We start from the raw sequence: 57,671 nt of genomic DNA, 5'->3' as shown, positions 1-57,671 counted from the left end.
ATCATCGTCGGCTCCGGACCGGCCGGTTACACCGCCGCCGTGTACGCCGCCCGCGCCGAACTCGAGCCGCTGGTGTTCGAGGGCACCCAGTTCGGCGGTGCCCTGATGACCACCACCGAGGTCGAGAACTTCCCGGGTTTCCGCGACGGAATCATGGGCCCCGATCTGATGGAACAGATGCGGGAGCAGGCCAAACGCTTCGGTGCGGATATTCGCACCGAAGACGTGGACGCGATCGATCTGAGTGGCCCGGTGAAGAAGGTCACCGTCGGAGACGATGTCTACGAGGCCCATGCGGTGATCCTGGCCATGGGGTCGGCTGCGCGTTATCTGAATATCCCCGGTGAGCAGGAACTTCTCGGCCGCGGTGTCAGCGCCTGCGCCACCTGCGACGGTTTCTTCTTCAAGGGGCAGGACATCGTGGTGGCCGGCGGTGGCGATTCGGCGATGGAGGAGGCGATCTTCCTCACCAAGTTCGCCTCGAGCGTCACCGTCGTACATCGGCGGGAGGAATTCCGCGCATCCCGCATCATGCTCGAACGCGCCAAGAACAACGAGAAGATCCGGTTCCGCACCAATGCCCAGGTGGTCCAGGTACACGGGGAAACCAGCGTCACCTCGTTGACCCTGCGCGATACCCGCACCGGAGAAACCTCCGAGCTGCCTGCCACCGGATTCTTCGTCGCCATCGGCCACGACCCGCGCAGCGAACTCGTCCGCGGCCAGGTGGATCTGAACGCGGAAGGCTATGTCCTGGTGCGTGATCCGGGTACCGCGACCTCGGTCCCCGGCGTCTTCGCCGCGGGTGACCTCGTCGACCACACCTATATGCAGGCCATCACCGCGGCCGGCACCGGCTGCCGGGCCGCCATCGACGCCGAACGCTGGCTCGCCGAAAAGGGCGATATCACCAGCAATACGCTGCCGCACGCCGACGAGCCCGTCGCCGTTCCGACAGCGAATTGAGTCCGGAGGGCTCACCGGGCAGCTGAGCCACGGGCTCGGCTGCCCGCCCCAGCCCCGGGCGCACGGGCGTCCGGAGAACCAAGGAGAACCGCCATGTCCGAGACCACCAACACGGTCACCGTCACCGATACCTCGTTCGCCGATGCCGTCCTGCAGAGTGAGAAGCCGGTGCTGGTCGATTTCTGGGCCACCTGGTGCGGACCGTGCAAGATGGTCGCCCCCGTGCTGGAGGAGATCGCGGGCTCGCACGCCGACAAGCTCACCGTCGCCAAGCTCGATATCGACGCGAACCCCGATACCGCCCGCGATTACCAGGTCATGAGCGTGCCGACTATGATCCTGTTTGCCGGTGGCAAGCCGGTGAAGCAGATCGTCGGAGCCAAGGGGAAGGCCGCCCTCCTGCGGGAAATCGAAGACGTCATCTGACGTCTCGAATAGGCCATCCGGCGGCCGTTACGCGGCGACGCGCCGTAGTATGCCCTGACCAAGATTGTCGAATTCCGGTCCGGGTCTGACAGAATCGACCACGCTCCGTCGTGCGAGGGTGTACGCCATCGCATGAGTGGGTACCCGGGATTGACGGAAGGAAGGGCCCTCACGCATGCACCGACTTCGTCACGGCGACACCGGTCCAGCCGTAGCAGAGGTTCGGAGCACCCTGGCGAGTCTGGGGTTCCTGCACGCGCACAACGGCGCGCAGACCAATGGTTCGGACGAGTACTGGAAAGACACCGAAGCCACCTTCGATTATCAGCTCGACTCCGCGGTGCGTGCCTTCCAGCAGCACCGCGGACTCCTGGTCGACGGTGAGATCGGTCCCGCAACCTACCGGGCGCTGAAAGAAGCGTCCTATCGTCTGGGTGCCCGCACCCTCATCTACCAGCTTTCGGCGCCGCTGTACGGCGACGATGTGGCGACCCTGCAGCGCCGGCTACAGGACCTCGGTTTCTATGTCCACCGGGTGGACGGTTTCTTCGGTCCGCATACGCATGAGGGTCTGACCTCGTTCCAACGGGAAATCGGGCTGGCCGCCGACGGTATCTGTGGTCCCGATACGCTGCGTTCGCTCGAATTGCTCGGTGCCCGGGTCACCGGCGGTAATCCGCATCGGATTGCCGAGGAAGAAGTGGTGCATCGAGCCGGTCCGCAGCTCACCGGAAAACGCATCGTCATCGATCCGGGTCTGGGTGGGCCCGACCGTGGCCGTGCCGTGCCCACCGAGTTCGGCGATGTGTACGAGCAGGAGATCCTGTGGGATCTGGCCAGCCGGTTGGAGGGCCGGATGGCAGCAACCGGGATGGAGACTTTCCTGTCCCGCCCCTGGGGGAGCAACCCCACCGATGCGGAACGCGCCGAAACCTCCAACGCTTTCGATGCGGATCTGATGATCTCGCTGCGGTGTGCGTCCAACTCCAGCCCGATGGCCAACGGTGTGGCCGGGTTCTACTTCGGTAATTCGCACGGTTCGGTTTCTATGATCGGCCAGGTGCTGGCCGGGTTCATCCAGCGTGAGGTAGTGGCCCGGACCTCTCTGCAGGACTGCCGGACCCACCCGCGTACCTGGGATCTACTGCGTCTCACCAAGATGCCGACCGTGCAGGTGGATCTGGGATACGTCACCAACCAATACGATGCGTCGGTGCTGGCCGATCCGCGGATGCGCGATGTCATCGCGGAAGCCATCCTGATCTCGGTGAAACGGCTCTATCTACTGGGTCAGGACGATCAACCCACCGGCACATACACTTTCGCCGAGCTACTGGCCGAGGAACTCGCCGCCGCCGACAGCGGCTAGCGACCCCCGGCCGACAGCCTCAGAGGGTGAGGATCCGGGTCGGCACTGTCATCGACGCGGCGGCCAGCAGCTGGTCGAGAGCTCGCTCGACATCCTCTTTCCAACCGTGATCGGTGTCGAGTTCCAGCCGCAACCGGGGGAAACGGTGATGCGGTGCCACCACCTCGAACCCGACCTCCTGTAGAAAATCGGCGTCGATCATGCAGTTCTCCGGGCTGCACTCCATCACCGAACGTCGGGCTCCGCGCCCGGGGACACCGATGCGTTCCATCAGCCGCATAGTCCCGGTCGGACGATCGGAGAGAGCGGTGCTTGCGTGTGCCTCCCGGATACCGAACGCTTCCAGGGCGCGCACACCGCGGCGGACCAGATCTGTGACGACCCCCTGCACCATCCGGTAGGCGATATCACCGTCCAGATCGGGGTACTCGGTGCCGAGAGTGGTCAGCAGGATGGCATCGGGGCTCACCGGCGAGGTGGGGAAGAGGCCGGCCCGCGGCACCACCCTGGGCGGTGCATAAAGTGCACAACCGACGGTTTTGTCATCTATCGTCGCGAGTTGTCCGCACGAACCCCATTCGAGCATCACCGTCGAGATCCAGGCTTCCTTCTCGAATACCGGATCGCTGAATTCGCAGGAGTCCGCGGCCACCGCCGGGTCGATCTCCCAGAACACACACCGGCGAGCATGCGCCGGCAACCGGCTGATGCTTTCCAGGGTTAAACCTGTGACGCTGGTCGACACCGCTCTGCTCAGCCTCCAGCTATCCGATTCGTCTATGCTCACGCCGCATCAATGGTTTCTCGCCAGCAAGAATATGCGATCAAGTGAACCCGCCTCATTCCGCGTCACTAAGTCTTCGGTCAAGGACTGCCTCGGCACATCGGCCACTCGATCCTTCATTGTCACAGTGACGTTTTGTGGCCGAGGCAGAGGTTATGCGGTCAACAAGCCGAAATTTCAATTGTTCAGCGTAGTTTGCAGCATCATTCCGACGATCCGCTCCAGATCGTCCACTGACCCGAACTCGACGACAATTTTGCCCTTCCGCTTCCCGAGGCTCACCGAAACCTGAGTATCGAATGACGACGACAGCCGGTCGGCGACATCCTGTAATCCGGGGGAGTGGATGGGCGGCCGACGCGGCGCGGGCGGCTTGGCCGGTTCCTGTTCCCGGTTCGACAGCTTTACCGCTTCCTCGGTGGACCGCACAGAAAGCCCCTCGGCCACGATCCTGGCGGCCAGTACCTCCTGTGCGTCGGCACCGCCCTCCAGGCCCAGCAGCGCCCGCGCATGCCCGGCAGACAGGACCCCTGCCGCGACGCGGCGCTGCACCGGGATCGGTAGCTTCAGGAGGCGGATCATATTCGTCACCACAGGCCGCGAACGCCCGAGCCGAGACGCCAGCTCCTCCTGCGTAACCCCGAACTCCTCCAGCAGCTGCTGATAGGCTGCTGCCTCCTCGAGCGGGTTGAGCTGTACGCGATGGATATTCTCCAGCAGGGCGTCGCGCAGCATCGCATCATCGTTGGTATCCCGGACGATGGCGGGAATGACCTCCAGCCCCGCCTCCTGGCAGGCCCGCCAGCGTCGCTCACCCATGATGAGCTGATAGCGGTCACCGCCGGGCTCCAGTTCCCGGACCACGATCGGCTGCATCAAACCGAACTCGCGAATCGAGTGGATCAGTTCGGCGAGCGCCTCATCGTCGAAATACTGCCGGGGCTGCTTCGGATTGGGTTCGATCTTTCCGGGAGCTATCTCCCGGTACACCGCGTCCCCGGCAGACGCGAGATCGGGGCTCTCCACAGGTTCGGGAACCTGGTGCAGATAGGTGGAGGCGGGCCGCGGCCCCGGATCGAGACCGATCACCGCATCAGCGGCCTCGGAACCCAGCCCGGTCGCCACCGGAGCCGGGCCGGTGGGGATCAATGCCGCCAGACCGCGTCCGAGCCCACCCTTTTTCGACTGACTCACCGGCCTACCCTTTCCATTGCCCGCATCCACAGCCATTCCCGATCCGTTCACTGCGCGCCTTCCGTGAGCGCTGCCTGCCGAGCTGCGCCGCGCGCGGCCATTTCCCGGCCGGCATCCAGATAGCTGAGGGCGCCGCGGGAACCGGGGTCGTAATCGAGAACTGTCATACCGTAGCCGGGCGCCTCGGAAACCTTGACGCTCCGCGGAATGACCGACCGCAGAACGACGTCCCCGAAATGGCTGCGAACCTCTTCGGCCACCTGATCGGCCAGTTTGGTCCGGCCGTCGTACATGGTGAGAACCACGGTCGACACATGGAGTTCCGGATTGAGATGAGACTGGACCAAGCCGATATTCCGGATCAGCTGGCCTACGCCCTCGAGGGCGTAGTACTCGCATTGGATCGGGATCAGGACTTCCCGGGCCGCGACCATGGCGTTGATCGTGAGCAGGCCGAGCGACGGCGGGCAGTCGATCATCACGTAGTCGATGTCGTAGCCGGCGATATTGGCTTCCTGGATGGCGCCTTTCAACCGTGCTTCGCGAGCCACCATCGAGACCAATTCGATCTCGGCACCGGCGAGGTCGATTGTTGCCGGGATGCAGAGCAGGTTGTCACTGTGCGGGCTCTGCTGGATCGCATCCTGAACCTTGATCTCGCCGATCAACAATTCGTAGGTCGACGGAACACCGGAGTGATGCTCGACCCCGAGCGCGGTACTGGCGTTGCCCTGCGGATCCAGATCGATCACGAGCACCTTCATCCCCTGATGCGCCAGGGCTGCGGCCAGATTGACCGTTGTCGTGGTCTTGCCGACTCCGCCTTTCTGGTTGGCTACAGTGATGATGCGTTGCTCATGAGGTTTCGGCACTGTCACCTTTCCTGGATGCATTAACTGGCTTGCGCGGTGCGCCTCGGCAGCGATCGGCGTCTCGGTGGGGGAGATATGGCCATACGGTGTGCTTCCGAATGCCTCCGGGCCGATATTGCTGCCATCCAGCATTCCCGGCACGCGCGATGTTTCCCGTGAAACATTCGCTGAACCGTTCGACATAGACCGCTCCTAACGCGAGAACTGCAAGATCACGTGGCCTGACAGACGCCGGCGCCGTGTCGTCGAAACAAGCCGTGCTGGACCGAACGACGATCCACGACCAGGACTGCGGCATCCGTGCGGGACGGGTGGCTTCGCTGGACTGCGTCGTCACGCGAAGCCACCTCCTCCGACGCGGACACTGAGCCACCGGTCGATCGAACGGAGCTGCACCGCTGCAACGCCAAGATTCCTCCGTGGCACCGACGCTCACGCCCGACGTCCAATAGCTTGCCAGCAGCGAGCCCGAGAAGAAAGCTGAATCGCTGCGACGCGCCCGCGACACGCGGAACTCGCCCGAATTCATCGCCCGGAAACACGTTCGGTGCCACACCGGTACCCATGAAGCAATCGCAACCATCCGATCGAACGCTTCCAACCGCCGGCGCGCTCCACGACCTTCGACGAGATTCCCTTGCGTTCAAGAGTGTGGGCAGACCACCCGGTCGTACCTCAACAGCGAGCCGGTGCACGCACTCGGGTCTGCGGAACGACGACGAGGTAGAACCGAATCGCGGGCGACGGCCTCGTCGACGCGAGGGGTCCGGGGGCACAGTGCTCATGGCCGAGATGTTTCACGGGAAACACCGGTGACGCCTCCACGTGCCCTGGCGCGCCGATATTCGGCTTTCCCGAGCTACACCGAGCTACGCAGGGCGAAGCGCGCTGTCAGCGGCAACCCCGGCGGGCGCCATTTCTTGTCCTGCCGACCATGCGCACCACTGCGGTGCGGTTGATCATCCCGGGTACGCTGGCTGCGTTCCGCCACGGAACCGTAGAGCCGATGCGGCCTGTCGGCTCCTTTGCCAGAGCTACCCGCCGCCCGCCGCGACAACTCGCGCAACAGCGACGCTTCTCGGAGCGCGCCCACCGTGCCCATGACATCGGCGCCGGTGGAGCCTGACGCGAAGTGACCCGACATCGTTGGCCCGCCGCCGGATCTGGAATTTCCGCGGTGCTCATCTCGCCTCCAGAGTCGACCGAAGATAGACCCGGAGTCGCGTCGACCGCGAGCGAACCGAGCATCGTGTTTCCTCCATACCAGGCCCGACTTCGGGTAGTCGGCCCTCGGCTGGACGCGACCCCGGTACGGCTGTTGATTGCTCGGCCGTGGAATCTGCATGCCAACGGTCATCTACGGCGCGAGCACGGCAGGTGTCCGCGAACGCGGCCGAAGGATGGCTCGACTTGGTGCCCGTCCTTCAACCTCCGGTGACACCACCATTCGTCACGGTGACGGCACCCGCTCGATCCGTGCCATCGTCCATTCCGGTAATACGTGGCCGGGTAACGCACTCAACGACAGGGAAGGGGAGCGTTATTGTCCCGCTCGACACATCCTCGTCCGGCACGAGCGACCGCACCACACCACCTCCGTAAACCAGTCGTGGTGGCCCGTTTCGCTCTCGCATTTCTCCATGTTTCCCGTGAAACATCGGTCGGCGACTGAGGAACACCTATGGCAGCTCGCTCCGACCGACTCGGCATACCGTCGACCATCACCGAGAAGCCCGGGTTCACACCCACCCTTGCGCCGGGATCGCAACGTGTGCGAAACAGATGGACCACGACCGCGCGTCCGGCTCGCTAGCGCTGCACCCCTCCAGCCAATTGAGCCGACGCCGGCAGGCCAGGCCAACTACATCAGCGCGCCTCACCGCGTCGCGGGTCGTCTCGGCGGGCCCCGCCGCCTCCCCGGACCGTGCCACCCCCTCAACAACATTCGGCCCTGCGATGTGGTGTCGTCCTACGGCGGTGGACACTCTGGTCTGCAAACGACAACGACGAAGCGCTCACGTCGCTTCGAATACCCCCGTGCAGACAGCAGTCGCCCGCACAAGTCCGGGAGTCCGGGAGTCCGGGAGTCCGGGAGTCCGGGAGTCCGGGAGTCCGGGAGTCCGGGAGTCCGGGAGTCCGGGAGTCCGGGAGTCCGGGAGTCCGGGAGTCCGGATCGCCCAGCGCCGTGTTTCGAGCAAATGGACGTTTCACGGGAAACATCGATGGCCGCGGCGGGGGAGTGCGCCAGACGCGGGTCCGGATCAGGTTTGGTCTGATTCGGACCGCCGCTGCGCTCTCGCGCGTTTCTTCGATCGCTTGGACGGCCGCTCCGACCGCCGCAGACGTTCGGCCGAAAGAACCACCGTAGGTGGATCGACTATCCCGGCGCCGCATTCCAGAACCGCGAAATTGCCGGCCCCCACCCTTTCGACGGCCACGCGATCGCGTTCCAGTTCCTCGGCGACACTCGCCCCTTTGAGGGCGAGCATATGTCCGTGTTCATGCAGCAGCGGGATCGACCATTCCGCCAGCTTCGCCAAGGGGGCGACGGCCCGGGAGGTCACCACGTCGGCACCGCCCGCTTCCTGGATCACCCCGGGTTGTTCCGCCCGACCACGCACCACGGTGATCCCGAGTCCCGCCGCGTCGATGAACTCCTTGAGGAAAACCGTCCGACGCAGTAGTGGCTCGACGAGGGTGATCCGCAGGTCCGGGCGGGCGAGAGCGAGCGGAATTCCGGGCAACCCCGCGCCGCTCCCGATATCGACTACCGAGGCTCCCTCGCCGATCAGTTCGCCGACGACAGCGCAGTTGAGGATATGACGCTCCCAGAGGCGGGGCACTTCCCGCGGGCCGATCAGTCCGCGCTCCACCCCTGCGGTAGCGAGAGCGGTCCAGTAGTCACACGCCGATCCCAGCCGCTCGCCGAAGACAGCCTCTGCTTCCGCCGGCGGCGGCGACTGCGACACCACGGCCGCTGAATCGCCGAGTTCTGGTTTCACGTGAAACACCCTTCTGTTCGATCGAGATCGACAAGATTGAACGGACAGACCCACTACGGTCTCTCACCGTAGCCCCCCACGGCCGGATCGTTCTCGGCCAGCCGGGCCTCGACGTGCGAAGGGCCCGAGTCCGTGCGACTCGGGCCCTTCACATCCACCGATTCCCGGCTACTCGGCCGGTGCGGGGGACTCAGTCCGGTATGACGACAACGCGGCGGTTCGGCTCCACGCCCTCGCTCTCGCTGGCCACTCCGTCGATCGCGGCGACCGCATCGTGGACGATCTTGCGTTCGAACGGCGTCATCGGGGCGAGCTCCTCGGGCGAACCGGTTTGCAGGACGCGCTGCGCGGCCGCTGCGCCGAGGGCGCTCAAATCCGCGCGTCGTTTCGCTCGCCAGCCCGCCACATCGAGCATCAACCGGCTTCGCACCCCGGTCGCCTGCTGCACGGCGAGCCGGGTGAGTTCCTGGAGCGCGTCGAGTACCTCACCGCTGTGGCCGACCAGCTTCGACAGATCCTTGCCGCCGTCGATACTGACCACCGCACGATCACCTTCGACATCGAGGTCGATATCACCGTCGAAGTCGAGCACATCGAGTAGTTGTTCGAGATAGTCGCCCGCGATCTCGCCCTCTTCGATGAGTGCTTCCTCGGCGTCGCTCGCCGAATCCGCGACGTCCGGCTCGACCACAGTTGCGGATGCGCTGGCGGTGGCGTCGCCACCTTCGGTCTCGAGTGTCATATGTTTCCTTTATCTGCTCGCCGGGACGCCGACCACCCGTCGGCCGGCGTTCCGATCACAAGGGGTCTGCGGAGGAGGGGTCAGCGACGCCGCTTCTGGTTGGGGCGGCCCCGGTTGCCGGATCGCTTCTGACCACCCGGCCGGCGCTGGCCCGGCTGTTTGGGTTTGGCGTTCGTCTTGGCGGGACTCGAACCGTTCGCGTCGGCCGTACTGTCGGCGGAAGTGTCCTCGGAATCGTCGGCCGGTTTGGCCGTTTGCTTCTTCCTGGTATCCACGGGCTTCGCGCCGGGCTTGGGGGCGTTCTGCGCCTGTTTCTCCAATTTGGCCTGACGCTTGGCTTCCTCTTCTTTGGCCATCCGGCCGAAGACGAGATGCTGCTGGCCGTAGGTCCAGATGTTGTTGGACACCCAGTACAGCAGGACGGCGATGGGCAGGAACGGACCACCGATCAGCACACCGAACGGGAACACCCACAGCGCCAGCTTGTTCATGATGGCGGCCTGCGGATTGGCCGCTGCCTCGGCGCTCTGGCGAGCAACCGACGCACGGGCGTTGAAATGAGTCGCGACAGCGGCGATCACCATGAGCGGGATCGCGACCGCGGCGATGCTGACCCGGCTCGGGGTGCCGCCGTAATCGGCGAAGGCCTGCAGCTCCTCGGCCGGTGCGGTGATGAATGCGGAGATCGGGGCACCGAAGATACGAGCGCTCAGGAACGACTGCACATCGTCGACGTTGAAGACGTAGTTCGGTGTATGCGCGTTGGTGTAAGGGTCCATACCGAGCTGGCCGAATCCGTGACCGGTGCGGTTGAACGAACGCAGTACATGGAACAGACCGAGGAAGACGGGCACCTGGGCGAGGATCGGAAGGCAGCCCATGAGCGGGTTGAAGCCGTGGTCCTTCTGGAGTTTCTGCATCTCCAGCGCCATCTTCTGACGGTCGTTCTTGTACTTCTTCTGCAGCTCCTTGATCTGCGGCTGCAGCTCCTGCATCTGCTTGGTGGTACGGACCTGTCTCACGAAAGGCCGGTAGAGCACCAGACGCAGCGTGAAGACCAGGAAAACCACGGACAGCGCCCAGGACAGGCCGTTGTCGGCCCCGAACGCGAAGCCGAATACCCGATGCCAGAACCAGAGGATCCAGGACACCGGGTAGTAGATGATATCGAGCACGGCTCTATGCACTCCCGTCGGTAGTGTCACCGATCACCGCGTGCGGTGATCCCTTACAAGCTTTGGGCCGCGGGTCGTCGTGGCCGACACTGCGCTGCCGCTCCGGCACGGGATCCCATCCACCAGGGTGCCAGGGCGCACATTTGGCCAATCGCACGACCGTCAGTCCGAGGCCGACAATCAGTCCACGGGTGCGCAGGGCGGTCACCGCGTACTCGCTACAGGTGGGGGTGAACCGGCAGACCGGCATCCGCGTGGGGGAGACATAGGTCCGGTACAGCTCGATCGAGAAGATCAGAATATTTGCCGGCCATCGGGCGACGGCGGCCGGCCTCGAGGTTCGGGTGCTCATAGTGCGGTGCCCACGTCGGCAACCGCCGGGAGATCGAGCCGGCGTAACCCGCTACACAGCTGGCGGCGAAGCTCATCGCTGTCGGCGCCGGCGGCGCCGGGGAGAGCGCGAATCACGATATCCACCTCGGCGGAGATATCCGCGGTCAGTTCGGCACATATATGGCGCAGGCGGCGTGCCACGCGGTGACGGACGACCGCGGGACCCACCGCCTTGCTGACGATCAACCCGAATCGGGGGCCACCGAACCGGACCCGGAGCTCGGGATCTTCCGGATCCTGGTGGTCCACCAGCACGTGGACGACCAAGTCCCGCTTTCCCGCGCGCCGACCGCGCCGTACCGTCCGGGAGAAATCGGCACGCCGGTGCAACCGATGCGGCTCAGGAAGCACCCGGGCACCCGGACATCATCGAAGCCGCCGAACCGGCAGTGTTACCGGCGGCGGGGGCCACGGGGTTCGGCGGACCGGGCATCGGGCACCGAGTTCGGTTGGAAATCAGGCGGTGAGGCTGGCGCGGCCCTTACGGCGCCGCCCGGAGACGATGGCGCGGCCCGCACGAGTCCGCATCCGGAGACGGAAACCGTGGACCCGCGCCCGACGACGGTTGTTCGGCTGGAACGTCCGCTTGCCCTTGGCCACGGTCAACACTCCTCGAATTGGTGGGCACCCGACGGCGCCCGAAGCTTTCGGTGATTCTCTCGATGTCGGTTCGGCGTCACCGCCCTGGAAGGTGGTCAGCACAGGACAGTCACCACGCCGAGGGTGACTGTACGAGGGTACTTATCCAGTTCTACCGGGTCAAACTCGCCCCTCCGGGCGCGATCGGGTCACACGCTCGCGGCGGCCGGCAGCGGTGGCGATGGTCACCCTGGGGACGTCGCTCGCCGACGGGGCCGCAGGTCGAGCACCCGCGTCCGGTCGGCGCAGCGCGCGACCACAACGGTGGTCCCCGGAGATTGTCCACATCTGTGGATAATTGTGTGGAAATACCCTGTGAATGGCATATTCGTAGGGCCGACGGTGCCACGCCGCAGCCGGAAGAGGGGGTTCCGGGCAGTGCCCCGGGCGCCGTATCCGTCGGATGCGGCAGATCCGGTGAGCGACGTATGCGGTGTCACTGGAACGAACCAGTACAGTAGACGCACCGCGAGCCCCGGACGTCTGCGCCGAGCAACCGACTCCCGGGGAGGACACTGGATGGACGACGAGCAGAACGTACTGGCCACCGTGTGGCCGGAGGTGGTCACCGAGTTGACCACCGGTTCGCCAGACGGTGCCATAGGCGCGGTGACCAGGGCCCAGCAGGCCTGGCTCAAACTGGTGAAACCGCTGATGGTGGTCCAGGGTTTCGCACTGCTCTCGGTTCCGTCCTCGATCGCGCAGGAAGCCATCGAACGCGACCTGCGCGAACCTATTCTGCGTTCACTGGGCCGACGACTCGGTCCGCAGGTGGAGGGCCTCGGCGTCCGGATCGCCGCGCCGGTACCCGCCGGGTCCGAACCCGGGCCGCCACGGCACGCCCGGATGACCAGCCGCCCCGAGCCCGTCAACACCCGGCCGGAGTCTTTCGGCGGTAACGGTCCGGGGCGTACCCCCACCGGTTTCACCCCTACCGCGGCCGAACCGCCGTGGCGTCCCGAACCGATCCGGGAACCCGATGCCGGTGCCTATCCCGCGCGTGGCGGCCCGCGCGGTCCCGATTTTCCGGGTGGTGCCGATTTCCCGGGTGGTCCGAGGCAACCCGGCGAGCCCCGCTTTCCGCCCCCGGAGTTCTCGCACGAAGCCGAATTGCCGTTGACCGGTGAACTACCCCGTAATCCGGCCCGCCCGCGCGGCCCGGAAACGGCCGGTCCCGACCCCGTGCGGCGTTCTACCCTCCCCGAACTGCCACACGGCGCGGAATCCGTACCGGGTGCCGAGTTCCTTGCCCGCGACAACGACTTCGCGCGCGGTTCCGCCGACCCCCACGAGACCGATCCGCCGACCGTGGAAACCTATGCCACGCCTCGGGCCTATCCCCGCGACTTTCCACCCGCCGCCGAATACACCCGGGAACCGGAGTACGAACGGGACCGCGAATATCCGCCTGCCGACTACCCCGACAGCTATCCCCCCAGCCGCGCCGAGCTCGGCGAAACGGTGGTCAACGGCCGGGAACCGGGCGTGGCGGCCCGGGAGCCGGCAGCCGATATCGACCCGATCCTGTCGTCGCGCCGGACCACCCGGCCGGCCCAGGAAACACTTTTCGTACCCGATATCCCGCCCGCCGATACCGCGCCGCGGGACCCGCTGCGCGACCCCGACCGGGACAGCCTGCGGGAAAGTGTCCGCGATTCGGGTATCGATCCGGCGCCGGACGGCCACCGGGACGACGAAACAGTGGTCAACGTGCGGGATTCGTGGCCGACTTTCTTTGCCAAGTCCTCCGAGGCCGGTGATACGGCCAAATCGTCGGCGAGCCTGAACGCGAAGTACACCTTCGAAACCTTCGTCATCGGCGCGTCCAACCGCTTCGCCCACGCCGCGGCCGTTGCCATCGCCGAGGCGCCCGCCCGCGCCTACAACCCGTTGTTCGTCTGGGGTGCCTCCGGGCTGGGTAAGACCCATCTGCTGCACGCCGCCGGCCACTACGCGCAGCGGTTGTTCCCGGGGATGCGGGTCAAGTACGTCTCCACCGAGGAATTCACCAACGACTTCATCAACAGTCTGCGTGACGACCGGAAGGTGGCGTTCAAACGCCGCTACCGCGAAACCGACATCCTGCTGGTCGACGATATCCAGTTCATCGAGGGCAAGGAAGGTATCCAGGAGGAGTTCTTCCATACCTTCAACACGCTGCACAACGCGAACAAGCAGATCGTGGTGTCCTCGGACCGCCCGCCGAAACAGCTGGCCACCCTGGAGGAGCGGCTACGGACCCGGTTCGAATGGGGGCTGATCACCGATGTACAGCCGCCGGAACTGGAAACCCGTATCGCGATCCTGCGCAAGAAAGCGCGAATGGATCGCCTGGACGTGCCGCACGATGTGCTGGAGTTGATCGCCAGCCGGGTGGAGCGCAATATCCGCGAACTCGAGGGCGCGCTGATCCGGGTCACGGCGTTCGCGTCGTTGAACGGCCAGCCGTTGGATCAGTCGGTGGCCGAGGTGGTGCTGCGCGACCTGATGCCCGAATCACAGGACGTCGAGATCACCGCGTCGACGATCATGGGCGTCACCGCCGAGTACTTCAACACGTCGATGGAGGAGCTGACCGGGCCCGGTAAGGCACGTCCGCTGGCCCAGGCTCGTCAGATCGCGATGTATCTGTGCCGGGAACTCACCGACCTCTCCCTGCCGAAGATCGGCCAGGCATTCGGGCGTGACCACACCACGGTCATGTACGCGGAGAAGAAGGTCCGCAAGGAGATGTCGGAGCGGCGCCGGGTCTACGACCAGGTTCAGGAACTCACCGCCCGCATCAAACAGCGCTCCCGCTGATCGGCCGGCCGCAGCCGAGTCCCAGTATTCGCACGCCGCGGCCGCGCCTCCGGTTCGCCGCGGTGCGGGATCACAACGCCGTCGCTCTCGGGCACCGTCGACGGCATCCGCGCCACGGTGGCGCCGAACCACCGGCCAGACCGGTATACCCGGAGGGCTGTGCGGTGCGCTTCCGGGCATACGACCGTCCTACCGCCCGGGGCCGAGCGCGGCTCCCGAAGGCACCGATATCGAAGGCCGCGCGACGCGTCCCTGGTGTTCTCCCCGGAATGCGCATCAGAGGGCTGGAGTGCGCTAGCCGTACCGCCAGGCCGCCGCAGCCCGCGTTCACAACCTCACGGGGAACTACACCTAGCCCGGCACTGGAACCAGCTTGCGGCAGATTCGACGGGCATGGCGTGCCGATCTCGTATCCCGTGTCCGGCCGAGCGCGGCCCGGCGTTCCGTCGGAGACTTCCACGGTCGAAGTTCCGCTGCCCCAAACGACTTCGCGAAACCGTGCCGAGGACACCCATTCGTGCCGCGGTGACGGTGCGTACGCCTCCCTGGCGTGTCGAAAGTACTCACAGGTGTGTCGCTAACAGCTTTTCAACGCTCTGACCTGCCATTTCTGGATCATTGGGGCTGTGGAATCCACAGGTTATCCACCGATCCGTCCACAGTGTTCACACCCCCGGGTGCACAAGTTGTCCACAGTCTGGTTATCCACAGTTTCCACAGGCGATTTCATCCACACCCACTGAGCAGGACCGTTTCGGTCAGAGGCCTGGGGACAGCCTGTGGATTCCTCGAGGATTCCTCGAGGAATCCACAGGTTATCCACCGATTCGTGCACAGTGTGCACAACTGCCCGGATTCTGGGGACCAACGTGGGGATGAACTGTGGATGCTGTGTGGACAACAAAACCTGTCCACAGGCCGCGCGGATTCATCCTCGAGTTATCCCACAGCAGTCCACAGCCGGACACGCCAGCTGAACTGGGAAAACGGCGGCAATCCACAGTTTCCACAGGGCCTATTACTACCCCTGTTCTTCATCTAGAAAATTTCTCTTGAAAACAGGATGTGTGGACAAGTCTCGAGCGCACGGCACGAAGGCAGGTGGTCGCGGAACCACACAAGGACGAGCCGGGAGCAGGCTTCGGGGACACCTACTGCGTGGGTCGCGCCGTACCGGATGGCAATCGAGGACAGTGCTGTACCCGGTCGATGCTCCCCGCCGTGGGCTTGCACCTCTCACACGTCCGACTCCCGGTCTCCTCTTCCGGGCACACCGACCCACACTCCGGCTTTGTGCACAGCTCTGTTCCGGGACAACTGGGGACGGATCCGCGCACCGCCCATGAACCGTCCACAGCCGTGCACAACACCCCCGCGAGTTACCGGGACCTGTGATGGGCCTGGTCCGGTGCCGGTGCGAGGACGTATCCTCCACACGGAGGGGCGGCCGATACGGTGCGGCGAAACGGGGTACGGTCTTAAGTCGGTCGCTGTGCCAGAATTCTCCGGCGGTCGGCCGGCGCCGCGGCCGCCGTAACATCGCCGTGCGGCGGAATCGGCGCGGCGGGATACACGGAGGCAGCACAGCCACCGATCCACACTGAACGGGAGAGGACACCTCGGGCGATGGACCTTGCAGGCATGAAGTTTCGGGTCGCGCGTGAGGATTTCGCGGAATCGGTCGCATGGGTGGCGCGCAGTCTGCCGTCGCGCCCGCCGGTCCCGGTTCTCGGCGGAGTCCTGCTGGTCGCGGACGAGGACGGGCTGACCGTCTCCGGGTTCGACTACGAGGTATCGGCTCAGATGCGGGTGGCCGCCGAGGTCGCCGGACCGGGCAGAGTCCTGGTCTCCGGGAAACTGCTGGCCGATATCACCAAAGCGCTGTCGAACAAGCCGGTGGACGTCTCCGTCGACGGCAGCCGCGTACTGATCCAGTGCGGCAGCGCCAAGTTCTCCTTGCCCACGATGCCGGTCGAGGATTATCCCCAGTTGCCCGAGGTCCCGCAGTCCAGCGGACAGCTCGTAGTGGATGTGTTCGCCGAGGCCGTGGGCCAGGTCGCCGTCGCGGCCGGGCGTGACGATACGTTGCCCATGTTGACCGGTATCCGGGTCGAGATCGAGGGCCCCGAGGTGGTGCTCGCCGCGACCGACCGCTTCCGGCTCGCCGTACGCCATATCCAGTGGCAGCCCGCGCGCACCGATATCGAAACCGCGGTGCTGATCCCCGCGCGCACCCTCTCCGAATCGGCCAAGACTCTCGGCGCCTCCGATCAGCCGGTCCAGCTCTCGCTGGGGTCCGGTGCGGGCGCAGACGGCCTCCTGGGCATCGTCAACGGCGGCCGCCGGACCACCACCCGGTTGCTCGATGCCGAGTTCCCGAAGTTCCGTCAGCTGCTGCCCAAGGAACACACCTCGATCGCCACCTTGACGGTGGCGTCGCTCACCGAGGCGATCAAACGTGTCGCGCTGGTGGCCGAGCGGGGCGCCCAGGTGCGGCTGGAGTTCTCCCCCGAGGGTTTGCAGCTGTCGGCCGGTGGTGACGATGCCGGGCGGGCCGAGGAATGGCTGACCGCCGACTTCCGGGGCGAGCCGCTGACCATCGCCTTCAATCCCGGATATCTCATCGACGGTTTGTCCGCGTTGCGTTCGGAGCGGGTCACCTTCGGGTTCACCACGCCGAGTCGGCCTGCTGTCCTGCTCCCGGCCCGTGAGGAGGAGCCGGAGCCGCTCGAGAGCGGTGCGTATCCGGCCCTGGACAGCGACTACATCTACCTGTTGATGCCGGTCCGGTTGCCGGGCTGAGCGGGCGTGGATTCGGCAGCGCTTCTCCGGCGCCGATCCACGCCGGCGGCCGGGGTATCCGTCAATTTCGTGATCGCAGGATCCGGGCGGAGCGATACCTCTGCAAACCCGGGCCGCGACCTGCGCCGACGTAAGTTATCCACAGCTGTGGATAACTCCGTGGGCACCTGTCGAATGGTGTGAACCGGTGCATATTCGTACTCTGACCTTGCATGATTTCCGTTCCTGGGAACATGCTGAGATCGAGTTATCCACAGGCCCTACGGTTTTCCTCGGGGCAAACGGCAATGGCAAGACCAACCTGTTGGAAGCCCTCGGCTACCTGTCGACGCTCGGATCGCACCGGGTGTCAGCCGATGCCCCGCTCATCCGCACCGGCACCGAACGGGCCCGGATCGGCGCCAATGTGATCAACCTCGGACGTGAGTTGCGCGTCGATGTGGAACTCAACCGCGGCGCGGCGAACCGGGCGCAGATCAACCGGTCACCCGTTCGCCGGCCGCGCGAGATCCTCGGCATCCTGCATACGGTCCTGTTTGCGCCGGAGGACTTGGCGCTGGTTCGCGGCGACCCGGGCGAGCGCCGCCGCTTCCTCGACGAACTGTGCACCGCACGGCGGCCCGGCCTGGCCGGTGTACGCGCCGATTACGATCGGGTACTGCGGCAGCGGTCGGCACTGCTGAAAACCGCCGGTCGGTCAGGCCGTGCCGCTCTCGGCACCCTCGATGTGTGGGACGGCCACCTGGCCGGTCACGCATCGGTCCTACTTGCCGAACGGCTGCGCCTGGTACACGACCTGGATCCGTATATCACCCGGGCCTACGCGGCGCTGGCCCCCGAATCGCGCCCGGCTACCGTGGGTTATCGCAGCGCCGCGCTACCGGACGAATTACTCGATCCGGCGCGTGAACCGCGCTCCGACGATCCCGCGGTACTCGAACAGGTGCTGCTCGAGGAGATCACGCGGGCGCGTTCCAAGGAACTGGAACGGGGTGTCTGCCTGGTCGGCCCGCACCGCGACGATCTGGACCTACTGCTCGGCGAAACCGCGGCCAAGGGATTCGCCAGCCACGGTGAATCGTGGTCGTTCGCGCTGGCTCTGCGGCTCGCGGCGTTCGAGCTGCTGCGGGCCGGCGGGTCCGAACCCGTCCTGCTGCTCGACGACGTCTTCGCCGAACTCGACCGCCGGCGCCGTACCGCCCTCGCCGCGGTCGCGGCCGATGCGGAGCAGGTGCTGATCACTGCCGCCGTGCCCGAGGATGTGCCCGGCGAGCTGACGGGGGCCACTCTGCAGGTGACGACCACCGGTGACCCCGAACACCGTATCTCCGCACTGGCCGGGAGCCCCCCGGCGGAGTCTGCCCAGCCCGGCGGGGAGAACCCGCCACAGCCGGTCCCCAGCGAACGGTCAGCACAGTGAACACGCAGCGGCCGGTGCCTTGCACGAGGGCCGGGGCGTTCGTAGAGTGAGCCGATACGCCGGGCCGTTATCCCCCGTCCGGCTCTTAGTGCACAGTTATCCACAGCCTGTGGATAACTTGTCGGCCCAGGTCGTCGGCCCGCACTCGGGTGTCGACCCGGTGCGATTGGCCACTACCTGCGCCGGCAGGCGAAATACCCACCCTGAGCAGGGCTTATGCCCTGTGAGATGGTGCACTTCCGGTTATGTGGCCCCGATCTCGAGGTTCTGGCTCCGGATGTGTACAACTCGAGCAGATACCGGCCGACCCTGGGGATAACTCGGCTGGTGAGCGGAGCGCGACGATGACCGACCGGCCCGGAACTCCCGGTGGCGCCGTACCGCCGGCCGAACCGGAGCTACGCGGGATCGACCTGGCCCGTCGTGCGCTCGAAGAGGCACGTGCGGCCGCGCGAGCGAGTGGCAAATCCGTGGGCCAGGGGCGTTCGTCGCCCCGCCGGAGTTCCCGTGGCGGAGCTCGCCGGCGTAGCGGTTGGTCGGGGCCGCGACCCGACGATCGTGATCCGCAGCCACTGTCCAAGCTCGCCACCTCCATCGCGCGGAGTCGTGGCTGGTCCACGAAAGTGGCCGAGGGGACAGTGTTCGGGCACTGGTCCGGTGTGGTCGGCGAGGATATCGCCGCACATGCCAAACCGGTGAAACTCGAGAACGGTGTGCTGAGTGTGGCGGCCGAGTCCACGGCCTGGGCCACTCAACTCCGGTTGCTGCAGGCGCAGTTACTTGCGAAGATCACCGCGGCCGTCGGCCCCGGGGTGGTGCGCTCCCTGCGTATTGCGGGCCCGACCGCCCCGAGCTGGCGTAAGGGCGAACGACATATCCGCGGCCGGGGTCCGCGTGACACCTACGGGTAGACCCGGTTTTACGTGGAACGCGACGGGCCGCCCGGGCCGGTGCCTTCAGCGAACTCTCAGGACGAATCTGATGGTCCGAAAACGGTCGCGCCGCGAGGGGACCCGTGCCGGTCCGATTTCTCTCATCCTGGGAGCCGTCAGGGGTGTCGCAGATGCACTGTAAGTTGGGCTGCGAAGTAAGATGGAAACGTAAATCAGCGGCGATACCTTCGGCGCGTTGTGTGCAGCCCTCTTATCTGTCCCGGGCCCACGTGCGCTGTCCCACCGCCGTCCCGGGGACCAGCAAGTAAGGAGAGCTACCGACCAGTGGCTGCCAAAGACTCCAAAGCATCAGGTTCGAGCGCATCGAACAAACAAGATTACGGTGCCTCCTCCATCAAGGTCCTGGAAGGCCTCGAGGCGGTGCGGATGCGCCCGGGCATGTACATCGGTTCCACCGGCGAGCGTGGCCTGCACCACCTGATCTGGGAGGTTGTGGACAACTCGGTCGACGAGGCGATGGCCGGGCACGCCACCAAGGTCGAGGTCACCCTCCTCGCCGACGGTGGTGTCCAGGTCGTCGACGACGGCCGCGGTATTCCGGTGGCGATGCATGCCCAGGGCATCCCGACCATCGAGGTCGTCATGACCCAGTTGCATGCCGGCGGCAAATTCGACTCCGATTCCTACGCCGTCTCCGGCGGTCTGCACGGTGTCGGTATCTCGGTGGTCAACGCGCTGTCGAGCCGGCTCGAGGCCGAGGTCGATACCGACGGTTACCACTGGAGCCAGACCTACAAGGACGCGGTCCCCGGCCAATTGGTCCAGGGGGAACCCACCAAGGCCACGGGTACCACCATCCGGTTCTGGGCCGATCCCGCGGTATTCGAGACCACCACCTACAACTTCGAGACGGTCTCGCGGCGCCTGCAGGAGATGGCCTTCCTGAACAAGGGCCTGACCATCGTGCTCACCGACGAACGGGTCAGCGAGGTCGAGATCACCGACGAGGTGGTCAGCGAAACCGCGGACGCACCCAAGCACGGTGAGGAAGAAGCGGCTCCTGCCCAGCACAAGGTCAAGACCCGTACCTACCACTATCCCGGTGGTCTCGAGGATTTCGTCCGGCACATCAACCGGACCAAGCAGCCGATCCACAATTCGGTCGTCGCGTTCACCAGCAAGGGCACCGGGCACGAGCTCGAGGTCGCGATGCAGTGGAACTCCGGCTACTCGGAGTCGGTGCACACCTTCGCCAACACCATCAACACCCATGAGGGCGGTACCCACGAGGAGGGTTTCCGCGCGGCGCTGACCACGGTCGTCAACCGGTACGCCAAGGACAAGAAGCTGCTCAAGGAAAAAGACGGCAACCTCACCGGTGACGATATCCGCGAGGGGCTGGCCGCCATTGTCAGCGTGAAGGTCAGTGAGCCGCAGTTCGAGGGCCAGACCAAGACCAAGCTCGGCAATACCGAGGTGAAATCGTTCGTGCAGCGCACCTGCAACGAGCATCTCGCGCATTGGTTCGAGGCGAATCCGGCGGACGCCAAGACCATCGTCAACAAGGCGGTGTCCTCGGCGCAGGCCCGGGTGGCGGCGCGTAAGGCCCGCGAGCTGGTGCGGCGTAAGAGCGCGACCGATATCGGTGGCCTGCCCGGCAAGCTGGCCGACTGCCGGTCCAAGGAGCCGGCCAAGTCCGAGATCTACATCGTCGAGGGTGATTCCGCCGGTGGGTCGGCGAAATCCGGCCGCGATTCGATGTATCAGGCGATCCTGCCATTGCGCGGCAAGATCATCAATGTCGAGAAGGCGCGAATCGACAAGGTCCTGAAGAACGCCGAGGTCCAGGCGATCATCACCGCCTTCGGCACCGGTATCCACGACGAGTTCGATATCAGCAAGCTTCGGTATCACAAGATCGTGCTGATGGCCGATGCCGACGTCGACGGCCAGCACATCTCGACCCTGCTGCTCACCCTGCTGTTCCGGTTCATGCGTCCGCTGATCGAGCACGGCCATGTTTTCCTGGCGCAGCCGCCGCTGTACAAGCTGAAATGGCAGCGCAGCGAACCGGAGTTCGCCTATTCGGATCGTGAACGCGACGGGTTGGTCGAGGCGGGCCTGGCGGCCGGTAAGAAAATCAACAAGGACGACGGTATCCAGCGGTACAAGGGTCTGGGCGAAATGAATCCGAAGGAGCTGTGGGAAACCACCATGGACCCCTCGGTCCGGGTGCTTCGTCAGGTGACGCTGGACGACGCGGCCGCCGCGGACGAGCTGTTCAGCGTCCTGATGGGCGAGGATGTCGCGGCCCGGCGCAGCTTCATCACCCGTAACGCCAAAGACGTCCGTTTCCTCGACGTGTAGTAGCGGCGGTTGCACCCGCAGCGCAGCAGCGCGCGGTGATCCGCCGTTATCCGTCAGTACCTAGGAGATTGCATGACCGACACAACCCTGCCGCCGGAGAGTGCGGGCGACCGGATCGAACCGGTCGATATCCAGCAGGAGATGCAGAACAGCTACATCGATTACGCGATGAGCGTGATCGTGGGCCGCGCACTGCCGGAGGTCCGCGACGGCCTCAAACCGGTGCACCGCCGGATCCTGTACGCGATGCACGACAACGGATACCGGCCCGACCGTAGTTACGTGAAATCCGCGCGTCCGGTCGCCGACACCATGGGTAACTATCACCCGCACGGCGATTCGGCCATCTACGACACCCTGGTGCGGATGGCGCAACCGTGGGCGATGCGCTATCCGCTGGTCGACGGCCAGGGCAACTTCGGCAGCCGCGGTAACGACGGCGCGGCCGCCATGCGTTACACCGAATGCCGGCTGACCCCGCTGGCCATGGAGTTGCTGCGCGAAATCGATCACGACACCGTCGATTTCATCGCCAACTACGACGGTAAGACCCAGGAACCGGTCGTTCTGCCCAGCCGTGTGCCGAATATGCTGATGAACGGCAGCAACGGTATCGCGGTCGGGATGGCGACCAACATTCCGCCGCACAATCTCAACGAACTGGCCGAGGCGATCTACTGGGCGCTGGACAACCACGACGCCGACGAAGAAGCCACACTCGCCGCATGTATGGAGCGGGTGAAGGGACCGGACTTCCCGACCTCCGGGCTCATCGTCGGCACCCAGGGCATCCACGACGCCTACACCACCGGCCGCGGTTCCATCCGGATGCGCGGTGTGGTGGAGATCGAAGAGGACGCCCGCGGCCGCACCACCATCGTCATCACCGAACTGCCGTACCAGGTCAATACCGACAACTTCATCAATGCGATCGCCGAACAGGTCAAGGACGGCCGGATCGCCGGCGTGTCCGATATCCACGACGAATCGTCGGACCGGGCGGGTCTGCGTATCGTGGTCACGGTCAAACGCGATGCGATCGCGAAGGTCGTGCTGAACAATCTGTACAAGCACACCCAGCTGCAGACCAGTTTCGGCGCGAATATGCTCTCCATCGTCGAGGGCGTGCCGCGTACGCTGCGCCTGGACCAGATGATCCGGCTGTATGTGAACCATCAGCTCGATGTGATCGTCCGGCGCACCCGGTACCTGCTGCGCAAGGCCGAGGAACGGGCACATATCCTGCGCGGCCTGGTCAAGGCGCTCGATATGCTCGACGAGGTCATCGCGCTGATCCGCCGCTCGGCCAATACCGAGACCGCGCGCACCGGCCTGATGCAACTACTCGATATCGACGAAACCCAGGCCACCGCGATCCTGGATATGCAGCTGCGCCGGCTGTCTGCGCTGGAGCGGCAGAAGATCGTCGACGAGTTGGCCAAGCTCGAAGCCGAAATCGCCGATCTGAAAGATATTCTGGAGAAGCCGGAGCGGCAGCGGGCCATCGTCCGGGACGAACTGGCCGAAATCGTGGAACGCTACGGCGACGAGCGGCGTACCCAGATCATTTCCGCCGACGGCGATGTTGCCGACGAGGATCTGATCGCCCGCGAGGACGTGGTGGTCACGATCACCGAAACCGGTTACGCCAAACGCACCAAGACCGATCTCTACCGCAGCCAGAAGCGCGGCGGTAAGGGTGTGCAGGGCGCGGGTCTGAAGCAGGACGATATCGTTCGGCACTTCTTCGTGACGTCGACCCACGACTGGTTGTTGTTCTTCACCAACAAAGGCCGGGTATACCGGGCCAAGGCATATGAGCTGCCGGAGGCCAACCGCACGGCACGCGGGCAGCACGTGGCGAATCTGCTGGCTTTCCAGCCGGACGAGAAGATCGCCCAGGTAATCCGGATCAAATCCTACGAGGATGCCGCCTACCTCGTGCTGGCGACGCAGAAGGGCCTGGTCAAGAAGTCGCGGCTGGTGGACTTCGACTCCAACCGCAGCGGCGGCATCGTCGCTGTGAACTTGCGCGACAACGACGAATTGGTCGGCGCCGTACTGTGTTCCGCCGAAGACGATCTGCTGCTGGTCTCGGCGCAGGGGCAGTCGATCCGTTTCTCCGCCACCGATGAGGCGTTGCGCCCGATGGGCCGGGCCACTTCGGGTGTGCAGGGTATGCGGTTCAATGCCGATGACGCGCTGCTGTCGCTCAATGTGGTCCGCGACGGGACATATCTGCTGGTCGCGACGTCCGGTGGTTATGCGAAGCGCACCGCCATCGAGGAGTACACCGCCCAGGGTCGCGGCGGAAAAGGTGTATTGACCATCCAGTTCGACGCCCGGCGTGGCACCCTGGTGGGTGCGCTCATCGTCGACGACGACGACGAGCTGTATGCGATCACGTCCAGCGGTGGGGTTATCCGCACTGCCGCCCGGCAGGTCCGTAAGGCCGGTAGGCAGACCAAGGGCGTGCGATTGATGAACCTCGGCGAGGGCGATACCTTGCTTGCGATCGCACGTAACGCCGACGAGCCCGAGCAGATCGACGGTGGCGATTCCCCCGAGCAGTAAATCCATATCGGCGGCAAAGAACGGATCCGAGGATTCCCATTGACCACTCCGAAACAGCCGAGCGACGAGCGGCAGCAGACGAACGGTGTGACCGAGAGGGTCACTCCGTCCCCGATTTCGCCGCGCCCGATCCAGCGGCCGGGTGATGCCGCGGACAACGAGCAGTCCGGGGGCGGGCAGCCGGGCGGCAATGCGTCCGGCGGCGCGCCCGCCGACGGCTCCGCGCCCGAAAACCAGGAGCAGCAGGGCGAATTCGCGTCCGAACCGCGTAATGCCGGATCGCCGAACCCCGGCCCCCAGGGTTCCGGCGCCCAGAAACAGCAGTCCGGTGGCGGTAACGGTGGCGAGCAGGGCCGGTTCCAGGAGGGCTGGTCGCAGTTGCCGCAGCGTGAGCCCCAGTCCAATCTGCCGCAGCGTGAGCCCCAGTCCAATCTGCCGCGGCCGGGCCACACCCCGGTGGGTGGGGCACAGCCGCGTTCGGTCGGGCTGAGCGGCGGGGTCACCAATGCCCGCACCACGAGCGATCTGGCGGCCAAGGCGGCCCGTAAGGAAGCTGCTATGGCCAAATCCGTTGGCCTGGACGGGCCTACCCGCAGTATCGCCCGCCCGGAGCTGGCCAAGGATATGCCCGATCTCTCCGAGATCCGGCATCCGCTGCCGCCCGAGCAGCACACGCCGCCGCCCGCCTACACCCCGCCGGTGTCGTCGGGGCCGACGGGCTCGCCGGCTCCGCGGGGCCTACCGCAGGCGGTGCTCGGTGGTGAGCCGCTGCGGGCCACGGTGCAGGTCCGGCGGATCGACCCGTGGTCGACACTGAAGATCACCCTGGTGATCAGTATCGCCATGTTCTTCGTCTGGATGATCGCGGTCGCGCTGCTGTACATGGTGCTGGCGGGTATGGGTGTTTGGGAGCGGCTCAACAGCACCTTCACCGATATGGTGTCTCCGGACAGCGGCTCGGTCGGGCTCATCGACGCCGGGACGGTCTTCGGCTATGCCGGGGTGATCGGGCTGATCAACGTGGTGCTGTTCACCGCGCTGGCGACCGTTGGGACGTTCATCTACAACCAGTGCTGCGATATGGTCGGCGGTATCCAGGTCACCCTGGCCGACCCCGACTGAATTCGGTCGACGCGACGGCCGGTGCCTGGATCCGGGCACCGGCCGCCGTGCAGGGAAAACCGAACGTCTTCGAGGCTGTGACCAGTGGTTTTGGTTGTACGGCGGTCGTTCGGGTAGTCTCTGTTCTCGGCCGGTTCCGGTAGGAAAGTCACCTTACTATCGGCGGTCGAAACCACGGGTCTATAGCTCAGGCGGTTAGAGCGCTTCGCTGATAACGAAGAGGTCGGAGGTTCAAGTCCTCCTAGACCCACTCCCTGTAATACATCGACGACCTCCACCGGAAACGGTTCGGAGGTCGTTTTCCTTTCCCTCCGAATCCGGCCCTTCTCGTTACCGCAACCAACGGTCCTGGATGAGTCGGCGCCGCCCAACAGAGTTAGGCTGAAGAAATGAAATACGTTCTCACCATCGGAATTGTCGCTGCGGTTCTCATCGGTATCAGCAAGCTGCGCAAGCGGGATGAGGCCGATATGTGGCATGAGGTCACCACTCGCTGATTTCGTTTCCGGCGGGCCGGTCGCTCGCCTGCCGGTGATCACGGCCGGGCCAGCAGTTCGATGACCGAGGACACCTGCGCGGTGGACGGTGTCGGCAGGTTGTCCCGGCCGTGGATCAATCCGAGGCCGATATAGACCATCGCGCCCGCCCGGATCCCGGCCTGGTTCTCGTCGAAACCCAGGTCGAGCATGGTGCGTTTGACGGTTTCGAAAACGCGCTGATCGAGGTTGCGCACTGCGGCCGCCACTTTCGGGTTGGTGCGTGACCATTCCCGCACGCTGGTCTCCACGATCCAGTGGCGTTGATCCACCAGCATTGCCGCCATTTTCTCGATCCGTTCCTCCACCGGGATCTCCGCGAAAGCGGCCAGATCGCGGACCGTCCGGCTCTGGATCGCGCTCCAGCGGTCCGCCATGGCCGTCATGAGTTGTTCGATATCATCGAAATGCCAGTAGAAGCTGCCCTTCGTGACGCCCAGTTCCTGGCACAGCCGCTGGATCTTGATCGCTCCTACACCCTCGCGTGACAGCAGATTCAGGGCGCCGTCGACCCAGTCGTCGTAGGAGAGCCGGGCGGTGCGCCGACGTTGCCGCTGCTGTGCCTGGGCCTTTTTCGATCTCGGCCGACTCGGCGTGGCTCGTTCAGCGGGCGGTTCCGCGGCGTCGGAGCCCGCCGTTATCTTCTCCGACCGATCGCCGCTGAGTCCCATACACCGATGGTAGGGGAGGCGCCCGGTGGGCTCGGAGGATCCGGTGATTATGGCTGCCGTGGGCGGTTGACCGCTTATGCCTCGAGCGGATGGTCGCGAATTCCTCGGGAAGGCGTTCCCATCTTCCCGTACTCCGTACTGTTCAGTACTGTTAATCCATACATTGAAGTATGGTTTCGGCGGGGGCCGGCCCGTGGCATGGGTCAGGGCGCTGCCGCGGGCCGGCTCGGCAGGGAGGACAGCGATGTCGACACCAGTGGTGGTAGCGGATACCGAAGACCCGGCCTTTCGGTGCCCGGAGAGCTTTAGGTACTGGCAGGCCCGGACCGATCCGCGGGTGCGGACGGTGGAACGCCTGGTACGTGCCGTGACCGGTAGCGACCTCTTCCCGACCGACGAACAGGCGAAGGCCTTGTGCGCGGACATGTTCGCCGGTGATCCGGTGGCGGAACGGTTCGTCGCCGAGGTGCTGCGCGGCGCGGACGGTCGCGAGAACGGGCGGCGACTGCTGGATACCGCGCTGAGCGACGGTATCGACAGCATCACCGATCCGCCGCCGGCGATGCGCGCGCTGTTCGACGAGTTCGAGACCGTGCCGGAGTGGGTGCGCCCTGACCTGGTCGAACGCGGCGCAGCGGTCTGGCGCCGGTGGGGCACCATGCTGTTCAGCTTCGCGGGGGCCGAAACTCTGGAGATGTACACCGAAGCCGCCGTCGCCACCCCGCTGTCGCTGGCCGGCGGCTACGCCGGCGACAGCGCGTTGCGCCGCTTCTTGGAAACCTGCCGGTTCTGGATGGATGTGTCGGAGCCCGGCGCACTGCTGACACCCGGATCGCCGGGCCGGGCTACTGCTCTGAAGGTGCGTATCATGCACGTTTCGGTGCGCGCGGGGGTCGCGCGGCACCCCGAATGGGACACCGAACGGTGGGGGCTGCCGATCAGCCAGACCTACCAATTGCTGACCTTGATCGCCGGCAGCACCATCCCCGGATTGGGATTGTGGGCGCTCGGCTATCAGACCAGCCCGGCGGAATTCCGGGCGCTGCTGCACTTCCAGAAGTACATGGGCTACCTACTCGGCGTCCGGCTCACCTGGCATCCGGAAACCGTGCCCGACACGCTGCGGGTCATGGCCATGACCCTGATCGCCCGTGCCCACGATTCCGGCGATCAGGGCAACGAGCTCATCGAGTCGTATCCGGCGGCCTTCGCGCCCCGGCCCGAACAGCGCGGAATAGCCCGTCTGCGGGCGCACTACAACTATCGGATCAACTCCGCCTACCCGGCCTTGTACATGCTGCCTACCACTCGCCGGAAGTACCGCATGCCGTCGGCGTTCCCCTGGGTACTGCTTCCGATTGCCCGGATCCCACTGGTCACCGCAGTGGAATTGGCGCGACGAGTGCCGCCGCTCGGACGCCTGCACGAAAAGGTGATGCTCTGGCATCGCGAGAACTGGTACCGCGAACAGATGCAGGGCCGGGAGGCGGAGTTCGAGGCCACCGGTGCCCTGCGCAGGTGAACGCCCGGTTATCGCCGGGTAGGCTTGTTTGACGGTGTACGTGCCGGAACGCTACTGTTTCGCAGGCGACTCACCGCGGTCGCGCATCTGCCCGGGGCCTTAGCTCAATTGGCAGAGCACTGCCTTTGCAAGGCAGGGGTTAGGGGTTCGATTCCCCTAGGCTCCACAAAACGCTCTCTACCTGAACATTCAGGTAGAGAGCGTTTATCGTTCGGGCGAAACCCCCGTAACCGTGCTTCGACTCCTAGAGCGGTCCGGACTTCCCGGTGCACCTGTTCCGCGTGCCGCCAACGTATCCGGGTCAGAGGGTCTGTCGACGCATATACCGCTCGATTGCCGGACGGGGCGCGTGCGACGCCCGGGATACCGGCCCGGCATCCGGCGCGCACACCCAGCCGTTGTGGCGCAATGCCTTTGCGGTAGGGGTCAGCAGGCGATGTCCAGCAGGTGTCCGCGGTGCCGATCGCCCCATTCCTCCAAGGGGCGTAGGGCGCGGGCCAGGTCTTCACCCAGCGCGGTGAGTGAGTATTCGACCCGGGGTGGAACCTCCGGATAGATCTCGCGATGAACGACTCCGGCGGCCTCCAGCTGGCGCAGGTTCTCGGTCAGCACCTTTTCGCTGACTCCGGTCAGTGCCCGGTGGATCTGTCCGAAGCGCTGGGGGCCCGCGCCCAAAACCCACATCAGATGCAGTTTCCACTTACCGCCGACCACGTCGATCGCCAGGGACATACCACACACATCGTGATCTACATCACTTACACCGGCCACCGCGACCTCCCGACCTCGTTACGGACCTCGAGGTGAGCAACCCCACCCGAACGTACGTTCTTGTCCACCTTACCTGCGGGAACGCAGTATCGGTTCCGGCGCCGAAATAGTTCGATCACGACGAAAAGGAATCCGATGTCGCAACAGAACACTCGGTCGGTCAGTGTGATCGGCCTGGGCCCGATGGGGCAGGCCATGGTGCGGGCTTTCCTGGCGGAGGGTGTCGAGGTCACCGTCTGGAATCGCAGCCCCGAGAAGGCCGAAGCCATGGTCGAGGCGGGTGCACGCCGGGCCGCGACAGTGGCCGAGGCGCTGGCCGCCGGCGAGGTGACCGTCCTCAGCTTGACCCACTACGACGCGATGTACGACGTTCTCGGCCAGGCGACCGATGCGTTGCGGGGCAAAGTCATCGTTAATCTTTCCTCGGATTCTCCGGAGAACGCCCGCAAAGGCGGACAGTGGGTGCGTTCACACGGGGCGCAATTTCTCTCCGGCGGCTTCATGTCCGCGGGCGACAATATCGCCCACCCCGCCTCGTACATCTTCTACAGCGGGCCGCGGGAGGTATTCGATGCCCACGCCGAACTGTTGCGGCCGTTGAGTCCGCAGGAGTATCTGGGTGACGACGACGGTTTGGCGCAGGTGTTCTATCAGGCGCTGCTGATCGTTTTCCATCCGTGGATGCTCGCGTTCGATCAGGCACTGGCCCTGATCCACCGCTCCGGCAACGATATCGACCGATTCCTGCCGTATGCGCAGCGTTCCGCCGAGGCCTATCCGTTCTTCATGGCCGAGTACGCGGCGGCCGCCCAGAAGGGCGGGTGGGGCGATCTGGCTGCCTTCGCGATGATGGATGCCGGCGCGCAGCACATCATCGATGCGAGCGAGGAGGCCGGTGTGGATGCCACCCTGTCGCGTACCGCGCAGGGGCTCTGGCGGCGCGCGCGTACGGCCAGTGCCGAAGCCGGGCGCCCGGTCTCGATTTTCGAGTTGATGGCGGGCCGGGATTCCTGAGCCGGGATCGGCGTGTGATTTCGACCCGCTACGAGTGTGCTGGCGGGCGCCCGGCCGGGGATCGTGTATCAGCGGCCGTCGTTGCCATCCGCTCGTCGCGCCTTTTCCGTTATCTCCGCGGCGTATTCCTGATGGCCGACCCCGGGGAGCTGTTCGAGGGTGAGGCCTTCGATATCCCACCGGGGGCGGGCGTCGGCGATGAAGCGGATGGCGTCGCGTACGAACCGCCGGCCGGCCGGTTTGCCGATATGCGCGGACGGAGTGTGCAGACGAAACCAGCCGAGGAGGTCCCCGGCCGTGCCGTCGATTCCGGTGGCCGTGACGGTGTCGTCCGAATCACCCGTGTCCGGGAGCAGAAGACTGGTGGGGGAGACCCCGAGTGCGACTGCGAGCGCCATCAAGTCGTCCACATCGACCCGGCGCTCGCCACGCTCGATCCGCGACAGACCCAGCACCGGGATGGGGCGGCCGAGTGCCTCGAGACTGCGCGCGAGTTCGGCATACCCCAGGTTCATCAGAGTGCGGTAGCGGAGGATGTTTTCCCTGACGGTATCCCCGGTAGGGCCGAGCGGGTTCTTCTTGATCACCACCTGACCAGGTTTGTCTATCGAAATGATTGCGTCAAGAATCAGTTCGATAGGTCGCAACTCGGGCCCCGACCGGCACCGGAGATGCGGTCCACATCATTTCGATCGCATCGAAATGATGTGGACACAGATCCTTTCGATGGACGTACCGGCGCTCTTTCAGCTCGAGCGCAGCAACACCAGAGCCGCCTGCGGGGTCGGTTCCGTTCGGGCGGGTTCCCGGAAGAGACGCATATCGACGGTGAAGCCGGCGCGGGTGTCGGTGAGGAAGGATGCTGCCGGCACAAAGGCACCGTAACGACGTGCCCGGTGACACCGTTCGTGACGTCAACGGCTACTGGGCGTACGTTTGAGGTGTCGACCAAGACATCACGAGTGGAGAAGACCTGGTAATGACCCCTTCGGAGTCTGCCGCGCCCGGCATCGACCGATCGGATTGGAGACGGGGGAGAGTCTTCTGGTTCGACTCCGAGAAAGGGTTCGGCTATATCAAGCCCGACGACGGGACCGAACAGGTCTTCGTCGAATACCGGTGCATAGAAACCGACGGCTACCGAACCCTGCATGCCGGGCAACCGGTGGTGTTCGTCAGTACGGCCCGCCCCCGAGGCCACGAAGCGGTGACGGTTCGCCCGGCGGCCGGTCGGCCCGATTCCGGTAACGGCGCCGAACCGGCCTGACTCCCGCAGGGGCAGCGTTCAGCGGCGTATCCCCATGGCTCCGCAGACCGGCACGGGCCAGTCCGCAGCGTCGGATGCGAGTTCGCGATCGATGGCCGCGGCGGTATCGGCCGCGAACGAGGTGGCCGATCGAGTGCGCAGATCCACATGGATCGCGGTGATCTCGAGTGTGCAGCTGAGGCGCCGGGTGGTGTCGTTCACCAGCATGGCAACCACATGCACCACCTTGTCGGAGCGATCCACACCCCGCACGTAGACCGAAACTTCCTCGCCGACCCGGGTTTCGGCGTAGTAGCGGATGTGATGTTCGGCGGTGAAGAAGCCGGTGCCGCGGCTCGCGCGGTATTCGTCGGTTATGCCGATACGTTCGAAGACCAGTCCACCGGCTTCGACGCACAGGTCGAAGTAGTGCCTGATGTTCATATGGTCGTTCTCGTCCCGGAAGCTCTCGGGGACGGTGATCGGGCCGAGTTCGCGCGGCAGCCGGACCACCTGTTCGTATTCGGGAAGCGTGGTTGTACTGCTGGTCACGGTCGGTACTCCTGTCGAACTCGGCTCGCCCGAAGTGTATCGATGCAGAAGAAGGCCCCCGGACGAGGTTCGTGTCCGGGGGCCGTTCGCCGGTCGGTCAGAGCGGCCGGATATCGATGACCTTGCGCAGCCGGGCCTTGTCGCGTTCGAGTTTGCGGGCTTCGTAGGCGATCGGGAAGTAGCGCAACCGCTCGGGCAGCAAGGGAACCAGCCTGGCGATGAACCAGCCGAGAACGCGCAATTTGCGCTCATCGGACTCGGTCCAGGTGAGACCGAGTTTGCGGCGCGCCACTTCGGGGGTGGTGCCGACGGTGACGAAGTACTGCATCCGGCCGAACGGACCGGTCACCGCACGCCACAGCGGGTGCAGGGCATGAGGCAGCTGGGTGGGCGGGGCGATCGTCCGGATTACCTTCAGGTAGTCGTATGCGGTCTGGGTGGCTTCCAGATGATTTTCCACCTGGTCCGCGAAGAACTTCTCGAAGTCGGCGTAGGACGCCGGCAGCTCCTTGGGTGGTACGTAGAAGTTGCGCATCAGCTGCAGCGTCTCGCGGTAGTATTCTTCCTTCTCCGCCGAGGTCAGCGGCCGTTTCGCGAAATACTCGGCGTTCTCGGCGAAGGCGAAGGTACCGGTGTGCAGCACCCAGGCCCAGGGGCCACTGGACAGGGCGGTGTGCCGTTTTCCATCGGCGTCGGTGGTGTTGAGAGTGGCGTGCATTTTGCGTAACCGGTCGGTCTCGCCGAGCGATTCCTCACCGCCGTAGGTCCACATCATCACCGCGGACAGGCTGCGCAGGGCGCGGCCGATGGGGTCGGTGCGGAAGGTGGAGTGGGCATCGACCACCGCGGAGATCGAGGGTTCCATGGTCTGCAACAGGAAGGCCGAGCCCGCTGTCAGCGAGAAGGTGATCAGTCCGACTTCTTCCCAAGTCCGGGTGCCGGGACCGAACGGCCGGCGCTCGGCCGGAGCATGGGTGTCGATGGCTGCGACGTCTACGGACGCGGTCATGCGGATCTCCCTTGATCTACTGCATCGATCTGATGAGACGATGATACTCCAAATCTCTCACCATCGCGGCTCCGGAGTTGCCGCCGGATACGAAACGGGGGGCGTGCGCGGGGTTTGTTGCAGAAGTCCCGGCTATCCGCGCGACTCGGCAGCGGGCCCGGACATGAGAGCGGGCCTCGGCGAAGGGGGGGAGTTAGCCGAGGCCCGCGTAAGGTCGGCCCGGGGGGGAGGGGCCGACGCGTTCGATCCTACGCGATGATCCGAATTTACGCGTACAAGAGGCCCAGTAGTTTCCGACTTTTTTTGGTGCGGTTCACAACCTTCCCACGGTCGGCCGGTGGAGGTGTTCCCGACGCGGGCGAGGTACACCGGAGGTTGTCGAAAGTGCTGCTACACCGGGTTTCCCGGCGATACCGACAGCGTCGGACCAGTCGTTCGATACGGCCGGTTGCCGCGACGCGACCGTCGAAGTTGTCGGAGGTCGATGCCACTATGCGGCTGTGCCTTCCGGTCGTGAACTCCGACACCCCGGCTGCGTCGGCGGCTTTGTGCGGATCCGAGTACCGCTGCCCGGCGAATCGGGTAGTCCGCTACGCGCGACCGGGCAGGCCGGTGCCGCGAGGATCGAAACCGGTCGTACCCCGTACCGGCTACCCCGAGCACAGTCGGGCCGGGGTACGGCCCTTTTCGTCTTCCTGCGTGGGCACCGCCGGTTCGTGTACGGACACCGCCGAACTCCGCACGCCACCGGGCAACCGGATAAATCGGATGAAAACCCCGCCGCCCGGGACAATACTGGCCCGATATACGGCCGTTCGCCGGACGCACTCAGGTCGATGGCCCCCTGTCGCCATCGGCGGATAGACCACTCCGCCCTGCACAATCACTCGAATCAGGAGAATCATGCCCGACGCAATCGTCGCCGAGGGTCTCGTCAAACATTACGGTCCCCGGGTCCGGGCCCTCGACGGCCTCGATCTGACGGTTCCCGAAGGTACGGTGACCGCGCTCCTGGGGCCGAACGGGGCCGGGAAGACCACCACCGTCCGGGTGCTCACCACCCTGCTCGTGCCCGATGCCGGGCGGGCGACGGTGGCCGGAATCGATGTGCTCGCCCAGCCGCGGGCACTACGTTCCCGGATCGGTGCGTCGGGTCAGTACGCGGCTGTCGACGAGTATCTGACCGGTTTCGAGAACCTCGAAATGGTCGGACGGCTCTATCACATGGGTACGCGGCGTAGTAAGGAACGCGCCCGTGAGCTGCTGGAACGGTTCCGGCTCAGTGACGCCGCCGATCGCCCGGTGCGCGGCTACTCCGGTGGTATGCGCCGGCGACTGGACCTGGCCGGCGCCCTGGTCGCCAACCCGCCGGTGCTGTTCCTCGACGAACCCACCACCGGACTGGATCCGCGGGCCCGGCTGGATCTGTGGGATGTCATCGAGGAACTGGTCGCCGCCGGTACCACGCTGCTGCTCACCACCCAGTACATGGAGGAGGCCGACCGGCTGGCCGATGCCATCGCGGTGATCGACCGCGGCCAGGTGATCGCCCGCGGTACGGCCGACGAATTGAAGAGCATGGTCGGCGGCGACCGGATCGAACTGACGGTCGACCATATCGACAACCTCGCGGTCGCGCAGCAGGCGCTGAGCCCGTTGGCCGACGGGGAAATCCACCTCGAGCCCGGCCTGCGTCGCGTGGTGGTGCCGGTGAGCGATGGGTCGCAGGCATTGGTGGCCGCCATCGGCCGGCTCACCGAGCAGGGAGTGAAAATTCAGGACGTCGGGTTACGTCGCCCTTCGCTCGACGATGTCTTCCTCTCGCTCACCGGTCACGAGGCCGGCGAACCGAGCGAGACGGCGGCGGACTCCGGCGACCGGGCCGGCCGGAAAGACTCCGGTTCCCCCGACTCGGCGGCCGACGCGTCGCGAAATACCGGCGAATTCGAAGTCATGGAAGGAAAGAGCAGATGACCGCGGTGGCAACGGCCGGCGCTCCGGCGGAATCACTCGGTTTGGGCGAGCGACTGTCCATGGTGGTGAGCGACAGCCTCACCGTCACCAAACGCAATGTGATCAAAATAAAGCGAGTGCCCGATGTGCTCATCTTCAGCACGCTCTCGCCGATCATGTTCGTACTGTTGTTCGCCTATATCTTCGGCACCGCGATCAAGATCCCGGGCCTCGAGGGCGGCTATCGGGAATTCCTCATCGCGGGCATCTTCGTGCAGACCGTCGTGTTCGGGTCCACGTTCACCGGCCTCAGCCTCGCCGAGGATATGCAGAAGGGCATCATCGACCGCTTCCGCTCGCTACCGATGGCCCCGTCCTCGGTGCTGATCGGGCGCACCGTCAGCGATGTGGTGATCAATGTGGTGAGTCTGGTGGTCATGTCGCTCACCGGCCTGGTGGTCGGCTGGCGGATCCGCGGATCGCTACTGGACGCGGTGCTGGCCTATGCGCTCCTGCTGCTGTTCGCCTACGCGATCTCGTGGATCATGGCGGTGGTGGGCCTGCTGGTGCACACGCCCGAGGTGTTCAACAATGCGAGCTTCATGGTGATCTTCCCGCTCACCTTCCTGGCCAATACCTTCGTACCGCTGCAGGATCTGCCGACACCGTTGCGGATCTTCGCCGAATGGAACCCGGTATCAGCGCTGGCCCAGGCTACTCGCGACCTGTTCGGTAACTCCTCGCCGCTCGTCGACGAGTCGAACGCGTGGTCCCTGCAGCACCCGGTGGCGACGACGCTGATCTGGGTCGTGATCATCCTGGCGGTCTTCGTCCCGCTGGCATTGCGCCAGTACCGCAAGACCGTCAGCCGCTGACGGCGCGATCAGCTCTCGGTGGGTGCTGCGGCCCCGTTCGTGGTGGCCGCGGCGGTACCGGTGCGGGTCTGGCCGATACGCGGCGGAGCGGGAGCCGGCTCGGGTGGCTGTGGACGTTTGCTGCGCACCAGCCACGCGGTACCGCCTGCCGCGGCTACCGCGGCGGCGGCGAGCAGCCGATAGCGCGAACGACCGGACGGACGCAGTGGGTTCGAGCTCATGGCTCAACTCTGGCACAGCCGCGCGTTCGGCGCAGACCAGCAGGTCAGCGGGCTGCCCGGCGGTGCCGGGGAGTCCGCGGACCGGCACTGGACAAAAGGAGCACATGGCACGATGGGTTGGTGAGCGCGACACGCCGTACCGGCCCGGTAGTACCCGGCCGGATAATTCAGCCGTCCTCGGACCGGGATTCCCGGTGAACCCGCAGCAGCCCTCGCCGCCGGCCCAGGTGTGCGTACGGCATACCGACCGCCCTACCGGCCTCTCCTGTACTCGCTGCGGCCGGCCTGCGTGCCCGGAGTGCTTGCGTCCCGCCTCGGTCGGTCAGCACTGTGTCGATTGTGTCCAGGCCGGCCGGCGCAGTACACCCAAGGTTCGCACCGCATCGGGGGCGGTGGCCACGCGTACAGCCACACCGTTCGTCACCTATGTCCTGATCGCCCTCAACGTGGTGGTGTACGCGATCACCGCCGCGCAGTCGCGCAGCCTGATGGCGAATGAGCAGGGGTCGGCCCTGTTCATCGACTGGGTCATGTATCCACCGGCGGTCGCCGGCGGGGAATGGTTCCGTGTGCTGGGGTCGGGCTTTCTGCACTACGGCCTGATCCACCTGCTGCTGAATATGTTCGCGCTCTATGTCGTCGGACGGGATATCGAACTGGTCCTCGGCCGGGCACGCTATCTGGCGGTATATCTGATCTCGTTGCTCGGCGGTTCGGCCGCGGTGATGCTGCTGGCGCAGGACAATCTGACCGCCGGCGCCTCCGGGGCGGTCTACGGCCTGTTCGGAGCCATCACGGTGATACTCGTCCGGCTGCGGCAGAATCCGAACAGCATGTTGATCCTGATCGGGATCAATGTGTTCATCAGTTTCTCCTTGCCCGGTATCTCGCTGTGGGGTCATCTCGGTGGACTGGCCGCGGGCACACTCGCGACGCTGGGCGTGATGTTCCTGCCCGGGTGGCTGCGGGCCCGGACTCCGGAGCAGGCGCGGATGGTCGGTGTGGTGGCGCTGGTGGTTCTGGCGTTGGCCGCATCGGCGGTGATCGGCGTCGCTGCGGCGTCGCTGCCCTGAACTCCGGGTGGCCACCACCGATGTTTTACGTGAAACATGGCTGAATCGAGACCGGGTGTCCCGGCGCCGGGTTCAGCCGTCAGCGGGCCGATTCGCCGCGCAGACGCAGCTCCGAACGAAGTGTTTCGTAGACGTCTTCCGGGCTTGTACCCAGATCCCACCGGCCGAAGATCAGCAGTCGTTCGGTGCCCAGGTGGTCGACATCGATTTCCAGCATGGGAGATTGGCGGCCGAGGCGGCGATATCCCACGATCCGTGCCCGCAGAATTCGGTCCCGGGTGTATTCGGTGGCGCCGGTGAGCCCGCGCAGTACCAGCCGTGGCTGCTCGCCCGGTACGACCGACAACCTCGGTCGTTGCCGGATACCCAAAGCGGCCAGGGCCAGGAGCACCACGGCCGCGACACCGAGCAAGAACTTGCCGGGCACTTCGGTGGTCAGCAGCGCCGCGACCGCGAGAATCACACCCCCGATGGCGACCGCGATCAGCGCCGGCAGCGGAGTCGACCAGGCGAGGCGTGGTTGTGTGCTCTCGGGCTGCACGCGGTGTTCCCCAATCCGTCTCGAGAGTTATCCACAGGGCTATCCACAGGTGTGCATTAATTACACCCGTGTAATCCCCTGGTCAGCGCCACCGCATGGTCATGATGAGCCCGATCACCATCAGCCCGAATCCGATGAGGAAGTTCCAGGCGTTGAGATCACTCATCCAGCTGATCTGATCGGCCGCCAGGTAGTAGACCAGCAGCCAGACCAGCCCGGCCAGCATGAAGCCGAGCATGATGGTGACGTACCAGACGGGCGATGGACCCGCTGCTTTCACCTTCACCGGCGTGCGGCTGGCGGGGTTGAGCGTGTAGTCGGTCTTCTTGCGGACCTTCGACTTGGGCATGATGTCCTCGTGTTCAGCGTGCAGGTCGTGTTCCAAGGCTATCCCACCAGGTGATCAGGGGGGATGTCCCCATATCCCACGATCGGCCACGTAGTCTTTGTGCATGCGAGTTCTGGTCGTCGACAACTACGACAGCTTCGTGTTCAACCTGGTCCAGTACCTGGGTCAGCTCGGCGTCGAGGCGGTTGTCTGGCGCAACGACGATCCCGAACTCGCCGATACCGAAGCTGTTGCCCGCGATTTCGACGGGATCCTCATCAGCCCCGGCCCCGGTACACCGGAACGCGCGGGCAAGAGCATGGCGCTCGTGCGCTCGTGCGCGGAGCATTCCACCCCGTTGCTGGGCGTCTGCCTCGGCCACCAGGCGATCGGCGCGGCCTTCGGTGCCACGGTGACCCGGGCCCCCGAACTGCTGCACGGTAAGACCAGTTCGGTATTCCATATCGGCACGGGTGTCCTGGCCGGTTTGCCCGATCCGTTCACCGCGACCCGATACCATTCGCTGACCGTTGTCGAGAGCACCTTGCCGGCCGGTTTCGATGTGATCGGGCGTACCGAGAGCGGCATCGTCATGGCGCTGCGGCATCACGAACTGCCGATTCACGGTGTGCAGTTCCATCCGGAATCGGTGCTGACCCAGGGTGGTCACCGGATGCTCGCGAACTGGCTGGAAGTCTGTGGCGAGCGGCCCGCCGAGGGACTTGTGGAGATGCTCGAGGCGGAAGTCGCGGGACTTTCGGTCCACTGAGACCGATTTCTAGCACTGGCCGAGTCTTCTGCGGGGTGACCTTATGGTCTCGTCAAGGGCAACGGCAGGGTCAGTGCCGGATGACGGTGTAATGCCCAGCAGTCTCCTGGAACTCGACGGCTGCGGCGATAGCCGCGTCGTCGAGAGTTGTGGCGGGGTCGGGAACGACGACGAGTTTGTCGTCATCGTCGTGGAGTCGGTGGATGATCGCGATGCAGATGCCGTGTGCCGAGGTCATCGGTTCGGAAGAGCCCAGGTAGTAGGCGTCGAGCTCCTCGCCGTCGGGCGCGCGTGTGCCGGGGACGTAGCCGTAGTTGGCCAGGTAGGGGAATCCACAGGTCGGGTGGCGGCTCCCGTAGGGCCGGTCGATGATGAGGTCGACGGATCGACCGAGGAACGGCCGCGCAAGTCGCAGCGATTCGGATTCCTCGGTCGAACCTGGGCTGGTCATCGTCGCAGACTATCGGGCGCGCTGGAAGATTACGCGGCTGCTCGGCCCAGGGGTGCGACGTCCGTCGCCATACGCTTCCCCGCAGCACGCAGGCCCCTCACCGCAGTGGTGAGGGGCCTGCCGACATTCGTTCATCCGGATCCGACCGGCAGATATCAGGGTGGGCCGAGCGGTAGGACACCCGTGTTGACGGTGACCGTCGTCGACGAGGGCACGGTGGTACCGGCGGACGGCTGCTGGCTGAGCACCTTGCCGGCCTGATCGGAGTTCAGCGTGATCTGGGTGATCTGGCGCACCTGATTGACGCTGCCCTGCCAGCCACTTTCTCGGAGCGTGTCCACGACCTCACCCGCGGTGAGACCGACGAGGTTCGGCATGGCGATCCGATCGCTCTGCGCTACCTGCACGGTGATCGTCGATCCTTTGTCGGCGTTCGAACCGCCGGCCGGGCTGGTGGAGAGCACCTCGCCGCGTGGCCGCGCGGACTGCACCTCGCGGATCTCGATCTTGAACCCTGCGCCCTCCAGATTCGGCTGGGCACGGTCGATCAACTGGCCGACGACATCAGGTACGAACACCTGCTCCGGTCCGGAACCGAGGGTCAGGGTGACCTGACTACCCGCGTCCAGTTCGAACCCCGGGGACGGGTCCTGGGCGATCACCTTGTCCTTGTCCTCGGGACTGGAAGGTCCGCGCTTCACGTCCGGATGGACCTGCAGCCCGGCATTGGTGAGCTCCTGCGTGGCTTCCTGCTGGCTCAGCCCGACGACCTGGGGGATCGGCACCTGCTGCGGGCCGGTGGAGACCTGCATGGTGATCGTGCTGCCCTCATCGGCCCGGGATCCGCCGAGCGGTTGGGTCGCGATGACGTTCCCGGCACTGATCCGGCCGTCCGGCTTCTCCTGGATAGCGACATCGAAGCCGAGCGAATCCAGTTTCGTCTCCGCTTCACTGGCCGAGAGGTTCGACAGATCCGGTACCGCGACCTGATCCGGGCGGCTACCGGGGCCGAGCAGCATCCAGAAGAGACCGAAGGCCACGGCCACCACGGCCACCACGCCGGCGGCGATATAGGCACGGCGGCGATTACCACCGGATCCGTCGCCGTAGTCGTCGTCGATATCGTCGTCGTCCAAGCGGTGATAGCCGCGCGCCGAGGGGTCCGCCGGGCCCAGCATGGTGGTGCGGTCCTCGTCGGTCATCACCATCGGCGCCCCGGGCTTCTGGCCGCCCAGCACCCGGATCAGATCGGCGCGCATCTCTGCCGCGCTCTGATAACGGTTCGCCGGATTCTTGGCCATGGCCTCGAGCACCACGGAATCCAGCTCCCGCGGTACACCGTCGTGTACCAGCGAAGGCAGCCGCGGATCCTCGCGCACATGCTGATAGGCGACCGCAACCGGGGAATCACCGGTGAACGGCGGCTCCCCGGTGAGGATTTCGAACAGGACGCAACCGACCGAATAGACGTCCGACCGCGCATCCACGGTTTCGCCGCGGGCCTGCTCCGGCGACAGATACTGGGCGGTGCCGATCACCGCCGCGGTCGCGGTCATCGGGTTGGCGGCGTCGGCGATCGCCCGCGCGATACCGAAATCCATCACCTTCACCGCGCCCGCGCGATTGATCATGATGTTGGCCGGCTTCATATCCCGGTGCACAATCCCGGCCTGATGGCTGAAATCGAGCGCCGCGCATACATCGGCGATGACTTCCATCGCCCGGCGCGGCGGCACGGGGCCCTCGTTGCGCACGATATCGCGCAACGTATCGCCGTCCACGTACTCCATCACGATGAACGGCAGCGGCCCGCCGTCCACCTCGGCCTCACCGGTGTCGTACACCGCCACGATCGCGGGATGGTTCAGAGCGGCCGCGTTCTGGGCTTCACGTTTGAAACGCAGGTAGAACGTGGGGTCGCGCGCCAGATCGGCCCGCAGCACCTTGATCGCGACATCGCGGTTGAGCCGGAGGTCGCGTGCCCGGTGGACCTCGGACATCCCACCGAATCCGATGATCTCGCCCAGCTCGTAGCGAGAGGAGAGATTCTTCGGGGTCGTCATGGCTGTCCTTGATGGTGGCTCGGCACGTCGGGAGAGCTGTCGTCGTCACGGGAGCGGTTGCCGATCTCCGGCAGTTCGATGTCCGGTACCGGGAAAGGCCGCGTAGTGGTGGCCGTTTCCTCGCTGCCCGTCGATTCCGTGGTGGTCGGCGGGGCGGTGGTGGTCTCGGTGGTGGTGGTCGGCGGCTGCGTCGTCGTGGTGGTCGGCGCAGGCGGCTGGGTGGTTGTGGTCGCCGGGGGCTGGGTGGTGGTGTATTCCTGTGTCGGAGTCCAGACCGGCGGTTCGGTGACCTCGTAGGTGGTGGTCACCGGCGGCGGCGCCGGCCGCGTGGTCGGGACCGTCGACGAGGTCTCGGTCGGGGTGCCCGCAGGATTGGTATCGCCGCCGAAGAGCAGCCACAGCACCGCCCCACCGAGCAGCAGCGCACCGATACCCAGCGCGATCATCCACTTCTGGTTTTTCCCCAGACCTCCGCCACCACCGGCATCGTCGCGGTATTCGGCCGGATCGACCTCGTGTGCGCCGTGATGGTCCATTACCGTTGCCGGTCCGGCCATGGCGGTGGCCGGAGTGGTGTAGCGAACGGTCGCCGGATCGTCGTAACCCGGCTGCGGCGCCGGGATGAGGCTGGTGGGACCGGCCGCGGCCAGATTGCGGGGTGGAGGTGGCCGCCGGCCCGACCGCACCGCCGCGACGGCCTCGGCGAATTCGCCGCCGTCGCTGTAACGCTGGTTCGGGTCCTTGGCCAGGGTCACCTCGACGAGTTCGCGCACATTCGGCGGGAGGTCGGTCGGCATCGGCGGCGGTACATCGCGCACATGTTTCATCGCGACGGTGAGGGCGCCGTCACCGGTGAAGGGGCGTTGACCGGCAAGCGCCTCGTAGCCGACCACACCCAGCGAGTACACGTCGCTGGCCGCCGTGGCGTCCTCACCGACCGCCTGTTCCGGCGCGATGTACTGGGCGGTGCCCATCACCATCCCGGTTTTGGTGACCGGCGAGGCATCGACCGCCTTCGCGATACCGAAATCGGTGATCTTCACCTGCCCGGTGGGAGTGACCAGGATATTTCCCGGTTTCACGTCGCGGTGCACCACACCGGCCCGATGCGCGACCTGCAGGGCACGGCCGGTCTGCTCCAGCAGATCCAGACCCTGTACGACCGACAACCGGCCGAGCCGGTTCAGTACGGTGTTGAGCGGTTCGCCCTGCACCAGCTCCATCACCAGGTAGGCGGTTTCCCCGCCCTGCGGATCGTAGGTTTCGCCGTAGTCGTAGATTCCGGCGATACCGGGATGGTTGAGCTGCGCGGTGGTCTTGGCCTCGGTGCGGAACCGGTGCCGGAACGTGGGATCGGCGGAGAACTCCGATTTGAGCACCTTCACCGCCACCCGGCGATCGAGCCGGGTGTCCAGGGCTTCCCAGACCTGACCCATCCCACCGGTGGCGATCAGGCGCTGCAGCCGGTAGCGGTCCGCGATCATCGCGCCGTTTGTCAGCATCGGGTTCCCCGCAGATTCACTCGCATATCCATCTCGTTCAGCGACCTCGCAGACCGGCGTCCAATACCGCGCGGGCAACCGGCGCGGCGACCGACCCACCGGTTGCCGCCAGCGCGCGGTCGCCGCCGTTCTCCACGATGACCGCGATGGCGATCTTCGGGTTCTCGGCCGGCGCGAACGCTATATACCAGGCGTGCGGTGGTGTGTTGCGTGGATCGGCGCCGTGTTCGGCAGTGCCGGTCTTGGAAGCGATCCGATAAGCCGACCCGCCGCTACCCGCGGTGTTCTCCTCGGAGGCGACCATCAGATCGGTCAGCGTAGACGCTACATCGGCGCTCACGGCCTGCCCCACGGACACCGGTTCGGTGGTGGACAGCTCACTCAGGTCCGGGTTCTGCAATTGGTCGACCAGATACGGTTCCATCCGCACGCCGCCGTTGGCCACCGTAGCCGCGATCACGGCATTGTCGAGTGGTGTGAGCGCCACATCACGCTGGCCGATACTGCTCTGCGCCAGCGCCGCGTCGTCGGGGATATTGCCGATGGTGCTCTCGGCGACCGGCATCGGGATCCCGCGATGCGGGCCGATACCGAACGCGGCCGCCTCGTCTTCCAACGCCGCCGCGCCGACATCCACACCGAGTTCGACGAACGCGGTGTTGCAGGACCGGCGGAACGCCTCGTGCAGGGTCGCGGTGGCACCGGAACCGCAGTTGGTGCCGTTGTAGTTCTCCAGGGTGGTACTGGTTCCGGGCAGGGTGATGTTCGGCGCCGCGGTGAACTGGGACTGCGGGTTGGCGACCCCGTTCGACAGCGCGGCCGCGGTAACCACGACCTTGAAGGTGGATCCCGGCGGGTAGGTCTGCGAGATCGCCCGGTTGAGCATCGGCTGGTTCTCGTCGGCGCTGAGACTCTCCCAGGCCTGGGTGCCCTGGGCGCCGTCGTGCCCGGACAGCAGGTTCGGGTCGTAGCTGGGCGTGGACACCATGGTCAGAATCTTGCCCGTACTGGGTTCGATGGCCACAACCGAGCCGGTGTAGCCCTTGCTGGTGAGTTCGTTGTAGGCCACCTGCTGCATCATCGGGTCGATGGTGGTGACGACATTGCCGCCGCGGGGGTCACGCCCGGAGACCAGATCGACCAGCCGGCTGCCGAACAGTTGCGCATCCGAACCGTTGAGGACCGGATCCTCCGCCCGTTCGAGGCCGGTGCTGCCGTACTGCATCGAATAGAAGCCGGTGACCGGCGCGAAGGCGGCCGGATCGGTGGGGTAGACGCGCAAATACTTGTATCGGTCGTCGGTTTCGACGGAACTGGCGAGTACGGCGCCGCCCGCGGAGATCTGCCCGCGCTGCCGGGAGTATTCGTCGAGCAGCACCCGGGAGTTGCGTGGATCGGCGCGGTAGTCGTCGGCCTTGATCACCTGGATGTACGTGGCATTGAGCAGCAGGGCCACGATCATCGCCATGACCGCCATGGCCACTCGGCGTAACGGTGTGTTCATCGCTGCTGACCCCCTTGCCGTCGTGACACCATCACCGTCTGCGCCTCCGCCAGCGGTGCGGGCGCCGGCTCTCGGCGCCTGGCCGGGGCGGGTGCGCGCGCCGCGTCGGAGATCTTGATGAGCAGGGCCAGGAGAATATAGTTCGCGAGCAGGGAGGAACCGCCGTAGGAAACGAACGGCGTGGTGAGACCGGTGAGCGGGATCAGTTTCGTCACTCCGCCGACGACCACGAAGATCTGGATGGCGAGGGTGAACGCCAGCCCGGCCGCGAGCAGTTTTCCGAAGCTGTCGCGGATTGCCAGGGCGGTCCGCATTCCGCGCAGGATGAGCATCAGGAACAGGAGCAGTACGGCGGTCAGGCCGATGAGCCCGAGTTCCTCGCCGATGGTGGTGACGACGAAATCGGTTTTCGCGAACGGCACCTGCGACGGCCGGCCGCTGCCCAGACCGGTACCCGCCAGCCCGCCCGTGGCCAGGCCGAACAGTGACTGCACGATCTGGTAACCGGTGTTGTTGTAGTCCTCGAAGGGGTGCAGCCAGGTCTCCACCCGGACCCGGACATGCCCGAACATCTGGTAGGCGAAGAAGAATCCGACCATGAGCAGGCCGCCGCCGATCAGCAGCCAGCCCACCCGCTCGGTGGCGATGTAGAGCATCACCAGCACGGTGCCGAAAATGAGCAGTGAGGTCCCGAGATCCTTCTCGAAGACCAGTACGCCGATACAGACGATCCAGACGGCGAGGATCGGGCCCAGGTCCCGGGCCCGCGGAAACTCCATCCCGAGGAAATGCCGGCCGGCCGCGGTGAAGAGTTCCCGTTTGGAGACGAGAACCGAGGCGAAGAAGATGATCAGCAGGATCTTTGCGAACTCACCGGGTTGCAGGCTCACACCGGGCAGCCGGATCCAAATCTTGGCGCCGTTGACCTCGGAGAACGAACTGGGCAGCAGTGCCGGAATCGCCAGCGCGACCAATCCCACGAGTCCGAGCGTGTAGGAGTATTTGGCCAGGGTCCGGTAATCGCGCAACACCACCAGGATTCCCACGAACAGCATGATCCCCAGTGCGGTCCACAGAATCTGCGAATTCGCGTCGGGTGAGGGGATATCCCAGGAGTTGTAGGCGGCGGTCTGCTGGTCGGCGAGGTCCAGCCGGTGGATGAGCACCAGGCCGAGTCCGTTGAGCAGCGCCACGATCGGCAGCAGCAGCGGGTCGGTGTAGGGCGCGAATCGTCGTACTGCCAGGTGCGCGACGGCGAAAAGCCCCAGATACGCCAGTCCGTACTTCGCGATATCCCACGTCAGGGACTGTTCCTGGCTGGCTTCCACCAGAAACAACGCCGCCGTGGTGATGAACGCGGCGAAACCGAGCAGTAGGAGCTCGGTATTGCGCCGCGACGTCGGTGGCGGCGTTGCCGCGAAACCGCCCGGGGGACTCGGGAAAGCCCCGGCGGACGGTGCTGCCGGTGCGGACATCAGTCCGTCACCCGGCAGTTCTCCCCCGGCGTCTGGGGCACAGCGGTGGTGGTCGGCGCCGGCGCGGAGGTGGTCGGCGGCGCCGGCGGTGCCGGATTCTCACCGTTGGGGCCGGGTGCTTGCGTGGCGGGCGCCGGCGGAGCTGCTTCGGTGGGCATGGGCGGAGCCGGTGTGGCCGGCGGTGCCGGAGTGGTGGTCACAACGCCGGGTTGGGCGGCGGAACCGTTCTTCTTGCACACCGGCAGCAATTCGCGGTCGGCCAGGACGCTCATCTGTTCCCGGGCCTTCTCCAGCGTGCCCGGCGGCAGGCCGCGCTCGACCTGATCACGTCCGGTCTGTTCGAGATCGCTGACCTTCAGGGGAAGGCAGCCCGCGGGGAAGGGAGCTCCGTTGTCGGCGAGGGTGAGCTCACCCTTGGCGGTGACGCAGCCGACCAGGTTCACCTCATGGATGGAATAGCCCAGGATCGACCCCGGCAGGCCCTGCATGACCACGACGCTGTCGTTGTCCGCGCCCACGTAGTAGTTCGACCGGATCATCTTGTAGCCGACGACCAGCCCGACGACGACGGCGAACACCAGCGCCACCGCGAGCAGTAACCATCGCAGTTTGTGTGATTTCTTCGGCGGCGGCTCGGGCTCGGTCGCGGTACGGCGTGGGGCGGCGGCCGGGGGTCGCATGGCGGCGGCGCGGCCGGCGGCGGTATTCGGCGGCGGGTTGTCCTCGGCTTCTCCGGAGGCGGCGCCGGCGACGATCGGATGGCTCTGGCCGTAGTCGAGATCGATCACATCTGCCACGACGACGGTGACATTGTCCGGGCCACCGCTGCGCAGCGCCAGTTCGATGAGTCGATCGGCGCATTCGTCGGTACTGCCTTCGCGCATGGTGTTGGCGATGGTTTCGTCGCTCACCACATCGGAGAGACCGTCCGAGCACAGCAGATAGCGGTCCCCGGCGCGCGCCTCCCGCATGACCAGCGTGGGCTCGATCTCGTTGCCGGTGAGGGCCCGCATGATCAGCGATCGCTGGGGATGGGTATGCGCCTGTTCCGGGGTGATCCGGCCCTCGTCGACCAGCGATTGGACGAAGGTGTCGTCGCGGGTGATCTGGGCGAGTTCGCCGTCGCGCAGCAGATAGGCCCGCGAATCGCCGATATGGACCATGCCGAGCTTTTTGCCCGCGAACAGGATCGCGGTGAGCGTGGTGCCCATCCCGTCCAGTTCGGGTTCTTCCTCGACCTGTTCGGCGATCGCGGAATTGCCGGCATGGGTGGCCCGGTTCAATTTGCCCAGCAGGTCTTCGCCGGGCTCGTCGTCGTCCAGATGCGCCAGTGCGGCGATCATCAGTTGTGACGCGACTTCACCGGCGGCATGCCCGCCCATACCGTCGGCGAGCGCCAACAGCCGGGCACCCGCATAGACGGAATCTTCGTTGTTTGCGCGGACCAGGCCGCGGTCGCTGCGCGCTGCGTAGCGGAGAACAAGTGTCACGATCGGAGCTCGATCACTGTCTTGCCGACCCGGACAGGTGTGCCGAGCGGAACGCGGACTGCGGTGGTGACTTTGGCGCGATCGAGGTAGGTACCATTGGTCGAGCCGAGGTCTTCGACGTACCAGTCGTCACCGCGTAGGGACAGCCGGGCATGTCGGGTTGAGGCGTAATCGTCGGTAAGGACCAGCGTCGAATCGTCCGCACGGCCGATCAAAACCGGTTGGGTACCCAGGGTTATACGGGTACCGGCAAGAGAACCTTGAGTCACCACAAGATATTTGGCGCCCTTCTGGCCTCGGCGCATCGACGGCAGTACCGCGGAACCGCGCGGTCCCCGGTTCTGGAGCCGTATGCCGGAGGCCGCGTAGATATCGCTGCGGAGGGTACGCAGGATTGCCCACACGAACAGCCACAGCAGCAGGAGGAACCCGGCACGGGTCAACTGCAGAACCAATCCCTGCACGGCGCTCCACCTCCTGTTCGACCGTGTGCCGGTGCCGTCGGAGTGGTGTACCCACCCCTTGGCCGTGCTCGTCCCGGCGGCCCGCCTTGCGGCGCCGCGCGTGTGTCGGCACATCATAGGACCGTCGGACGAGACCGATCACGATTGGACCGCCCTATTATGCGAGAGCCGTCCCGTGATCCGCACGGCGAGCCTACGGCATCAGACAATACGGATGAGGATCTCGGAATGCCCGGCACGGATCACGTCGCCGTCGGCCAACTGCCAGTCCTGGACCGGTGAACCGTTGACGAGGGTTCCATTGGTGGAGCCGAGATCGGAGAGCATCGCGGTCTGGCCGTCCCAGCGCACCTCGATATGGCGGCGGGAGACACCGGTGTCCGGCAGCCGGAAATGGGCATCCTGACCGCGGCCGATGATATTGCTGCCTTCCCGGAGTTGGTAGGTGCGGCCGCTGCCGTCGTCGAGCGCCAGCGTGGCGGAGAAACCGGGGCCGGCCGCCGGTGCGTACCCGCCCTGGGCGCCGTAGGGGGCCTGCTGGGCAGCGCCCTGCGGATATGCCTGGGCACCTTGCTGCGCGTAGCCCTGCTGGTCGTAACCCTGGTCGTAGCCGGGCTGCTGGGCATACCCCTGCTGGTCGTAGCCGCCCTGGTCGTAACCGGGCTGTGCGTAACCCTGCTGGTCGTAACCACCCTGTTGGGCGTAGCCCTGCTGGTCGTAGCCCTGGTCGTAGCCGGGCTGTCCCTGGTATCCCTGGTCGTAACCGGGCTGCTGGGCATACCCCTGCTGGTCGTAACCCGGTTGCTGGGCGTATCCGCCCTGGTCGTAGCCGGGCTGTGCGTAGCCCTGCTGGTCGTAGCCCTGGTCGTAGCCGGGCTGCTGGGCATATCCGCCCTGGTCGTAACCCGGCTGACCGCCGTAACCCTGCTGGTCGTAGGGGGCGCCGCCCTGCTGGTATTCGTAGCCGTTCTGATAATCGGGGGCGCCGTTGTACTGCGCGCCGGGACCGTAGTCCTCGGGGTACGCGCCGTTCTGCGGCCCGCGTCCCGCGGGTCCGGGAGCGTACCCGCGATTGCGTGGATCGGACTCCGCGTGCTCACGGCTCGGGTCGTAGCCAGAGTTCTGCGTCATGGGGCCAGCTCCTGGTTGCGGGTTAGCGGGTCGTTGTAGCGGTTCCGGGCGGTGAGCCGAGGCAGCTCCACGGCCGGCATCGGGGTCGACGCGGCCGCTCGTCCTGAACATTCCGGTGTGCAGCGTAGGGGATGCCTCGAAGACCACGTGTACTTCGCCGTAGGTCTGCCATCCTTGTTCACGGATGTAATCCTGCAGATGTTTGGCGAAAGCGCGGGTCGTGAGGTCGTGATCGGCATCGAATTGCCGGTGGTCCGACGAGTTGATCGTGATCACATAGCTGTTGGGTGCGAGCAGATGCCCGCCGCCGAGATCTTGGACACTGTCGGCGGCCTCACGCTGCAGCGCGGCCTCGACCTCCTGCGGAACCACGTTCCCGCCGAAGACCCGGGCAAAGACATCACCGACGGCGCCCTGGAGGCGGCGCTCGAATCTCGAGACGATCCCCATCTGGGCCCTCCCTTCGGTGAGTCTCTCCTCATTCTTTACGACGACACGCGAATGCGGCGTGTCGTTCTACGAGCACGTTCTCTGCATGATATCCACGATCGGCTATACCTGTAACTACCGCAACGGCGACGGAGTTCCCCACGCGCGTGAACTGGCCTGGAAATACACCTCACAGCCCGGTCCGGCAACCCTGTGACCACGTGATTTCGTCTCGCGGTCGTCTCCGTGCTAGTGTCTGATCCGTCGCTCGGGCGAGTGGCGGAATGGCAGACGCGCTGGCTTCAGGTGCCAGTGTCCTTCGGGACGTGGGGGTTCAAGTCCCCCTTCGCCCACTGAAAGCCGTGGACCAGGGTCCACGGCTTTTTCGTTTCCGGTCGACTGTTCGGGCCGGAATCCGGCCGCCCGGTGACGGGTCCTGCATACGAACCCGCTCTCGGCAGCGCGGCCGGTCGAAGTCCGTGTGCCGCAGTCGCTGGTTCGCCGCGCCTTTCTATAACGCAGCCCGATCCTGCGGCCGGAGATGGGCGGGGTTGCCCCGAGAAGGGATTCGCGTGTGCTGTGAGCCGCCACGCCCGGTCGTATGCCCGAATGAGACCAAGGTCACACAACCAATTTTCGGTTGCGGCGCCACTGCTGAGGCTTGCCTTATTCGGCACCGCTGGTGACCCAGTTCACGTCCTGGAACCACCCTGGTTAACAATGCGCTGGTCTTCATAGTGGGTGAATACGGGTTCGGCGAAGGTTTGAGGGGAATAAACCAACTTGGAGTTTCTTTTCCCTCTGTGACCGACTCTGGGACTGTGTTAATCCTTCGCGAATGCCCTGGTCGCCGTTGGATTGGCCGAGTTAACGGCGGTTCGGACCGTGGTTGCCGCGAGCCGCTTTCCGGTTGCGTGTAACCCCGGTAACGGATATGCCCGTGACCAGTAAAAACCAAATGTACTTGCAAATGAAAGCACCGTTGTAAGGCCGTGTGTGCATGCTGGAAGTTAGCTGGGGTGGGGTCCCGCGGGGGTTGTCTGACGGTTTGCTGGGTTCGGACTTATACCTGTGACCTCTTACGCAGTGGGTTGCGTAGGCATAACGATTGTGTAGAGTCGACGGTAACGCTGGCCGCAGCTAGAGCGGCGACTCGCTGCGGCCAGCGGAATTCAATCGGGGGAATTCGCACTGATCAACGAATCCGCGTTGCTGTCACCTCACAAAGCGGTGCCCGGCGCTGTGTGCTCGGCGTTGTCTATTCGTAGGCCCGATGTCCACCGGCGGTCGGCAGGACGGCAATGGACTCGATTTCGGCGCTCGCCCTACGGCCGGCGGTGAAGATGTAGGCGAGGAACAGTGCCTCGGCGAGCAGGCCGCAAGCGATCCGAACGGGTGTGGGCAATGCGCTCGGCGTGACAAAACCTTCGAGCAGGCCCGCTACCAGGAGCGTAGGTACCAAGCCCAGGGCGATTGTGGCGGTGGTGCGGCCCTGCCTGGCCACCGCTTCGGCCCGGCTCGCGCGTCCGGGATCGACGAGGGTCCAGCCGAGTTGGAGGCCGGCACCACCGGCGATGAAAATCGCTGTCAACTCCAGCATTCCGTGCGGAAGCAGGAAAGCGAACAGGGAATCGAGCCGGCCGGCATCTGCCATGAGTCCGGCAGTCACGCCGATATTCAGCGCGTTCATGAACAGTAGGTACAGCACCGGCAGGATCAGGATGCCGAGGAACAGGGCCAGTGCGGACACCCAGGCATTGTTGGTCCAGACCAATGCGGCGAAGGCGTCGTTCGGATGCTCGGTGTAATACGTTTCGAAGGCACCGCCGGGCGCGGTGAGTGCTCTGGTGTCCTCTTGCAGCCCAAGGGTTCTGCGCGCCGAGGGAGCCACCGAAATCCATGTCGTGAAGCCCGCCACCACAGCGAGGAATACGACGGCCACGGCGAGCCACCACCCGAAGGCCCGATAGACCGCGGCCGGGAACCGGTGGGTGAAGAATCGCCCGATCTCGAGAAAGGTGTCGGGCGAGCTCCCGACGATCCTGCCGCGGGCCCGCGCCAGTACGGCGCTCAAACCGGCGACGAGTTCCGGTTCCGGACTGTGCGTCTGCAACCGTGCCAGCTGCTGGGACGTCTGCCGGTAGAGCCGCACCAGTTCATCGGCCTCGGCGCCGGACAGGCCACGCCGGCCGGCCAGGTAGTTCAGCCTGGCCCAGGCTCGGCGATGCCTTGTGCTGTAGGCGTCCACATCCATCGGCTCATCTCCCGCTCCGCCGTCCTGCCACTGCGCACCGGCCCGGCGAACCGCGCAGACCGAGGGTGCCCCGGTGCACCGGCGGTGTACCCCCGCGTTCGGCGAAGCCGGTTACGAGCCGGGTCGCCATGAAAGAATGCTATGCGATATGGCTGAATTCACGACGGGCGAAGCGGTGGCGCTCGAACTGCCGGTCGCCCGTATTCCGACCCGCGCCGCGGCATTCGTTCTCGATCTGATTCTGCAGATCGTGCTCGGGATCCTGCTGCTCACCCTGGTGATGCTCGTGACGCGCGGGGACGACAGCAGCCCCTGGTCCGCCACTCTGATGCTGGTTTCGCTGGTCACCGTGCTGGTCGGCTACCCCGTGATCTGGGAAACCGTGCTGCGCGGTGCGACACCGGGCAAACTTGCTCTCGGTTTACGCGTGGTGCGCGCCGACGGCGGCCCCGTGGATTTTCGCCATGCACTCACCCGCGGCCTGACCGGTGCGATCGTCGATTTCTGGATGCTCGGACTCTTCGGCCTCATCGCGGTGGCGAGTTCGGTGTGCTCACCCCACGCGCGCCGGGTGGGAGATGTCCTGGCGGGAACGGTGGTCGTGCATATTCGGCAGCAACTGTCCCTGCCGGCGCTGGCTGTACCCCCGGCCTGGCTCACCGGATGGTCGGCCGGACTCGATCTCACCGGGTTGCCCGAGGATCTGGCGCTGGCGGTGCGTCAGTATCTGACCCGCGTCGACTCCCTCACCCCGGGCGCGCAGTACGAGATCGGACAGGCGCTCGTTTCGGCTGTTTGCGCACGGCTGCGGGTCGCGGCCCCGGCGGGGTATCCGCCTGTACAGATTCTCGGGAGCGTAATCGCCGAACGGCAGCGGCGTTCGCTACCCGCCTTCCCGGCTCCACCGCTGATGTATGCGTCGTCGCAGGCGCCGGTTGCATGGTCACGATGAGGTGCGTTGCAACGACGAGTGTGCCGGAATCACAGGGCCGCAGACTGTTTGAGCTCCAGATACTCGTCCGCCAGCGCACCCGGCAGGTCGGGTCCCGCTGCGGCGATGACGGCGATCCCCATCCTGCGCAACGATTCCTGTAGTACCGCCTGCTCGGCGAGCCGGGACTCGGCGGCGGCCGCCCGGTACAGAGCGCGCAGATCGGTGCGGTCGGCGGCCGCGGCGGCGATCTCCGGATCGGTGACCGAGACGATCAGCACCCGGTGGCGCTCGGCCAGCACCGGCAGTACCGGGAGCAGGTTTTCCGTGACCGCCGCAGTGTCCAGTCCGGTGAACCAGACGATGAGACTGCGTCGGCGGGCCCGGCGGAGGGCGGCCCGCGCCAGGCCCTCGGAATCGGTATCGACCAAAACGGGAGTGACGCCGGCCAGCGCATGCATGAGTTTCGGTTGCACACCGCGCCCGACTCCGGCACGTACCTCGGCGCGTACTTCGCGGTCGTAGGCGAGCAGACCGACCATATCGCCGCCCGCGGCGGCCAGACTGCCCAGCAGCAGGGCCGCCTCGATCGCGTTGTCGAGGCGCGTACCGGCGCCCACGCGGGCAGCGCTGATCCGGCCGGTGTCCAGCAGCATCAGCAGCTGCCGGTTGCGTTCCGGGCGCCAGGTGCGCACCAGCACATCCGTGGCCCGCGCGGTCGCGCGCCAGTCGATGGTGCGGACATCGTCGCCCGGCACATATTCGCGGAACGAATCGAATTCGGTGCCCTGGCCGCGTAGATCCGCCAGATTTCGGCCTTCCAGCTGTCGCAGCCGCTTGACCTTGCCCCCGAGTAGCCGTTCGCTGCGGAAGGGCGGCAACGCCCGGACCCGCGCCGGTACCACTCGCCGGAACTGGTGACCGGCCAGCCCAAGCGGGCCGAACAGGCGCACGGTGACCGGGCCGGCGGCGCGATCACCGCGGCGGGTGGGTGTGAGAGTGGTGTGCACGCGGACGCGATGGCCGGGTGCGAGGTCCAGCCGGTGTTCCCGGTCGGCGGCCCCGGCGCTTCCGGGCCAGTCGTCCCACAGCCGGCCACGAACCGCGCGGGGGCCCGTATTGGTTATCGCGAGCTCGATCTCGGTCGCGGCGCCGAGCCGCAGAACCGTCAGCTCCGTTCGTTCCAGCACCACGTCCGCGCTGCCGGCGGTGAGAGCACGATCGGTCGCGGCCAGTGCGCACAGCAGTGCGGTCGTCAACAGGACACCGAACCACGACGGTGAAACCACCGTGACGAATACCGCCGCCGCGACCGCGATCCCGAACAGCCGGCCCGTGACGACCACGGGCTACACCGGAACCGGGACGGATTGCAGCAGGCCGGCCAGCACCTGCTCGCCGGTGATCCCGTCGATCTCGGCCTCGGGACGCATATGCAGCCGGTGCCGCAGTACGGCCACCGCGACAGTTTTCACATCGTCCGGTGTCACGAAACTCCGGCCGTTCAACCAGGCCAATGCTCTGGCGGCGGCCATGAGGGAGGTAGCGCCGCGAGTGGAGGCGCCGTGTGCGACGGCTGCGGCTGTCCGGGTGGCACGGCAGAGGTCGACTATGTAGGCGAGTACTTCGGGACGGATCCCTACCCCCGCGATCGCGGCGCGGGCCGCGGCGATATGTGCGGGACCGGCCACCGGGCGTAACCCGGCGGCGGCCAGGTCACGCGGATCGAAACCCTCGGCGTGTCGCTGTAGGACTCGGAATTCGTCGTCTCGTTCGGGCAGCTGGATATCCACTTTGAACAGGAAACGGTCCAGCTGCGCCTCGGGCAGCGGGTAGGTGCCCTCCTGCTCGATCGGGTTCTGCGTGGCGACCACCACGAAGGGGTCGGGCAGGGTGCGGGGTTGTCCGTCGACCGAGACCTGACGTTCCTCCATCGATTCCAGGAGCGCGGACTGGGTTTTCGGCGGTGTGCGGTTGATCTCGTCGGCCAGCAGCAGGTTGGTGAAGACGGGGCCGTTGCGGAAGGTGAATTCGGCGGAATGCGGGTCGTAGATCTGTGAGCCGGTGACATCGCCGGGCATCAGGTCGGGAGTGAACTGGACCCGGCTGTGCTGCAGGTCCAGGGCGGTGGCCAGCGCCCGGACCAGCAGCGTTTTTGCCACGCCGGGGACGCCCTCGAGCAATACGTGGCCGCGGCACAGCAGGGCGAGCACGAGGTACATGACCGCGTTGTCGTTGCCCACGACCGCCTTTCCGATTTCGGTGCGCAGGGCGGCGAAAGCGGCCGCGGCCTCACCTGCAGTGGGCGCTGCCGGACCCCCTACGCCGGCCTTGGTGGTGTCGATACTGGTCATCCGACCTCCGCTTCGATCCATTCGAGTTGCGCGGCAACGAGTTCCAGGCTCGATGCATCCGGTACGTGTCCGTAGAGTGCCGAGCCGACGGTGCCCGGGTCGGACCCGATTCTGGTGGCGACCGCGGCGACCAGGGCATCCGGGGATATACCGGCGTCGACGCCGAGGGCACGGCGCAGGCGGCGCAGTGTGGCGGCCCGCAGAATGTTCGCGATATGCGCGTGGTCGCCGGAGCGGCGGTAGAGGCCGGCCTGCCCGGCGAGAAGTTCGCCGGCGGACACCTCCACCGGCCGCGGTTCGGTGACCACCGCACCGCGGCGCCGCGCCCGCCACCACACGAGCACGACGCCCGCTATCAGGAATTGCAGGAGGCCGAAGACCAGCCAGGGAGGTCCGCTGGAGAAGACGGAATCGTCACCGGTCGGGCGGGGGAGGTCGGGATCGTAGTCATCCGGTGGATCGATCGGCGGGGTTTCCGGAGGTTGTGGTGCGCTGGGACCGCTGCAGCCCTGCGCTACTCCGTAGAGCACCAGCAGCACGACCGCCAGGGCCGCCAGCGCAGCCCAGAACCGGGGATCGCGCACCATCGCGGGTAGCTCCGGGCTACCCCGCCGCGGCCGCGATCTACGCCCGGCGACCTCGTCATCCACCGTTTCGGCCACCGGGGGCGGCGCCGCGGCGGAGAACTGATCGGCGCGGGCCAGCCGATGGTATTCGTCCGCCGCTGCGGGGCGGCCGCCGTAGACGACCTCGTCGAAGGCCCCGGCGGCCGGGAGGATTTCGCCGGAGAGCTCGGGCGGTAGTGCCGCCGCGGCCTCGTGGGAGGTCTCGCGGGCAGTGCGGGAACGACGCACTTCGAGTACGCCGTGCTGTTCCAGTCCGCGCAGCACCGCACGGAATCGCTCGCGCAGCGCGGTGTCGTAATCACCCTGTGCCGCGGCGTGTTCGGCGGCGGTGCGGTGAGTGTCCGCGGCATCGAGATGCGGCCGGTCCGGGGCGGCGCGGTGCGGATCGGTCACTGCTGACCTCGGCTCGCGCCGGGGACTTCGATATCCATGCCCTCACGCCGGCACCGCAGGTCGAGATAGCCGACCACCCGGGCACTGGATTCCACGATCTCGGTGACGGCCGCCAGCAGCAGTCCGGTGCCGGTCAGCAGGACGAGGAAGGGCCAGCGATGTGTGCCGGAGATATCGCTGACGAACAGCGCGAGGCCCAGTAGCGGCGCCGTCAGCACCGTGAACACCAGTTGGCGGCAGATCCAGACACCGGTCCGCTGCATCCGCAGGGCGCCGGTGAGCTGCCCTGCACGCCCGAGTGCCGCACGGGCGGTGGTCTGCTCGGCGAAAAGCACAGGTACCGCCACCAGATGCCGCGCCCGCAACCACGCCAGACCGAACCAGCAGAAAGGGTAGACGAGCAGGAACCAGACGACGCCGAGGAAACCGAGCGGGAAGAACAGCACGCTGGGCGCGAGTACGGCGAAACCGATGGCGGTGAACGAGACCTGGGTCAGCAGCAGCGGACCCAGGCGTTCCCCGGTCTGCCGCAAGGCCGTCCGAACACCGATCGGAGCGCCGGCCGCGCGGGCGAGGCCCGTGGTCACGGTGACCCCGCGCAATACGGTCCGGATGATCCAGGCGACTGTGAGGGTGGCGCACAGCGCCGCGAGGGCGGTGCCGTCGTCGGATCCATCGGTGAGGTGGGAGACGAGTCCGATGAACGCCGCCACCATCGACGCACCGGCCACCAGTAGCGGCCCGGCGCATCCCGCCGTGACCCGGATATCGGACTGCAGCAGCGCGAACGGCTCGTCGAGCAATTCCCGGAAACTCAGCGGACGGATCGGCACCGTCGCTTTCCGGGCCCGGTGTTCCGGATCTGCTCCCGCCCCGACGGAGCCGGCCGTATGGGCGGCAGGCTGCACGCGGCCGAGTCTAACGGGTAGGGGAGGGCTGGGTTCCGGTGCTGATTCGGCCGCGCCGTGTCTTCGGCCGATAGCCGTTCGATAAACCTTCCATCGGAACGCCGATGGAAGGTATGCGCCCGCAGGGGTCATCGATCCCGATACCGGTTCCTGGGCGGGTGCGATGGCCGATTGCGGATCGGTCGGCTGTCGGCCGGTGCCGGTCAGCTGCCTGGAGGTAGTTCGCGCGGCTTGCGTCCGTCCGGTAGTTCACCGGCTGTCCGGCCCGGCAAAGCAGCGCCGGTGACGGGTTCCAGACGGGTTGTCGCCGAGACGATCGCGTCGGGGTCCAGAGTCAGTTCGGCGTCCACGATCGACTCTCGGTCCGAGGAGGTCCCGCGGGGCCGGCCGTATCCGGGTCGTGACTCGGCCACTGTGCCGTCGATCGTGACGTTGCGCGTTCGGCGGAGGGTGAAAGTGATCTCCTCGGCTTCGCTGAGGACGTGCCGGGCGGTACGCAGTGGCCGGCTCGCGGTATCGAGGGCGTCTTCGATCGCCGCACTGACGAAACCTGGTACCAGCGGGCCGATCCAGCGGGCGGCGGTATCGGTGAACGGAACCGTGCCGACCAGCGGGAGTTCCAGGCCGCGGGACGGTCGCGCGGGGCTCTTGTCGAGCGGGACCGGCAGATCGGAGCCTGTCGCGACCGGCAGTGCCGATCGGCCGGCCGGTGAGCCGGTGGATTCGGGGGTGCGCTCGGTGACCCCTATCTCCAGCCCGCCGAGGGCGGCGATCACGCGGGTCCGCTGGCGTTCCCGGTCGATTGCGGTATCGGCCTCGGCTTCCAGGCGGACGGCGGCCAGCTGCCGGTCGGCCTGCACGGCGGCGGTTTCGGCGCGGACTTCTGCCTCTTTCTCCGCGATCGCCACATCGGCGGCACGTTCGGCGCGGTCGCGTTCCGCCGCGGCCGCGCGCCGCCGCACCTGCATGGTTTACCCCCGCCACCCGCGCAGGATCAGCGGAAGTTGGGCCAGCAGGTCGAATACCCCCCAGGTGGGCAGTCGCAACAGGAGTGCGCCGGCCGGGGCGGGGGT

Annotated in this window: 50 protein-coding genes and 3 tRNA genes (1 of these 53 running past the window's edge); 21 read left to right on the top strand and 32 right to left on the bottom strand. The window is 65.9% G+C overall.

The genetic code is table 11. The annotated features are described in order from the left end of the window. The 3 genes from trxB to QH195_RS31920 form a co-directional block, all read left to right on the top strand. Positions 1 to 966 carry the 3' portion of a thioredoxin-disulfide reductase gene (trxB, locus tag QH195_RS31930; RefSeq protein ID WP_280420401.1) on the top strand. 24 nt of this gene lie to the left of the window's left edge, so the window shows 966 of its 990 coding nt (coding positions 25-990); its start codon lies beyond the left edge, outside the window; the stop codon is at positions 964 to 966. A gap of 93 nt (positions 967 to 1,059) precedes the next feature. Continuing rightward, positions 1,060 to 1,392, top strand: coding sequence for a thioredoxin (gene trxA, locus QH195_RS31925; RefSeq protein ID WP_033243761.1), 333 nt, complete (start codon positions 1,060 to 1,062; stop codon positions 1,390 to 1,392). 175 nt (positions 1,393 to 1,567) lie between these two features. Continuing rightward, entirely contained in the window at positions 1,568 to 2,761 is a 1,194-nt protein-coding gene (locus tag QH195_RS31920; RefSeq protein ID WP_280420400.1) for an N-acetylmuramoyl-L-alanine amidase, read from the top strand. Between the two features lie 19 nt (positions 2,762 to 2,780). Here QH195_RS31920 and QH195_RS31915 read toward each other — a convergent pair whose 3' ends face one another. The 9 genes from QH195_RS31915 to rpmH form a co-directional block, all read right to left on the bottom strand. Further along, complete coding sequence (locus QH195_RS31915; protein WP_280420399.1) at positions 2,781 to 3,506, bottom strand: GNAT family N-acetyltransferase; 726 nt, start codon at positions 3,504 to 3,506, stop codon at positions 2,781 to 2,783. A 216-nt stretch (positions 3,507 to 3,722) separates the two neighbouring features. Then, positions 3,723 to 4,739 (bottom strand): ParB/RepB/Spo0J family partition protein, encoded by a 1,017-nt coding sequence (locus QH195_RS31910; protein WP_280420398.1) that lies wholly within the window; start codon positions 4,737 to 4,739, stop codon positions 3,723 to 3,725. 47 nt (positions 4,740 to 4,786) lie between these two features. Then, complete coding sequence (locus QH195_RS31905; RefSeq protein ID WP_280420418.1) at positions 4,787 to 5,743, bottom strand: ParA family protein; 957 nt, start codon at positions 5,741 to 5,743, stop codon at positions 4,787 to 4,789. Between the two features lie 2,129 nt (positions 5,744 to 7,872). After that, entirely contained in the window at positions 7,873 to 8,622 is a 750-nt protein-coding gene (rsmG, locus tag QH195_RS31900) for a 16S rRNA (guanine(527)-N(7))-methyltransferase RsmG (RefSeq protein WP_432278490.1), read from the bottom strand. Between the two features lie 181 nt (positions 8,623 to 8,803). Further along, positions 8,804 to 9,355: a protein jag gene (locus QH195_RS31895; protein WP_280438120.1), complete on the bottom strand. Its 552-nt coding sequence runs from the start codon at positions 9,353 to 9,355 to the stop codon at positions 8,804 to 8,806. Between the two features lie 80 nt (positions 9,356 to 9,435). Continuing rightward, on the bottom strand, positions 9,436 to 10,530 hold the full coding sequence (gene yidC, locus QH195_RS31890) for a membrane protein insertase YidC (protein WP_280438119.1): 1,095 nt from the start codon (positions 10,528 to 10,530) through the stop codon (positions 9,436 to 9,438). A 4-nt stretch (positions 10,531 to 10,534) separates the two neighbouring features. After that, positions 10,535 to 10,882 (bottom strand): membrane protein insertion efficiency factor YidD, encoded by a 348-nt coding sequence (gene yidD, locus QH195_RS31885; protein WP_280420395.1) that lies wholly within the window; start codon positions 10,880 to 10,882, stop codon positions 10,535 to 10,537. Next, complete coding sequence (rnpA, locus tag QH195_RS31880; protein ID WP_280438118.1) at positions 10,879 to 11,274, bottom strand: ribonuclease P protein component; 396 nt, start codon at positions 11,272 to 11,274, stop codon at positions 10,879 to 10,881. Before rnpA ends, yidD begins: the two co-directional genes overlap by 4 nt. A gap of 105 nt (positions 11,275 to 11,379) precedes the next feature. Beyond that, a complete protein-coding gene (gene rpmH, locus QH195_RS31875) occupies positions 11,380 to 11,523 on the bottom strand; it encodes a 50S ribosomal protein L34 (RefSeq protein WP_084492389.1) in 144 nt (47 codons plus the stop codon). Positions 11,524 to 12,081: 558 nt separating this feature from the next. Between rpmH and dnaA the strand changes: the two genes are divergently transcribed. The 8 genes from dnaA (at position 12,082) to QH195_RS31835 (ending at position 25,792) form a co-directional block, all read left to right on the top strand. Beyond that, complete coding sequence (gene dnaA / locus QH195_RS31870) at positions 12,082 to 14,364, top strand: chromosomal replication initiator protein DnaA (protein ID WP_280438117.1); 2,283 nt, start codon at positions 12,082 to 12,084, stop codon at positions 14,362 to 14,364. Between the two features lie 1,626 nt (positions 14,365 to 15,990). Continuing rightward, positions 15,991 to 17,166 (top strand): DNA polymerase III subunit beta, encoded by a 1,176-nt coding sequence (dnaN, locus tag QH195_RS31865; protein ID WP_280438116.1) that lies wholly within the window; start codon positions 15,991 to 15,993, stop codon positions 17,164 to 17,166. Between the two features lie 187 nt (positions 17,167 to 17,353). Further along, positions 17,354 to 18,586 carry a DNA replication/repair protein RecF gene (recF, locus tag QH195_RS31860; protein ID WP_280438115.1) on the top strand — a complete coding sequence of 411 codons (1,233 nt, stop codon included), beginning with the start codon at positions 17,354 to 17,356 and terminating at the stop codon, positions 18,584 to 18,586. Positions 18,587 to 18,930: 344 nt separating this feature from the next. Beyond that, positions 18,931 to 19,497 (top strand): DUF721 family protein, encoded by a 567-nt coding sequence (locus QH195_RS31855; protein ID WP_280420390.1) that lies wholly within the window; start codon positions 18,931 to 18,933, stop codon positions 19,495 to 19,497. A gap of 306 nt (positions 19,498 to 19,803) precedes the next feature. Next, complete coding sequence (gene gyrB / locus QH195_RS31850) at positions 19,804 to 21,846, top strand: DNA topoisomerase (ATP-hydrolyzing) subunit B (RefSeq protein ID WP_280420389.1); 2,043 nt, start codon at positions 19,804 to 19,806, stop codon at positions 21,844 to 21,846. A 72-nt stretch (positions 21,847 to 21,918) separates the two neighbouring features. Next, a complete protein-coding gene (gene gyrA / locus QH195_RS31845) occupies positions 21,919 to 24,420 on the top strand; it encodes a DNA gyrase subunit A (protein WP_280420388.1) in 2,502 nt (833 codons plus the stop codon). A 39-nt stretch (positions 24,421 to 24,459) separates the two neighbouring features. Then, the gene (locus QH195_RS31840; RefSeq protein ID WP_280420387.1) at positions 24,460 to 25,542 is read left to right on the top strand and encodes a DUF3566 domain-containing protein; all 1,083 of its coding nucleotides are present in this window, start codon (positions 24,460 to 24,462) and stop codon (positions 25,540 to 25,542) included. Positions 25,543 to 25,718: 176 nt separating this feature from the next. Next, positions 25,719 to 25,792 (top strand) — tRNA-Ile (locus QH195_RS31835). Between the two features lie 285 nt (positions 25,793 to 26,077). Here the strand turns inward: QH195_RS31835 and QH195_RS31830 are convergent. Continuing rightward, entirely contained in the window at positions 26,078 to 26,749 is a 672-nt protein-coding gene (locus QH195_RS31830; protein ID WP_280438114.1) for a TetR/AcrR family transcriptional regulator, read from the bottom strand. 244 nt (positions 26,750 to 26,993) lie between these two features. On the opposite strand from QH195_RS31830, the gene QH195_RS31825 reads away from it, so the two are divergent. Both QH195_RS31825 and QH195_RS31820 read left to right on the top strand, forming a co-directional pair. Continuing rightward, positions 26,994 to 28,271, top strand: a complete 1,278-nt coding sequence (locus QH195_RS31825; protein ID WP_280438113.1) for an oxygenase MpaB family protein — start codon at positions 26,994 to 26,996, stop codon at positions 28,269 to 28,271. A gap of 93 nt (positions 28,272 to 28,364) precedes the next feature. Beyond that, a tRNA-Ala gene (locus tag QH195_RS31820) sits at positions 28,365 to 28,437 on the top strand. A 260-nt stretch (positions 28,438 to 28,697) separates the two neighbouring features. Here QH195_RS31820 and QH195_RS31815 read toward each other — a convergent pair. After that, complete coding sequence (locus QH195_RS31815; RefSeq protein ID WP_432278393.1) at positions 28,698 to 29,042, bottom strand: winged helix-turn-helix transcriptional regulator; 345 nt, start codon at positions 29,040 to 29,042, stop codon at positions 28,698 to 28,700. A 114-nt stretch (positions 29,043 to 29,156) separates the two neighbouring features. Here QH195_RS31815 and QH195_RS31810 point away from each other — a divergent pair, with 114 nt between their 5' ends. After that, the gene (locus QH195_RS31810) at positions 29,157 to 30,056 is read left to right on the top strand and encodes an NAD(P)-dependent oxidoreductase (RefSeq protein ID WP_280438121.1); all 900 of its coding nucleotides are present in this window, start codon (positions 29,157 to 29,159) and stop codon (positions 30,054 to 30,056) included. Between the two features lie 68 nt (positions 30,057 to 30,124). Here the strand turns inward: QH195_RS31810 and QH195_RS31805 are convergent, their stop codons facing one another. Together QH195_RS31805 and QH195_RS31800 are read right to left on the bottom strand one after the other, a co-directional pair. Then, positions 30,125 to 30,646 (bottom strand): helix-turn-helix domain-containing protein, encoded by a 522-nt coding sequence (locus QH195_RS31805; RefSeq protein ID WP_280438112.1) that lies wholly within the window; start codon positions 30,644 to 30,646, stop codon positions 30,125 to 30,127. 156 nt (positions 30,647 to 30,802) lie between these two features. Further along, positions 30,803 to 30,928 (bottom strand): hypothetical protein, encoded by a 126-nt coding sequence (locus QH195_RS31800; protein WP_280438111.1) that lies wholly within the window; start codon positions 30,926 to 30,928, stop codon positions 30,803 to 30,805. A gap of 107 nt (positions 30,929 to 31,035) precedes the next feature. On the opposite strand from QH195_RS31800, the gene QH195_RS31795 reads away from it, so the two are divergent. Next, positions 31,036 to 31,323 (top strand): cold-shock protein, encoded by a 288-nt coding sequence (locus tag QH195_RS31795; protein WP_280420380.1) that lies wholly within the window; start codon positions 31,036 to 31,038, stop codon positions 31,321 to 31,323. An 18-nt stretch (positions 31,324 to 31,341) separates the two neighbouring features. Here the strand turns inward: QH195_RS31795 and QH195_RS31790 are convergent, their stop codons facing one another. Further along, positions 31,342 to 31,854 (bottom strand): thioesterase family protein, encoded by a 513-nt coding sequence (locus QH195_RS31790; RefSeq protein ID WP_280438110.1) that lies wholly within the window; start codon positions 31,852 to 31,854, stop codon positions 31,342 to 31,344. Between the two features lie 97 nt (positions 31,855 to 31,951). Then, entirely contained in the window at positions 31,952 to 32,863 is a 912-nt protein-coding gene (locus tag QH195_RS31785) for an oxygenase MpaB family protein (RefSeq protein WP_280438109.1), read from the bottom strand. Between the two features lie 903 nt (positions 32,864 to 33,766). On the opposite strand from QH195_RS31785, the gene QH195_RS31780 reads away from it, so the two are divergent. Together QH195_RS31780 and QH195_RS31775 are read left to right on the top strand one after the other, a co-directional pair. Further along, positions 33,767 to 34,837, top strand: coding sequence for an ATP-binding cassette domain-containing protein (locus QH195_RS31780; protein WP_280420377.1), 1,071 nt, complete (start codon positions 33,767 to 33,769; stop codon positions 34,835 to 34,837). Between the two features lie 59 nt (positions 34,838 to 34,896). Beyond that, entirely contained in the window at positions 34,897 to 35,691 is a 795-nt protein-coding gene (locus QH195_RS31775; RefSeq protein ID WP_280420416.1) for an ABC transporter permease, read from the top strand. 8 nt (positions 35,692 to 35,699) lie between these two features. On the opposite strand, the gene QH195_RS31770 is transcribed toward QH195_RS31775, so the two are convergent. Continuing rightward, positions 35,700 to 35,912 carry a hypothetical protein gene (locus QH195_RS31770; RefSeq protein WP_280420376.1) on the bottom strand — a complete coding sequence of 71 codons (213 nt, stop codon included), beginning with the start codon at positions 35,910 to 35,912 and terminating at the stop codon, positions 35,700 to 35,702. A 194-nt stretch (positions 35,913 to 36,106) separates the two neighbouring features. Between QH195_RS31770 and QH195_RS31765 the strand changes: the two genes are divergently transcribed. Further along, positions 36,107 to 36,985 carry a rhomboid family intramembrane serine protease gene (locus QH195_RS31765; protein WP_280420415.1) on the top strand — a complete coding sequence of 293 codons (879 nt, stop codon included), beginning with the start codon at positions 36,107 to 36,109 and terminating at the stop codon, positions 36,983 to 36,985. Between the two features lie 79 nt (positions 36,986 to 37,064). On the opposite strand, the gene QH195_RS31760 is transcribed toward QH195_RS31765, so the two are convergent. Then, positions 37,065 to 37,526, bottom strand: a complete 462-nt coding sequence (locus QH195_RS31760) for a PH domain-containing protein (RefSeq protein ID WP_280438108.1) — start codon at positions 37,524 to 37,526, stop codon at positions 37,065 to 37,067. 82 nt (positions 37,527 to 37,608) lie between these two features. Further along, positions 37,609 to 37,875 (bottom strand): cell division protein CrgA, encoded by a 267-nt coding sequence (gene crgA, locus QH195_RS31755; protein WP_280420374.1) that lies wholly within the window; start codon positions 37,873 to 37,875, stop codon positions 37,609 to 37,611. A gap of 103 nt (positions 37,876 to 37,978) precedes the next feature. Between crgA and QH195_RS31750 the strand changes: the two genes are divergently transcribed. Continuing rightward, positions 37,979 to 38,623: an aminodeoxychorismate/anthranilate synthase component II gene (locus QH195_RS31750; RefSeq protein WP_280438107.1), complete on the top strand. Its 645-nt coding sequence runs from the start codon at positions 37,979 to 37,981 to the stop codon at positions 38,621 to 38,623. Between the two features lie 70 nt (positions 38,624 to 38,693). On the opposite strand, the gene QH195_RS31745 is transcribed toward QH195_RS31750, so the two are convergent. The 8 genes from QH195_RS31745 to QH195_RS31710 all read right to left on the bottom strand — a co-directional run bounded on the left by QH195_RS31745 (position 38,694) and on the right by QH195_RS31710 (position 49,153). Next, positions 38,694 to 39,074: an inorganic diphosphatase gene (locus QH195_RS31745; protein WP_280438106.1), complete on the bottom strand. Its 381-nt coding sequence runs from the start codon at positions 39,072 to 39,074 to the stop codon at positions 38,694 to 38,696. 155 nt (positions 39,075 to 39,229) lie between these two features. Next, positions 39,230 to 41,137: a Stk1 family PASTA domain-containing Ser/Thr kinase gene (pknB, locus tag QH195_RS31740; RefSeq protein ID WP_280438105.1), complete on the bottom strand. Its 1,908-nt coding sequence runs from the start codon at positions 41,135 to 41,137 to the stop codon at positions 39,230 to 39,232. Beyond that, complete coding sequence (locus QH195_RS31735; protein ID WP_280420370.1) at positions 41,134 to 42,639, bottom strand: serine/threonine-protein kinase; 1,506 nt, start codon at positions 42,637 to 42,639, stop codon at positions 41,134 to 41,136. The genes pknB and QH195_RS31735 overlap by 4 nt, the downstream gene beginning before the upstream one ends. 37 nt (positions 42,640 to 42,676) lie before the next feature. Beyond that, positions 42,677 to 44,143, bottom strand: coding sequence for a peptidoglycan D,D-transpeptidase FtsI family protein (locus tag QH195_RS31730; RefSeq protein ID WP_280420369.1), 1,467 nt, complete (start codon positions 44,141 to 44,143; stop codon positions 42,677 to 42,679). Then, entirely contained in the window at positions 44,140 to 45,618 is a 1,479-nt protein-coding gene (locus QH195_RS31725; RefSeq protein WP_280420368.1) for an FtsW/RodA/SpoVE family cell cycle protein, read from the bottom strand. Before QH195_RS31725 ends, QH195_RS31730 begins: the two co-directional genes overlap by 4 nt. After that, on the bottom strand, positions 45,618 to 47,108 hold the full coding sequence (locus QH195_RS31720; protein WP_280438104.1) for a PP2C family protein-serine/threonine phosphatase: 1,491 nt from the start codon (positions 47,106 to 47,108) through the stop codon (positions 45,618 to 45,620). The genes QH195_RS31725 and QH195_RS31720 overlap by 1 nt, the downstream gene beginning before the upstream one ends. Continuing rightward, positions 47,105 to 47,572 (bottom strand): FHA domain-containing protein FhaB/FipA, encoded by a 468-nt coding sequence (locus QH195_RS31715; RefSeq protein WP_033243787.1) that lies wholly within the window; start codon positions 47,570 to 47,572, stop codon positions 47,105 to 47,107. The genes QH195_RS31720 and QH195_RS31715 overlap by 4 nt, the downstream gene beginning before the upstream one ends. A 201-nt stretch (positions 47,573 to 47,773) precedes the next feature. Next, a complete protein-coding gene (locus QH195_RS31710; RefSeq protein WP_280420366.1) occupies positions 47,774 to 49,153 on the bottom strand; it encodes a DUF3662 and FHA domain-containing protein in 1,380 nt (459 codons plus the stop codon). A gap of 249 nt (positions 49,154 to 49,402) precedes the next feature. Here QH195_RS31710 and QH195_RS31705 point away from each other — a divergent pair. Continuing rightward, positions 49,403 to 49,485, top strand: a tRNA-Leu gene (locus tag QH195_RS31705). A gap of 905 nt (positions 49,486 to 50,390) precedes the next feature. Here QH195_RS31705 and QH195_RS31700 read toward each other — a convergent pair. After that, complete coding sequence (locus tag QH195_RS31700) at positions 50,391 to 51,386, bottom strand: stage II sporulation protein M (protein ID WP_280438103.1); 996 nt, start codon at positions 51,384 to 51,386, stop codon at positions 50,391 to 50,393. 148 nt (positions 51,387 to 51,534) lie between these two features. Between QH195_RS31700 and QH195_RS31695 the strand changes: the two genes are divergently transcribed. Then, entirely contained in the window at positions 51,535 to 52,338 is an 804-nt protein-coding gene (locus tag QH195_RS31695; RefSeq protein WP_280438102.1) for an RDD family protein, read from the top strand. A gap of 29 nt (positions 52,339 to 52,367) precedes the next feature. Here QH195_RS31695 and QH195_RS31690 read toward each other — a convergent pair whose 3' ends face one another. From QH195_RS31690 to QH195_RS31670, 5 genes are all read right to left on the bottom strand, one after another. Next, a complete protein-coding gene (locus QH195_RS31690; RefSeq protein ID WP_280438101.1) occupies positions 52,368 to 53,663 on the bottom strand; it encodes a DUF58 domain-containing protein in 1,296 nt (431 codons plus the stop codon). A gap of 3 nt (positions 53,664 to 53,666) precedes the next feature. After that, the gene (locus QH195_RS31685; protein ID WP_280438100.1) at positions 53,667 to 54,671 is read right to left on the bottom strand and encodes an AAA family ATPase; all 1,005 of its coding nucleotides are present in this window, start codon (positions 54,669 to 54,671) and stop codon (positions 53,667 to 53,669) included. Continuing rightward, positions 54,668 to 55,690, bottom strand: coding sequence for a DUF4129 domain-containing protein (locus tag QH195_RS31680; RefSeq protein ID WP_280438099.1), 1,023 nt, complete (start codon positions 55,688 to 55,690; stop codon positions 54,668 to 54,670). Before QH195_RS31680 ends, QH195_RS31685 begins: the two co-directional genes overlap by 4 nt. Next, positions 55,687 to 56,598: a hypothetical protein gene (locus QH195_RS31675; protein ID WP_280438098.1), complete on the bottom strand. Its 912-nt coding sequence runs from the start codon at positions 56,596 to 56,598 to the stop codon at positions 55,687 to 55,689. The genes QH195_RS31680 and QH195_RS31675 overlap by 4 nt, the downstream gene beginning before the upstream one ends. Before the next feature lie 203 nt (positions 56,599 to 56,801). Beyond that, a complete protein-coding gene (locus QH195_RS31670; RefSeq protein ID WP_280438097.1) occupies positions 56,802 to 57,566 on the bottom strand; it encodes a hypothetical protein in 765 nt (254 codons plus the stop codon). Positions 57,567 to 57,671: the final 105 nt, after the last annotated feature.

Origin of the sequence: Nocardia carnea, from assembly GCF_029868855.1 — a bacterium.
Lineage (GTDB): Bacteria > Actinomycetota > Actinomycetes > Mycobacteriales > Mycobacteriaceae > Nocardia > Nocardia carnea_A.
The sequence above is the reverse complement of the archived record's forward strand: the minus strand, read 5'-3'. Positions and strand labels throughout refer to the sequence as shown.

Bases quoted from the DNA above. Each gene is read 5' to 3' on its own strand.
- trxA (WP_033243761.1), top strand. From the start codon at position 1,060: ATGTCCGAGACCACCAACACGGTCACCGTCACCGATACCTCGTTCGCC.
- QH195_RS31920 (WP_280420400.1), top strand. From the start codon at position 1,568: ATGCACCGACTTCGTCACGGCGACACCGGTCCAGCCGTAGCAGAGGTT.
- QH195_RS31905 (WP_280420418.1), bottom strand. From the start codon at position 5,743: ATGCTGGATGGCAGCAATATCGGCCCGGAGGCATTCGGAAGCACACCG.
- QH195_RS31895 (WP_280438120.1), bottom strand. From the start codon at position 9,355: ATGACACTCGAGACCGAAGGTGGCGACGCCACCGCCAGCGCATCCGCA.
- yidD (WP_280420395.1), bottom strand. From the start codon at position 10,882: ATGAGCACCCGAACCTCGAGGCCGGCCGCCGTCGCCCGATGGCCGGCA.
- dnaA (WP_280438117.1), top strand. From the start codon at position 12,082: ATGGACGACGAGCAGAACGTACTGGCCACCGTGTGGCCGGAGGTGGTC.
- dnaN (WP_280438116.1), top strand. From the start codon at position 15,991: ATGGACCTTGCAGGCATGAAGTTTCGGGTCGCGCGTGAGGATTTCGCG.
- QH195_RS31855 (WP_280420390.1), top strand. From the start codon at position 18,931: ATGACCGACCGGCCCGGAACTCCCGGTGGCGCCGTACCGCCGGCCGAA.
- gyrA (WP_280420388.1), top strand. From the start codon at position 21,919: ATGACCGACACAACCCTGCCGCCGGAGAGTGCGGGCGACCGGATCGAA.
- QH195_RS31830 (WP_280438114.1), bottom strand. From the start codon at position 26,749: ATGGGACTCAGCGGCGATCGGTCGGAGAAGATAACGGCGGGCTCCGAC.
- QH195_RS31825 (WP_280438113.1), top strand. From the start codon at position 26,994: ATGTCGACACCAGTGGTGGTAGCGGATACCGAAGACCCGGCCTTTCGG.
- QH195_RS31795 (WP_280420380.1), top strand. From the start codon at position 31,036: ATGACCCCTTCGGAGTCTGCCGCGCCCGGCATCGACCGATCGGATTGG.
- QH195_RS31785 (WP_280438109.1), bottom strand. From the start codon at position 32,863: ATGACCGCGTCCGTAGACGTCGCAGCCATCGACACCCATGCTCCGGCC.
- QH195_RS31780 (WP_280420377.1), top strand. From the start codon at position 33,767: ATGCCCGACGCAATCGTCGCCGAGGGTCTCGTCAAACATTACGGTCCC.
- QH195_RS31775 (WP_280420416.1), top strand. From the start codon at position 34,897: ATGGTGGTGAGCGACAGCCTCACCGTCACCAAACGCAATGTGATCAAA.
- QH195_RS31770 (WP_280420376.1), bottom strand. From the start codon at position 35,912: ATGAGCTCGAACCCACTGCGTCCGTCCGGTCGTTCGCGCTATCGGCTG.
- crgA (WP_280420374.1), bottom strand. From the start codon at position 37,875: ATGCCCAAGTCGAAGGTCCGCAAGAAGACCGACTACACGCTCAACCCC.
- QH195_RS31750 (WP_280438107.1), top strand. From the start codon at position 37,979: ATGCGAGTTCTGGTCGTCGACAACTACGACAGCTTCGTGTTCAACCTG.
- QH195_RS31745 (WP_280438106.1), bottom strand. From the start codon at position 39,074: ATGACCAGCCCAGGTTCGACCGAGGAATCCGAATCGCTGCGACTTGCG.
- pknB (WP_280438105.1), bottom strand. From the start codon at position 41,137: ATGACGACCCCGAAGAATCTCTCCTCTCGCTACGAGCTGGGCGAGATC.
- QH195_RS31735 (WP_280420370.1), bottom strand. From the start codon at position 42,639: ATGCTGACAAACGGCGCGATGATCGCGGACCGCTACCGGCTGCAGCGC.
- QH195_RS31730 (WP_280420369.1), bottom strand. From the start codon at position 44,143: ATGAACACACCGTTACGCCGAGTGGCCATGGCGGTCATGGCGATGATC.
- QH195_RS31725 (WP_280420368.1), bottom strand. From the start codon at position 45,618: ATGTCCGCACCGGCAGCACCGTCCGCCGGGGCTTTCCCGAGTCCCCCG.
- QH195_RS31710 (WP_280420366.1), bottom strand. From the start codon at position 49,153: ATGGGGATCGTCTCGAGATTCGAGCGCCGCCTCCAGGGCGCCGTCGGT.
- QH195_RS31700 (WP_280438103.1), bottom strand. From the start codon at position 51,386: ATGGATGTGGACGCCTACAGCACAAGGCATCGCCGAGCCTGGGCCAGG.
- QH195_RS31695 (WP_280438102.1), top strand. From the start codon at position 51,535: ATGGCTGAATTCACGACGGGCGAAGCGGTGGCGCTCGAACTGCCGGTC.
- QH195_RS31685 (WP_280438100.1), bottom strand. From the start codon at position 54,671: ATGACCAGTATCGACACCACCAAGGCCGGCGTAGGGGGTCCGGCAGCG.
- QH195_RS31670 (WP_280438097.1), bottom strand. From the start codon at position 57,566: ATGCAGGTGCGGCGGCGCGCGGCCGCGGCGGAACGCGACCGCGCCGAA.